This window comes from Aureimonas sp. ME7, assembly GCF_903970965.1.
Lineage (GTDB): Bacteria > Pseudomonadota > Alphaproteobacteria > Rhizobiales > Rhizobiaceae > Aureimonas.
This window is the reverse complement of the sequence record NZ_CAJCKW010000011.1, coordinates 53,772-104,434: the sequence shown is the minus strand read 5'-3', so window position 1 is coordinate 104,434 and position 50,663 is coordinate 53,772. Positions and strand designations below refer to the sequence as shown.

The 50,663-nt window shown below is 66.9% G+C and carries 42 protein-coding genes and 1 other annotated feature (1 of these 43 only partly in view); of the genes, 32 read left to right on the top strand and 10 right to left on the bottom strand.

The genetic code is table 11. The features are described 5' to 3' along the window. Window positions 1-500: 500 nt before the first annotated feature. The 22 genes from mraZ to H7A85_RS16965 all read left to right on the top strand — a co-directional run bounded on the left by mraZ (window position 501) and on the right by H7A85_RS16965 (window position 27,874). On the top strand, window positions 501-965 hold the full coding sequence (gene mraZ / locus H7A85_RS17070; RefSeq protein ID WP_182087168.1) for a division/cell wall cluster transcriptional repressor MraZ: 465 nt from the start codon (window positions 501-503) through the stop codon (window positions 963-965). Further along, complete coding sequence (rsmH, locus tag H7A85_RS17065; RefSeq protein ID WP_182087167.1) at window positions 962-1,996, top strand: 16S rRNA (cytosine(1402)-N(4))-methyltransferase RsmH; 1,035 nt, start codon at window positions 962-964, stop codon at window positions 1,994-1,996. Before mraZ ends, rsmH begins: the two co-directional genes overlap by 4 nt. A gap of 3 nt (window positions 1,997-1,999) precedes the next feature. After that, window positions 2,000-2,356: a hypothetical protein gene (locus H7A85_RS17060; protein ID WP_182087166.1), complete on the top strand. Its 357-nt coding sequence runs from the start codon at window positions 2,000-2,002 to the stop codon at window positions 2,354-2,356. Beyond that, window positions 2,356-4,077: a penicillin-binding protein 2 gene (locus H7A85_RS17055; protein WP_182087165.1), complete on the top strand. Its 1,722-nt coding sequence runs from the start codon at window positions 2,356-2,358 to the stop codon at window positions 4,075-4,077. Before H7A85_RS17060 ends, H7A85_RS17055 begins: the two co-directional genes overlap by 1 nt. Window positions 4,078-4,189: 112 nt before the next feature. After that, window positions 4,190-5,638 (top strand): UDP-N-acetylmuramoyl-L-alanyl-D-glutamate--2,6-diaminopimelate ligase, encoded by a 1,449-nt coding sequence (locus H7A85_RS17050; RefSeq protein WP_182087164.1) that lies wholly within the window; start codon window positions 4,190-4,192, stop codon window positions 5,636-5,638. Then, a complete protein-coding gene (locus H7A85_RS17045) occupies window positions 5,635-7,092 on the top strand; it encodes a UDP-N-acetylmuramoylalanyl-D-glutamyl-2,6-diaminopimelate--D-alanyl-D-alanine ligase (protein WP_182087163.1) in 1,458 nt (485 codons plus the stop codon). The genes H7A85_RS17050 and H7A85_RS17045 overlap by 4 nt, the downstream gene beginning before the upstream one ends. Window positions 7,093-7,095: 3 nt before the next feature. Next, window positions 7,096-8,178 (top strand): phospho-N-acetylmuramoyl-pentapeptide-transferase, encoded by a 1,083-nt coding sequence (mraY, locus tag H7A85_RS17040; RefSeq protein ID WP_182087162.1) that lies wholly within the window; start codon window positions 7,096-7,098, stop codon window positions 8,176-8,178. A 5-nt stretch (window positions 8,179-8,183) separates the two neighbouring features. Further along, window positions 8,184-9,578, top strand: coding sequence for a UDP-N-acetylmuramoyl-L-alanine--D-glutamate ligase (gene murD, locus H7A85_RS17035; protein WP_182087173.1), 1,395 nt, complete (start codon window positions 8,184-8,186; stop codon window positions 9,576-9,578). 3 nt (window positions 9,579-9,581) lie between these two features. Further along, window positions 9,582-10,748, top strand: coding sequence for a putative peptidoglycan glycosyltransferase FtsW (locus tag H7A85_RS17030; protein ID WP_182087161.1), 1,167 nt, complete (start codon window positions 9,582-9,584; stop codon window positions 10,746-10,748). 10 nt (window positions 10,749-10,758) lie between these two features. Continuing rightward, window positions 10,759-11,862, top strand: a complete 1,104-nt coding sequence (gene murG / locus H7A85_RS17025; RefSeq protein WP_182087160.1) for an undecaprenyldiphospho-muramoylpentapeptide beta-N-acetylglucosaminyltransferase — start codon at window positions 10,759-10,761, stop codon at window positions 11,860-11,862. 36 nt (window positions 11,863-11,898) lie between these two features. Continuing rightward, entirely contained in the window at window positions 11,899-13,311 is a 1,413-nt protein-coding gene (gene murC / locus H7A85_RS17020) for a UDP-N-acetylmuramate--L-alanine ligase (RefSeq protein ID WP_182087159.1), read from the top strand. Next, complete coding sequence (gene murB, locus H7A85_RS17015; protein WP_244631246.1) at window positions 13,308-14,249, top strand: UDP-N-acetylmuramate dehydrogenase; 942 nt, start codon at window positions 13,308-13,310, stop codon at window positions 14,247-14,249. The genes murC and murB overlap by 4 nt, the downstream gene beginning before the upstream one ends. 46 nt (window positions 14,250-14,295) lie before the next feature. Next, complete coding sequence (locus H7A85_RS17010) at window positions 14,296-15,225, top strand: cation transporter (protein ID WP_182087158.1); 930 nt, start codon at window positions 14,296-14,298, stop codon at window positions 15,223-15,225. 140 nt (window positions 15,226-15,365) lie between these two features. Then, window positions 15,366-16,289: a D-alanine--D-alanine ligase gene (locus tag H7A85_RS17005; protein WP_182087157.1), complete on the top strand. Its 924-nt coding sequence runs from the start codon at window positions 15,366-15,368 to the stop codon at window positions 16,287-16,289. Beyond that, a complete protein-coding gene (locus H7A85_RS17000; protein ID WP_182087156.1) occupies window positions 16,277-17,188 on the top strand; it encodes a cell division protein FtsQ/DivIB in 912 nt (303 codons plus the stop codon). Before H7A85_RS17005 ends, H7A85_RS17000 begins: the two co-directional genes overlap by 13 nt. Beyond that, window positions 17,185-18,513 carry a cell division protein FtsA gene (ftsA, locus tag H7A85_RS16995; RefSeq protein WP_182087155.1) on the top strand — a complete coding sequence of 443 codons (1,329 nt, stop codon included), beginning with the start codon at window positions 17,185-17,187 and terminating at the stop codon, window positions 18,511-18,513. Before H7A85_RS17000 ends, ftsA begins: the two co-directional genes overlap by 4 nt. Before the next feature lie 126 nt (window positions 18,514-18,639). Next, window positions 18,640-20,235 carry a cell division protein FtsZ gene (gene ftsZ, locus H7A85_RS16990; protein ID WP_182087154.1) on the top strand — a complete coding sequence of 532 codons (1,596 nt, stop codon included), beginning with the start codon at window positions 18,640-18,642 and terminating at the stop codon, window positions 20,233-20,235. A 296-nt stretch (window positions 20,236-20,531) separates the two neighbouring features. Continuing rightward, window positions 20,532-21,470, top strand: coding sequence for a UDP-3-O-acyl-N-acetylglucosamine deacetylase (gene lpxC, locus H7A85_RS16985; RefSeq protein WP_182087153.1), 939 nt, complete (start codon window positions 20,532-20,534; stop codon window positions 21,468-21,470). A 187-nt stretch (window positions 21,471-21,657) separates the two neighbouring features. Continuing rightward, window positions 21,658-22,539, top strand: coding sequence for an outer membrane protein assembly factor BamD (locus H7A85_RS16980; protein WP_244631249.1), 882 nt, complete (start codon window positions 21,658-21,660; stop codon window positions 22,537-22,539). A gap of 168 nt (window positions 22,540-22,707) precedes the next feature. Beyond that, window positions 22,708-24,381, top strand: coding sequence for a DNA repair protein RecN (gene recN / locus H7A85_RS16975; RefSeq protein WP_182087151.1), 1,674 nt, complete (start codon window positions 22,708-22,710; stop codon window positions 24,379-24,381). Between the two features lie 86 nt (window positions 24,382-24,467). Then, window positions 24,468-26,963, top strand: coding sequence for an NAD-dependent DNA ligase LigA (gene ligA, locus H7A85_RS16970; protein WP_182087150.1), 2,496 nt, complete (start codon window positions 24,468-24,470; stop codon window positions 26,961-26,963). A 41-nt stretch (window positions 26,964-27,004) separates the two neighbouring features. Continuing rightward, window positions 27,005-27,874 (top strand): 3'-5' exonuclease, encoded by an 870-nt coding sequence (locus H7A85_RS16965; RefSeq protein WP_182087149.1) that lies wholly within the window; start codon window positions 27,005-27,007, stop codon window positions 27,872-27,874. Window positions 27,875-28,036: 162 nt separating this feature from the next. Here the strand turns inward: H7A85_RS16965 and H7A85_RS16960 are convergent, their stop codons facing one another. Next, on the bottom strand, window positions 28,037-29,032 hold the full coding sequence (locus H7A85_RS16960) for a TIM44-like domain-containing protein (protein ID WP_182087148.1): 996 nt from the start codon (window positions 29,030-29,032) through the stop codon (window positions 28,037-28,039). A 251-nt stretch (window positions 29,033-29,283) separates the two neighbouring features. Then, window positions 29,284-29,937, bottom strand: coding sequence for a DapH/DapD/GlmU-related protein (locus tag H7A85_RS16955; protein ID WP_182087147.1), 654 nt, complete (start codon window positions 29,935-29,937; stop codon window positions 29,284-29,286). A gap of 105 nt (window positions 29,938-30,042) precedes the next feature. Here H7A85_RS16955 and H7A85_RS16950 point away from each other — a divergent pair, with 105 nt between their 5' ends. Together H7A85_RS16950 and H7A85_RS16945 are read left to right on the top strand one after the other, a co-directional pair. Next, a complete protein-coding gene (locus H7A85_RS16950; protein ID WP_182087146.1) occupies window positions 30,043-30,672 on the top strand; it encodes an SCO family protein in 630 nt (209 codons plus the stop codon). 44 nt (window positions 30,673-30,716) lie between these two features. Then, window positions 30,717-31,589 (top strand): 50S ribosomal protein L11 methyltransferase, encoded by an 873-nt coding sequence (locus tag H7A85_RS16945; protein ID WP_182087145.1) that lies wholly within the window; start codon window positions 30,717-30,719, stop codon window positions 31,587-31,589. 509 nt (window positions 31,590-32,098) lie between these two features. On the opposite strand, the gene H7A85_RS16940 is transcribed toward H7A85_RS16945, so the two are convergent. Continuing rightward, a complete protein-coding gene (locus H7A85_RS16940) occupies window positions 32,099-32,587 on the bottom strand; it encodes a MerR family DNA-binding transcriptional regulator (RefSeq protein ID WP_182087144.1) in 489 nt (162 codons plus the stop codon). A gap of 264 nt (window positions 32,588-32,851) precedes the next feature. Between H7A85_RS16940 and H7A85_RS16935 the strand changes: the two genes are divergently transcribed. The 4 genes from H7A85_RS16935 (at window position 32,852) to H7A85_RS16920 (ending at window position 39,048) form a co-directional block, all read left to right on the top strand. After that, the gene (locus H7A85_RS16935; RefSeq protein WP_182087143.1) at window positions 32,852-36,721 is read left to right on the top strand and encodes a peptidoglycan-binding protein; all 3,870 of its coding nucleotides are present in this window, start codon (window positions 32,852-32,854) and stop codon (window positions 36,719-36,721) included. A gap of 106 nt (window positions 36,722-36,827) precedes the next feature. Further along, complete coding sequence (locus H7A85_RS16930) at window positions 36,828-37,760, top strand: sulfite exporter TauE/SafE family protein (RefSeq protein WP_182087142.1); 933 nt, start codon at window positions 36,828-36,830, stop codon at window positions 37,758-37,760. After that, complete coding sequence (locus H7A85_RS16925) at window positions 37,757-38,548, top strand: TIGR02186 family protein (RefSeq protein WP_182087141.1); 792 nt, start codon at window positions 37,757-37,759, stop codon at window positions 38,546-38,548. The genes H7A85_RS16930 and H7A85_RS16925 overlap by 4 nt, the downstream gene beginning before the upstream one ends. A 5-nt stretch (window positions 38,549-38,553) precedes the next feature. After that, window positions 38,554-39,048, top strand: a complete 495-nt coding sequence (locus H7A85_RS16920) for a DUF3429 domain-containing protein (protein ID WP_182087140.1) — start codon at window positions 38,554-38,556, stop codon at window positions 39,046-39,048. A gap of 4 nt (window positions 39,049-39,052) precedes the next feature. Here H7A85_RS16920 and pdeM read toward each other — a convergent pair whose 3' ends face one another. Then, window positions 39,053-39,772 carry a ligase-associated DNA damage response endonuclease PdeM gene (pdeM, locus tag H7A85_RS16915; RefSeq protein WP_182087139.1) on the bottom strand — a complete coding sequence of 240 codons (720 nt, stop codon included), beginning with the start codon at window positions 39,770-39,772 and terminating at the stop codon, window positions 39,053-39,055. Window positions 39,773-39,894: 122 nt separating this feature from the next. Then, window positions 39,895-39,947 (top strand) — a sequence feature (sul1 is cis-regulatory element that is thought to sense ions involved in sulfur or methionine metabolism; They are found in Alphaproteobacteria). Window positions 39,948-40,189: 242 nt separating this feature from the next. Between pdeM and H7A85_RS16910 the strand changes: the two genes are divergently transcribed. Both H7A85_RS16910 and H7A85_RS16905 read left to right on the top strand, forming a co-directional pair. Next, window positions 40,190-41,674 carry a SulP family inorganic anion transporter gene (locus H7A85_RS16910; RefSeq protein ID WP_182087138.1) on the top strand — a complete coding sequence of 495 codons (1,485 nt, stop codon included), beginning with the start codon at window positions 40,190-40,192 and terminating at the stop codon, window positions 41,672-41,674. 119 nt (window positions 41,675-41,793) lie between these two features. Further along, a complete protein-coding gene (locus tag H7A85_RS16905) occupies window positions 41,794-43,335 on the top strand; it encodes a cryptochrome/photolyase family protein (RefSeq protein WP_244631245.1) in 1,542 nt (513 codons plus the stop codon). Between the two features lie 13 nt (window positions 43,336-43,348). Here the strand turns inward: H7A85_RS16905 and H7A85_RS16900 are convergent, their stop codons facing one another. From H7A85_RS16900 to H7A85_RS16890, 3 genes are read right to left on the bottom strand one after another with little or no spacing between them, the layout of a single operon-like run. Continuing rightward, a complete protein-coding gene (locus H7A85_RS16900; protein ID WP_182087136.1) occupies window positions 43,349-45,910 on the bottom strand; it encodes a ligase-associated DNA damage response DEXH box helicase in 2,562 nt (853 codons plus the stop codon). 39 nt (window positions 45,911-45,949) lie between these two features. After that, on the bottom strand, window positions 45,950-46,597 hold the full coding sequence (locus H7A85_RS16895; protein ID WP_182087171.1) for a YitT family protein: 648 nt from the start codon (window positions 46,595-46,597) through the stop codon (window positions 45,950-45,952). A 51-nt stretch (window positions 46,598-46,648) separates the two neighbouring features. After that, on the bottom strand, window positions 46,649-47,563 hold the full coding sequence (locus tag H7A85_RS16890; RefSeq protein ID WP_182087135.1) for a methyltransferase: 915 nt from the start codon (window positions 47,561-47,563) through the stop codon (window positions 46,649-46,651). A 106-nt stretch (window positions 47,564-47,669) separates the two neighbouring features. Here H7A85_RS16890 and H7A85_RS16885 point away from each other — a divergent pair, with 106 nt between their 5' ends. Further along, the gene (locus H7A85_RS16885) at window positions 47,670-48,701 is read left to right on the top strand and encodes a ligase-associated DNA damage response exonuclease (RefSeq protein WP_182087134.1); all 1,032 of its coding nucleotides are present in this window, start codon (window positions 47,670-47,672) and stop codon (window positions 48,699-48,701) included. Window positions 48,702-48,706: 5 nt separating this feature from the next. Here the strand turns inward: H7A85_RS16885 and H7A85_RS16880 are convergent, their stop codons facing one another. Both H7A85_RS16880 and H7A85_RS16875 read right to left on the bottom strand, forming a co-directional pair. Then, window positions 48,707-49,066 carry a DUF1428 domain-containing protein gene (locus H7A85_RS16880; protein WP_182087133.1) on the bottom strand — a complete coding sequence of 120 codons (360 nt, stop codon included), beginning with the start codon at window positions 49,064-49,066 and terminating at the stop codon, window positions 48,707-48,709. A 27-nt stretch (window positions 49,067-49,093) separates the two neighbouring features. Further along, window positions 49,094-49,528 (bottom strand): VOC family protein, encoded by a 435-nt coding sequence (locus tag H7A85_RS16875; protein WP_182087132.1) that lies wholly within the window; start codon window positions 49,526-49,528, stop codon window positions 49,094-49,096. 80 nt (window positions 49,529-49,608) lie between these two features. Here H7A85_RS16875 and H7A85_RS16870 point away from each other — a divergent pair, with 80 nt between their 5' ends. Further along, complete coding sequence (locus H7A85_RS16870; RefSeq protein ID WP_182087131.1) at window positions 49,609-50,319, top strand: helix-turn-helix domain-containing protein; 711 nt, start codon at window positions 49,609-49,611, stop codon at window positions 50,317-50,319. Between the two features lie 10 nt (window positions 50,320-50,329). Here the strand turns inward: H7A85_RS16870 and H7A85_RS16865 are convergent, their stop codons facing one another. After that, window positions 50,330-50,663, bottom strand: the final stretch of a protein-coding gene (locus H7A85_RS16865; RefSeq protein WP_244631244.1) for a glucan export ABC transporter ATP-binding protein. 1,454 nt of this gene lie beyond the right edge of the window; the window shows 334 of its 1,788 coding nt (coding positions 1,455-1,788); the start codon falls outside the window, past its right edge — the gene reads right to left on this strand; it ends in the stop codon at window positions 50,330-50,332.

Below are 50,663 nucleotides of genomic sequence, written 5' to 3'. Positions count from 1 at the left end.
CCCCCCCCCCCCCCCCCCCCCCCCCGACTTGCGACACGATGTTGGGCGGCCTCGTCATACCTATGATTGTGCTCGGGTTTTGGTTCCCGAGGAGCTTGCATAGGGCCTTGCGAAACCCTGGCAATACTCAGCGAGTGAAACTTTTTAGGGGCGGCAATACCGCAACGCACAACGCTCCATGCGGAGGAAAGTTGTTGCCGTAACACCTTGTTAACGATGGCAAATGGGCCGCTGATAGGGGGCTGATGACGATAGCTTGCGCTCCTGATCGGCCGTCCGTTCCCATTGACCCCCATACCCTCCCATGATATCCCAAATCTCACGTTCGAAGGCCTTCTTCGGGTCGATTTCAAGCATAGGAACGACGCCGCCCGACCGCAGGGAAGGGCAAGTCGGGGCAACCATGGGTTGCTCGGGCGTGGGATTCTCTTGTCTATTTCGGTCGTGAGGTTGGTGCGGTTTGAAGGTGAGGCGCCAAGGGTTGGGGTTGGGTATCGCGAGTGGCGGATCGGTTTCTTTCCAACGCGATCAACAACATCGACGCCAAGGGTCGCGTTTCGGTGCCGGCGCATTTTCGCCAGGTGCTGGCGGCTCGGGACTTCCGTGAGCTCTACGCCCTTCAGGCGATCGGGCAGCCGGCGATCGATGTCGGAGGCATGGATCTCCTGGAGCGATACGAAAGCCGCATGGCGCAGGAGGACCCGTTCGGGGAGGACTACGCCGACATGTCGCTCTTCGCCTATGGCGACGGGGCATTCCTGAAGTTCGACGGGGAGGGGCGGATCATGGTTTCGGATTTCATCCGCTCTCATACCGGCATCACCGATCGCGTCGCCTTCGTCGGGCGCAACCATTTCTTCCAACTCTGGGAGCCATCCCAGTTCGAGGCCTACAGGGCCGAGGCGAGGGCGCGGCTTACCGCGCGCCGCCAAGGCCGAGGCGCGTTCGAGAGTACACCGGAATGACGGCGGATCACGGCTCGGCATTCGTGCCGGCCGATGGCGGACCGGTTCGCCACATTCCGGTGCTTCTCGGCCCCGTCCTCCAGGCGCTCGACCCCAAGCCGGGCGAGCGCTTCGTGGACGGAACCTTCGGGGCGGGCGGCTATTCCGCCGCCATTCTCGGGCGCGGCGCGTCCGTGCTCGGCATCGACCGCGACCCGACGGCGATCGCTGCGGCCGAACCGCTTTTGGCGCAATTTCCCGATCTGTCGCTTCACCAGGGCCGCTTCGGCGAGCTTCGCGACATCGTCGAGGATCGCGAAGGGCAGGTCGACGGGCTGGTGCTCGATATCGGCGTGTCCTCCATGCAGATCGACGATGCGGACCGCGGCTTCTCCTTCCAGAAGGATGGCCCGCTCGACATGCGCATGAGCCGTTCGGGCCCGAGCGCGGCGGATGTCGTGAACCGTCTCAAGGTGGGGGATCTCACCCGCGTCCTGTCGTTTCTGGGCGAGGAGCGTCAGGCGGGACGCATCGCGCGCGCGATCGAAACACGCCGCGCCGAGCGCCCGTTCGAGCGCACGCTGGATCTGGCGGGTCTCGTCGGGCGCGTCGTCGGCCGCTCGCACAAGGATCGCATCGACCCGGCGACACGCACCTTCCAGGCGCTTCGCATCTATGTGAACGACGAGCTCGGCGAACTGGTGCGTGCGTTGATCGCCGCCGAGCACGTGATCAAACCCGGCGGCCGGCTGGTCGTCGTGACCTTCCACTCGCTCGAAGATCGCATCGTGAAGCGCTTTCTTCGCGATCGCGGCGAGGCGACGTCAGGTTCGCGCCATTTACCGGATGTTCAGCATAAGGACGTCACATTCGAGACTCGCAACAAGGCCGTGTCGGGCGACGAGGCGGAGATCGCTCTCAATCCCAGAGCCCGTTCGGCCAAGCTGCGAGCCGCCGTTCGAACCCAAGCGCCGCCCCGGCGCGAGGGGGAAGCGACGGAATTCATCGATCTGCCCTCGCTGGCGGACCTGCCGATGTCCGGAGCTGCCTGAGAAATGCTGAAGACGTTCGATGTCCTTCTCGTCGCCGTGGTCTTGATGGCCGCCGCCTGGACCTTCGGCCACAAGTACCAAGCCGAGGCGCTGGAGCACGAGGTGATGCTGCTCGACCGCAAGATCGCGCAGGAGCGCGAAACCATTCAGCTTCTGGAAGCGGACTGGAGCCTTCTCAACCAGCCGTTCCGCCTGGAAGCGCTTGCGCGCAACTTCGACGCCGTCCTGCAGCTGCGCCCCGTCGATCCCCAGCAGATCGTCGAGCCGAACCAGCTGCCCGCCGTACCCGTGGCACCGGCGCCTGAAGAAGCGGCGACCGGCCCGAAGATCGCATCCGCCAGCCAGGGCAGGGTCCGCTGATGAAACTTCCCAAGCTCGTCCGCGATCTCGTCAAGGCGCAGGGAAGCTCCGCCAAGCCCTCCGTCTCGCCCTTCCGCCGTCGTCGCGCGGAAGCGCCCCGCAACCGGCCGCGCTTCATGATCGCGACCGGCCTTTTCTGCGCGATCTACATGGTGATCGGCGGGCGGCTCGTGATGCTGGGCGCCGTCGCCGATCCGAACGACACCTATCGCTCCACCGCCGGCCAGGGGCCGGTGACGCGCCCCGATCTCGTCGATCGCAACGGCGAAGTGCTGGCGACCGACATCAAGACCGCCTCGCTGTTTGCCGAGCCGCGCCGCATCGTCGATGCCGACGAGGCGAGCGAAGCCTTGATGACGGTTCTGCCCGACCTGAACCCGAAGGTTCTGCATGCGCGCCTTTCGTCCAAGGCCGGCTTCGCCTGGCTGAAGCGCGAACTGACGCCCCGCCAGCAGCAGGAGATCCTGGCACTCGGCATTCCGGGCATCGGCTTCCGTACGGAGAAGAAGCGCTTCTATCCCGGCGGCCCAACCGCGGCCCATATCGTCGGCGTGACCAATGTCGACAATCAGGGCATCGCCGGCATGGAAAAGTATGTCGACGACGCGGGCTTCCGCGATCTTCGCCAGCTGGGCTTTGCCGGCAACGACAAGATGGAGCCGGTCAAGCTTTCCATCGACCTGCGCGTCCAGCACATCGTGCGCGACGAGCTCGTGGCCGCCATGGCGAAGTACAAGGCCGTCGCGGCCGGCGGTCTCGTCATGGACATCCAGACCGGCGAAGTGATCGCCATGGCATCCGTGCCGGACTACGATCCGAACTTCCCGGGCGATGCCCTGAAGAAGGAAAACCTCAACCGCATCTCGGCCGGCACCTTCGAGATGGGTTCGACCTTCAAGATCTTCACCACCGCGATGGCGCTGGATTCCGGCCTCGTGCGCTACAACGACGTGTTCTCGACGACGCCGTTCCGCGTCGCCGGCTTCACGATCAAGGAGTTCCACGGCAAGGGTCGGCCGCTCTCGGTGCCGGAAATCTTCGAATACTCCTCCAACGTTGGCTCCGCACGCGAGGCCGACCTCGTCGGCATCGACGGGCACAAGGAATTCCTGACGCGCATGGGCCTTCTGTCGCGTCTGCGCACGGAACTGCCGGAAACGGCGATGCCTTCGCAGCCGAAGGTCTGGAAGAAGATCAATTCGATGACCATCGCCTTCGGGCACGGCGTTTCGACGACCCCGCTTCAGACGGCGGCGGCCGCTGCCGCGATCGTCAACGACGGCTGGTACGTGCCGCCGACCTTCCTGCCGCGTACCAAGGAGCAGGCCGACGCGCTGCGGGTCAAGGTCGTCAAGGATCAGACCTCGGCGGAAATGCGCGAGATCTTCAAGATCAATGGCGTCAGCGGCTCGGGCAAAAGCGCCAACCCGCCGGGCTATCATGTCGGCGGCAAGACGGGCACGGCGGAAAAGGTTGTGGGCGGGCGCTATTCCAAGGACACGCGCTTCAACGCCTATGTCGGGGCCTTCCCGATCGAGAAGCCGCGCTACCTCGTCCTTTCGATCATCGACGAGCCCAAGAAGGTCGAGGGCGACTATGCCGCGACCTCGGGCTACAACGCGGCACCGATGGTGGGCAACATCGTCCGGCGTGCGGCGACCTTCCTCGACGTCAAGCCGGACTTCGGCGACACCGGAAAACAGCTTCTCGTGTCCTACTGACGTCAAAATGCTTCAACAGCCTGTGACCTTGCTCTAGGAAACGGGCATCGAGGACACGAGGGGAAGCCGGCGGCCAACCGCCGGCTTTTCCGCGCAGTGCGGAAGATGGTGAATGAAGCTTTGCGATCTGGCCGAAGACCTCGCCTCTGGCGGGACCGGTGAAACCATCGACATCACGGGGCTGACGTCGGACTCGCGGGAGGTCCGGCCGGGCTTCCTGTTCGCCGCACTGGCCGGCTCCAAGGGCGACGGCGCGACCTATGTCGCGGATGCCATAGCGAAGGGTGCAAGCGCCGTCCTCGTATCGGCGGGAACGGACGTGTCTTCTCCGGTGCCGGTCCTTCGCTCGGGCGATGCGCGGCGCGCGCTCGCCCGGCTGGCCGCCCGCTTCTATGGTGGGCAACCGCAATATGTCGTGGCCGTCACAGGCACTGCCGGCAAGACATCCATCGCATCCTTCACCCGGCAGATCTGGTCGAGCGCTGGCCTCAAGGCCGCCTCCATCGGCACCACCGGCGTCGTGTCGCCGACGCGCGACGACTACGGATCGTTGACGACGCCCGAACCCGTGGCGCTGGCCAAGCTGATGTCGGAGTTGGCGGGCGAGGGCGTCACCCACGCCTCGATGGAGGCGTCCAGCCACGGCCTCGACCAGCGCCGGCTCGACGGGGTCGAACTGCGCGCGGCCGGCTTCATCAATCTCGGCCGCGACCACCTCGACTACCATCCGACGATGGACGACTACTTCCGCGCCAAGATGCGCCTGTTCGATACGCTCCTGCCGAAGGGCGCCCCGGCGGTGATCTACGCCGACGATCGCTGGTCGGCGCCGGCCACCGAGGTCGCGCAGCGCGCCGGCGCCACGGTGATGACGGTCGGTGCCAACGGCGGCTTCCTGAAGCTGAAGCGGTTGGAGCACGAGCGCCATCGGCAGATCGCCGAAATCGAAGCGGCCGGCAAGCTGCATCGCATCGTCCTGCCGCTGGCCGGCGAGTTCCAGATGGCGAACGCGATGGTCGCGGCGGGCTTGGCGATCGCCACGGGACAGAACGTCGACGACGTGCTTCCGGCGCTGGAACACTTGAAGGGCGCGCCGGGTCGGCTGGATCTTGCCGGCACCACGCCTGCCGGTGCTCCGGTCTTCGTCGACTACGCGCACAAGCCGGAGGCGCTCGAAAACGTTCTCTCCTCCGTTCGCCCCTTCACGACGGGCCGGGTGATCGTTGTGTTCGGCTGCGGCGGTGATCGCGATCGGGGCAAGCGGCCGATCATGGGAGAGATCGCGGGACGGCTCGCCGACATCGTCATCGTCACCGACGACAATCCGCGCTCCGAGGTTCCCGCCGAAATTCGCGCCGCTATCCTGGAGGCCGTGCCGAGCGCGGAGGAGATCGGTGATCGCCGCGCTGCCATCCGCCAAGCCATCGGCGAGGCGCGTTCCGGCGATACGATCATCGTCGCCGGCAAGGGGCACGAGAACGGTCAGACGGTCGGCAACGCGACGCTGCCCTTCAGCGACCACGAGGAAGTTCGCCTCGCCATCGCCGGAATCGCCTCGTGAGCGCGCCGCTCTGGACGGGCGCGGACCTCGCCGCGGCCACGGGCGGACGCCCGATCGGTGCGCTGCCCGGCAGCGTCACCGGCGTTTCCATCGACACGCGCACGCTGGGGCCCGGCGAGGTCTTCTTCGCGGTCAAGGGTGAAGCCTTCGACGGCCATGCCTTCCTGCGGCAGGCGACCGCCGCCGGCGCATCGATGCTGGTCGTGTCGGAGCAGAAGCTGCCGGCGCTCGGCGCCGTGACGCTGCCGCTCGTCGTAGTGGACGACGTCCTGAAAGCACTGGAGCGCCTCGGCGCGGCCGCCCGTGCGCGCTCCACCGCCCGCATCGTCGCGGTGACGGGAAGCGTCGGCAAGACGACCACCAAGGACGCGCTGCGCCACGTGCTGCGCGAGCAGGGCGTGGTGCATGCCTCGGCCGCCTCGTTCAACAATCATTGGGGCGTACCGCTGACGCTGGCGCGCCTTCCCTCCGACGCGCGCTTCGCCGTGTTCGAGATCGGCATGAACCACCCGGACGAGATCCGGCCGCTGGTCAAGCTCGTGCGCCCGCATGTGGCGATCGTCACGCTAATCGCCGCCGCCCATCTCGGCTTCTTCAAGGATCTCGCCGAGATCGCCGCCGCCAAGGCCGAGATCTTCGAGGGACTGGTGCCCGGCGGAACGGCGGTGCTGAACGCCGACGATCCGATGACGGACTTCCTCGCCAACTCGGCGCGCACCAACGGCGTCACCCGCATCACCACCTTTGGCGAGGCCGGCGGCGCGGACTATCGCCTGATGGGATTCCGGCCATCGGCGTCGGGCTCTCGGATCGTGGCGCGGATCGACGGAACGGAAGTCGAGGTGCATCTCGGCTCCGGCGGTCGCCACCTCGTCCAGAACGTCTTGGCCGTTCTCGGCGCGGCCGATCTTCTCGGCGCCGATGTCGAGGAAGCCGCGCGCTCCCTGGGGTCTTGGCGCGCCGGAAAGGGGCGCGGCGAGCGCCACGTCTTGCCGCTCCTTGGCGGCGACGGCGAATGGACCCTGATCGACGAAAGCTACAACGCCAATCCGGCTTCGATGCGCGCCGCGCTCAGCCTCCTGGCGCAGGCCGCGCCCGGCCCCAACGGCCGGCGCATCGCGATCCTCGGCGACATGTTGGAACTCGGTGAGTTTTCCGCCGCGCTCCATGCCGAATTGGCCGGCCCCATTCTCGACGCCCATCCAGATCTGGTTTTCCTCGCGGGCGCAGAAATGCGAGGGCTCGACGCAAGCCTTGAGCGGCTGGTGCGCCACGAGTGGCATGGCTCGACCGACGAGCTTCGCGAAAGCCTTCTGAGGCATCTTCGCCCCGGCGACGTCGTCATGGCGAAGGCCTCGAAGAGCATTGGTTTCTCCAAGATCGTGGACGACCTGATCCGCATCCACACTCCGCCGGCAACACCTGCCCCATCCGACACCGGGCAGGGAGCCTGAACCATGCTGTCCTATCTGGCCGCGCTGGCCGACGACGCCCAGCTCTTCAACGTCTTCCGCTACATCACCTTCCGCACCGGCGGGGCGATGATCACCTCGTTCATCGTGGTGTTCCTGTTCGGCCCGGCGATCATCGCCAACCTGCGCGTGCGCCAGGGGCGGGGCCAGCCGATTCGCGCCGACGGGCCGCAGACCCACTTCAAGAAGGCCGGAACGCCCACGATGGGCGGCCTGATGATCATTTCCGGCTTTCTCGCCGCGACGCTTCTCTGGGCGGACCTGTCGAACCTTTATGTCTGGATGGTGCTTCTGGTGACGATCGGCTTCGGCTCGATTGGATTCTACGACGACTACCTGAAGGTGACGAAGCAGAGCCACAAGGGCTTCTCGGGCAAGTCGCGCCTCGGGCTGGAATTCGTGATCGCGCTCCTCGCCGGCGTCATGGTGATCCTGGCGCAGACCGGCTCTTTCGCGACCTCGCTCTCGATCCCCTTCATCAAGTCGCTGCTGATCGATCTCGGCTGGTTCTATGCTGCCTTCGCCGCCTTCGTCATCGTCGGCGCCGGCAACGCCGTCAACCTGACGGACGGGCTGGACGGGCTCGCCATCATGCCGATCATGATCGCGGCCGCCGCCTTCGGTCTCATCGCCTATCTCGCCGGCAACACCAACTTCGCGAGCTACCTGCAGATCCACTATGTCGTCGGCACCGGCGAGCTTGCCGTCGTCTGCGGCGCGGTGATCGGGGCGGGGCTCGGCTTCCTGTGGTTCAACGCGCCGCCCGCCGCGATCTTCATGGGCGACACGGGGTCGCTAGCGCTCGGCGGCCTCGTCGGCGCGGTGGCGGTCGCCACCAAGCACGAGCTGGTGCTGGTCGTGATCGGCGGTCTCTTCGTCATGGAGGCGCTGTCGGTCATCATCCAGGTCGCCTCGTTCAAGCTGACGGGCAAGCGCGTGTTCCTGATGGCGCCGATCCACCACCATTTCGAGAAGCTCGGCTGGACCGAAAGCCAGGTCGTCGTTCGCTTCTGGATCATCGCCCTGCTTCTGGCTTTCGTCGGCCTGTCCACCCTCAAGCTGCGGTGACGACGATGATCGCGGCGCACACGTTCAAGGATCGCACCGTCGCGCTTTTCGGCCTCGGCGGCTCGGGGCTGGCGACGGCCCGCTCGCTTCAGGCGGGCGGCGCGCGGCTTCTCGCCTTCGACGACAATCCGAAGAGCGTCGAGGCGACCGCTGCCGAAGGCATCGCGACCGGCGACCTGCATGGGCTCGACTGGTCCAGGGTGGACGCGCTGGTCCTGTCGCCCGGCGTTCCGCTGACACACCCCAAGCCCCATTGGGCGGCGGATCTGGCGACGGCCGCGCAGGTGCCGATCATCGGCGATGTCGAAATCTTCGTGCGCGAGCGCGATGCGCAGACGCCGAAAGCACCCTTCGTCGCCATCACCGGCACCAACGGCAAGTCCACCACGACGGCCTTGATCGCGCATTGCCTGGAGGCTTCGGGGCGCGATACGCAACTCGGCGGCAATATCGGCGTCGCCGTCCTGACGCTCGACCCCCCTTCGCCCGATCGCTTCTACGTAGTCGAGTGTTCGTCCTACCAGATCGATCTCGCGCCCTCGATCCGCCCGACCGTCGGCATTCTCCTGAACCTGACGCCCGACCATCTCGACCGCCACGGCACGATGGAGAACTACGCGGCCGTGAAGGCGCGGCTTCTTCAAGAGGCCGGCACGGCGGTGATCGGCGTCGACGACGACTATTGCGCCGGCATCGCCGATTGGCACGAAAGCGAGGGTAACGTCGTCGTGCGCATCTCCAAGGAGCGCGCGCTAGACGACGGCGTGTTCTTTGCGGACGGCGAGATCCGCGTGGCGCAAGGCGGTGCGGTCACGAAACGTTTTCCCCTCGCTGGCATCGGCTCGCTGCGCGGGCGCCACAACGGGCAGAACGCGGCGGCGGCCGTCGCGACCCTTCTGGCGCTCGGGCTCAGCGAGCACGAGATCGCCAACGGCCTGCGGCTCTTCCCCGGCCTCGCACATCGCATGGAGGAGGTCGGCCGGCAGGGGTCGGTTCTCTTCGTCAACGATTCCAAGGCCACCAACGCCGATGCCGCCGCGCCTGCGCTCGGCAGCTTCGAGCGCATCCACTGGATCGCCGGCGGTCTGCCGAAGGAGGGCGGGATCGCCTCGCTCGAGCCCTTCTTCGACCGGATCGCCAAGGCCTATCTGATCGGCGAGGCGGCGCCCGTGTTCGCGGCGACTCTTGGTGAACGAATTCCTTACGAAATCTCGGGTAGCCTCGATACTGCCGTCGAAAACGCGGCGCGAGATGCGGCGCGGTCGGGTGCGGAGGAAGTGGTGCTCCTGTCTCCTGCCTGCGCCAGCTTCGATCAGTTCCGCAATTTCGAGGTCCGGGGCGATACGTTCCGCCGGCTCGTGGAAGGGCTTCCTTCCATCGAACTCTCGTCTAGGGGTTAAGCGATGACCAGCCGCGCCAAGAAGGGGCTCATCACGGACTGGTGGTGGTCGATCGATCGCTGGTTCCTGGCCGCCTTTCTGATCCTGATGATCGGGGGCATGGTCCTGAGCTTTGCCGCAAGTCCGCCGGTGGCCGAGAAGATCGGCTTGGAGCCATTTCACTTCGTCAAGCGCCACGCGATGTTCCTCCTGCCGTCGATCGCGGTGATGCTGGCGACCTCGCTTCTGACCCCACGCGGCATCCGCCGTATGGCGATCATCATGCTGGGCGTTTCGCTTCTCATGATGGTGGGCGCGCTGTTCTTCGGCATGGAAGTGAAGGGCGCGCGGCGCTGGCTGAGCTTCGGCCCGCTCACCATCCAGCCGTCCGAGTTCATGAAGCCGGCTTTCGTGATCGTCTGCGCCTGGCTCTTCGCCGAGCGCTCGCGCCGGGCCGAGATTCCCGGCAACCTCTTCTCGATCATGCTTCTGATCGTGGTGGCGGCGCTGCTCGTCGCCCAGCCCGATCTCGGGCAGACGATCCTGACGGCGGGCACCTGGAGCTGCATGTTCTTCATGGCCGGTCTCTCCTGGATCTGGATCGTGCTCCTCGGCGGCATCGGCGGGGTCGGGTTCCTGGGCGCCTACTTCGCCTTCCCGCACGTCGCCTCGCGTATCGATCGCTTCGTGACCGGCGAGGGCGACACGTTCCAAGTGGACACCGCGCGTGACGCCATCCTGCGCGGCGGCTGGTTCGGCCAGGGGCCGGGCGAGGGAACGGTCAAGCGCCTCCTGCCCGACAGCCACACCGACTTCGCGTATTCGGTCATTGCCGAGGAGTTCGGTATCGTTTCCTGCATGGCGCTGACGGGGGTGTTCTGCTTCGTCGTGGTGCGCGGCCTTTCCATCGCCTTCGCGCAGCGCGACACGTTCTGCCGCCTCGCCATCTCCGGCCTCGTGATGCTGTTCGGCCTCCAGTCTATCATCAACATGGCGGTCAATCTTCACCTGATGCCGGCCAAGGGCATGACGCTGCCGTTCATCTCCTATGGCGGCTCGTCGATGACGGCGGTCGCCATCTCGGCCGGCTTCGTCCTTGCCCTGACGCGCAAGCGCGCCGAGAACGTCTCGCAGACCGACCGGCTGGTGGAGCGGACCATGGCGTTCCAGATGCCGGTCCCGGCGCGCTGAGGAACGAGCCATGTCCGCACCCATCCTTCTGTGCGCCGGCGGCACGGGCGGCCACCTGTTTCCGGCCGAAGCCCTGGCGCACGAGCTTCATGCGCGCGGACTGAAGGTCCACCTCGTCACCGACGAGCGGGCCGGGCGCTACGCCGGCAGCTTTCCCGCTGACGAGACCCACGTCGTGCCGTCCGCCACGTTCGGCTCGAAGAACCCGGTCGCGATCCTGCGCTCCGGGCTCAAACTTTGGGGCGGCTACCGGCAGGCGATCGCGTTGATGAAGCGTCTGCGACCTGCCGTCGTCGTCGGCTTCGGCGGCTATCCGACGGTTCCCCCGATGATGGCGGCGGTGCAGGTCGGCGTGCCGACCGTGATCCATGAGCAGAACGCCGTGATGGGCCGCGCCAACAAATTTCTCGCCGGCCGCGTCGCCCGCATCGCCGCCGGTATCCCGCAAGCGCACGATGACGCCACGATCGCCGCCAAGCTGGCGGTCACCGGCAATCCGGTGCGCCCGGCGGTGCTGGAGGCTGCGGCCTTGCCCTATGTGCCGAGCGCGGAGGGCGAGCCGTTCCATCTCGTCGTGTTCGGCGGCAGCCAGGGCGCGAGCTTCTTTTCCGACGCGGTGCCGGCGGCGGTGAAGCTCCTGCCGGCGGCCGTGCGCGCGCGCCTGCGCATCACGCAGCAGGCCCGGGCGGAGGACGAGGACCGCGTTCGCGCCGCCTACCGCGAACTCGGCGTGCCAGCCGACGTCTCGCCGTTCTTCCAGGACATGGCATCGCGCATCGGCGCGGCGCATCTCGTCGTCAGCCGCGCCGGGGCCTCCACCGTTTCGGAACTTTCCGTGATCGGCCGCCCGTCCGTTCTTGTGCCGTACCCCTACGCGCTCGACCACGATCAGGCGGCCAATGCGGCTCGCCTCGAAAAGGCCGGCGGCACGATCGTCTCGAAGCAGGCCGACCTTTCGCCCGAGCGTCTGGCCGGTATCGTGACCCTGATCGCCAACGACCCCAACCATGCCGAGATCATGGCTACAGCTGCGAAGGCGCAAGGCATTCCGCACGCCGCGAAGCTGCTCGCCGATCTCGTGACCTCCCTGCCGAGCGCTTCGAAGAGCGCTTAGAATCTTGACGACCAGACGACGGAAAAGGAGCGCGCCATGAAGATGCCGCCCAATATCGGCCCGGTGCATTTCATCGGCATCGGCGGCATCGGCATGAGCGGCATCGCCGAAGTGCTCGTCAATCTCGGCTACACCGTGCAGGGTTCCGACGCGTCCGAAGGCGCCAACGTCCAGCGCCTGCGCGAAAAGGGCGTGACGGTCCATGTCGGCCACGCCGCCGAGAATCTGGGGCTGGCCGAAGTCGTCGTCGTCTCCACCGCCATCAAGCGCTCCAACCCGGAGCTCGCCGCCGCGCGCGAGCGCCTGCTCCCCATCGTGCGCCGCGCCGAGATGCTGGCCGAGCTGATGCGCTTCCGCCAGGCGATCGCCATCGGCGGCACGCACGGCAAGACCACGACCACTTCGATGGTCGCGACGCTTCTCGACGCCGGCGGCATGGACCCGACCGTCGTCAACGGCGGCATCATCAACGCCTACGGCACCAACGCCCGCATGGGCGAGGGCGAGTGGATGGTGGTGGAGGCGGACGAGAGCGACGGCACATTCCTCAAGCTGCCGGCCGACGTCGCGGTCGTCACCAATATCGACCCCGAGCATCTCGACCACTACGGCACGTTCGACAAGGTGCGCGCCGCCTTCCGCGCCTTCGTCGAGAACGTGCCGTTCTACGGCTTCGCCGTGATGTGCCTCGACCACCCGGAGGTGCAGACGCTGGTGTCCGAGATCGAGGACCGGCGCATCATCACCTATGGCGAGAACCTCCAGGCCGACGCGCGCTTCGCCAACGTGCGGGCGGAGGGCGCCAAGTCGACCTTCGACGTCACGATCCGCGACCGCATCACCGGCGAGACGGCGGAACTGCCGAACCTCGTCCTGCCGATGCCGGGCCGGCACAACGTGTCGAACGCGACGGCCGCCGTCGCCGTCGCCCATCGGATCGGCATCGGCGCGGAGGCGATCCGCAAGGGTCTCGCCTCGTTCGGCGGCGTCAAGCGCCGCTTCACCCATACCGGCAACGCCCACGGGATCGACGTCTACGACGACTATGGCCACCACCCGGTGGAGATCCGAGCCGTCCTTTCGGCCGCGCGCTCGGCCGCCTCGGGACGCGTTATCGCCGTGGTGCAGCCGCATCGATACACGCGCCTGCAAAGCCTGTTCGCCGATTTCGCTGCCTGCTTCAACGACGCTGACACGGTGATCCTGGCGCCGGTCTATTCGGCCGGGGAAGAGCCAATCGAGATGGTGAACTCCGAGATGCTGGCCGAGCGCCTGCGCCTCGGCGGGCACCGCGACGCGCGGCTGATCGACGGGCCGGCAGAGCTCGCGCCGTTGGTGCATCGCGTCGCCAAGAGCGGCGACATGGTCGTTTGCCTCGGTGCCGGCTCCATCACCGGCTGGGCCTATGCGCTGCCGAAGGAGCTCGAAGCGCTGGGCCAGCCTGCTTGAGCGAACTCCTCGAACATTTGTCTGGCCTCGGGCTTCGCGGCAAGCTGGCGGTGGACGCCGATCTGTCGAAAATCACATGGTTCCGAACCGGCGGCCCGGCGGATGTGATGTTCCAGCCGGCGGACGAGGCCGATCTCGCGGCCTTCCTTGCGGGCCTTTCGGCCGACGTGCCGCTGACGGTGGTCGGCATCGGGTCCAACCTCCTGATCCGCGATGGCGGGGTCGGGGGTGTCGTCCTACGGCTGCCCGCCAAGGGCTTCGGCGAGGTCGAGGCGATCGGGGCAGGGCGCATCCGCGCAGGCGCAGCGGCGAGCGACAAGCGCGTCGCCGCCGTGGCGCTGGAAGAGGGCATCGGCGGCTTTCACTTCCTGCACGGTATTCCCGGCGGGATCGGCGGCGCGATCCGCATGAACGGCGGGGCGAACGGCGTGGAAACTGCGGACCGGCTGGTGGAAGCGCGCGCGCTCGGTCGGCAGGGAAGGCTCCACGTTCTGTCGCGCGCCGAGATGGGCTATTCCTATCGCCATGCCGATGCGCCGGAAGAGCTGATCTTTGTTTCCGCTGTCTTCGAAGGACCTGAGACCGATCCCGCCGAAATCCGCCGCCTGATGGATGAGGTGCAGCACCACCGCGAAACGGTCCAGCCCGTGCGCGAGAAGACCGGCGGCTCCACCTTCAAGAACCCGCCCGGCACATCCGCCTGGAAGGAGATCGACCGGGCCGGATGCCGCGGATTGCGGATCGGCGGGGCCGAGATGTCGGCGCTTCACTGCAACTTCATGATCAATGCCGAAGGCGCCACCGGTCACGACCTCGAACTCTTGGGAGAAACCGTGCGCCGGCGGGTGTTCGAGACGAACGGCATCCTTCTCGAATGGGAGATCAAGCGCCTCGGTCGCTTCGGCGACACCGGCGAGGTCGAACCCTTCGAGCCCTGAATCAGGCTGGCCGTTCGTCGAGGACGGCCCTAAACCCCGAGGACCGATGCGCCAAGTCCGCCGGGTCACGATGTCCGACAAAGCCGAACAATCCGTCCTCAAGCGCTCGATCGCCGCGACCATCCTCGTCGGATCGTTCGGCGTCGTCTTCGGCGCCCTGTCGGGTTCGCTGTCGATCGTGTTCGACGGCGTGTTCTCGGTCGTCGATGCGTCGATGACGTTCCTCGCCCTTCTGGTGACCCGGCTGATCGCGCGTCATTCCAGCCGGCGGTTCCAGATGGGGTTCTGGCACCTCGAGCCGATGGTGCTCCTGTTCAACGGCGGGCTGCTGACGCTTCTGTCCTTCTATGCCTTCGTCAACGCCGTTGCGACGCTTCTGGCGGGCGGGCGCGAGCTCGTGTTCGACTGGGCCATCGGCTACGCCGTCGTGACGGTCGCCATCTGCCTGTCGATGTTTCTCTACGGTCGGCGGAAGAACCGCGAGATCCGTTCCGACTTCCTAGCGTTCGACGTGAAGGGCTGGGCGATGTCCGGCCTCGTCACCGCCGCGCTTCTCGTCGCCTTCGTGGTGGCGACGCTTCTGGAGGGGAGCGCCTACGAACACTGGACGCCGTACGTCGATCCGGCCGTGCTCGCGGTTCTGACGCTTGGCCTTGTGCCCGTGCCCCTGCGCACGGTGATGGAGGCGCTGAAGGACATCTTCCTCGTCGCGCCTGCCGAACTCGACATCCGGGTGCGCGAGATCGCGGATGCGGCGCTCGCGCGTCACGGTTTCACCGAGGCGCGCACCTATGTCGCCAAGGTCGGGCGCTCGCGCTTCGTGGAACTCCACTTCGTGGTTCCGGCGGATCATCCAGCCCAAACGCTTCGCGATTTCGACCGCGTGCGCGAGGAGATCGGCGAGGCGATCGGGGGCGCCGCAAGGGATCGTTGGCTGACCGTGTCGTTCACCGCCGATCCGAAATGGGTGGAGTAGAAACGGAGGCGGAAGGGTTAACGCCGCCTCTCCGAACGGCCTTACGATTTTCTTGATTTGGCCACCGTTGCTTAACCCTCGCTTAACCATCCTCAAGCGATGAATGGTCCCTGACCCTTAATGGATGGGATCTCCGGTCGATGACCTCGCATGTTGCAGTGCTGTTCGGTGGCTTCTCGTCGGAAAGGCCGGTGAGCCTTTCCTCCGGCAAGGCCTGCGCGGACGCGCTGGAGACGGAAGGGTTCCGCGTCAGCCGGGTGGACGTGGACCGCAACGTCGCCGAAGTCCTCAAGGAGCTGAAGCCCGACGTCGCCTTCAATGCGCTGCATGGGCCCTACGGCGAGGACGGCACGATCCAGGGCATCCTCGAGTTCCTGCAGATTCCTTATACGCATTCCGGCGTCCTCGCCTCTGCGCTCGCCATGAACAAGGTGAAGGCCAAGGCGATCGCCAAGACGGCCGGCGTGCCGGTGCTGGATCACAAGATCCTGCCCCGTCGCGAGGTGGCGGCCGCCCATGTCCTGCCCCCGCCCTATGTCGTCAAGCCGATCGCGGAAGGCTCGTCCTTCGGCGTCCTGATCGTGCGCGAGGACCAGCCCCATCCGCCCCAGCAGTTGCACGGCGCGGACTGGAGCTTCGGCGAGGAGGTGATGGTCGAGCGCTTCGTTCCCGGGCGCGAGCTGACCTGCGCCGTGATGGGCGACGTCGCGCTTCCCGTCTGCGAGATCACCACCGAAGGCCACGCCTTCTACGACTACGATTCCAAGTATCTGCCGGGCGGCTCGCGCCACGTCATTCCGGCCGAGATCCCGTCCGCGATCGCGCGCCGGGTGCAGGAGGCCTCGCTCGCCGCGCACCGCGCGATCGGCTGTCGCGGCGTGTCGCGCTCCGACTTCCGCTTCGACGACCGGGGCGGGGAGGCGGGCGAGCTGATCTGGCTGGAGGTCAACACCCAGCCCGGCATGACGCCGACTTCGCTGGTGCCCGACATCGCCAAGCAAGCCGGCCATTCCTTCGGCGAACTCCTGTCCTGGATGGTGAGGGACGCGTCATGCCATCGCTGAACCGCCCCCGTTTTTCCGGCCCCGTGTTCCAGCGCGTCAGCCCGCTGGCGATGAAGGCGCAGCGGCTCGGCCGCAAGCTGATCATCGCCGTCAAGAACGCGCGCGACCTGCCGCTTCCGCGCTTCGGCTTCGTGGCGACGGGGCTTCTCGGCTCCACCGCGCTCTACGGCATGGTGCTCGGCGGGCACACGCCGGCCGTGATCGATGCTCTCGCCGAGCCGATGGGCCTGTCGATCGAAACGGTGGACGTCACCGGCTACTCGGAGACCAGCGAGATCGACGTTCTCCAAACGCTCTGGATGACCGGCGCGCAGACGCTGCCGGCGCTGGACGTGGGCGCTGCGCGCACCGCGATCGAGGCGATGCCTTGGATCGAGAGCGCGACGATCGAGAAGGAATATCCCAACCGCGTGAAGATCGCGCTGGTGGAGCGCAAGCCCTTCGCCCTTTGGCAGCGCGACAAGGATCTTTGGATCGTCGATCACGAGGGCCGGGAGATCGTGCCCTATGCGACGACGCGCTTCACCGACCTGCCCTTCGTGGTGGGGCCGGGCGCGGCGCGGGAAGCCGCCGACATTCTCGACAAGATGGCGCTCGTTCCCGAACTCGATCAGCGCATCAAGGCCTATGTGCGCGTCGGCGACCGGCGCTGGGACCTGCGTCTCGACAACGGCGTCGTCGTGCGCCTGCCCGAACTCGAGCCGATCGAGGCGGCGGCCACCGTCATGCGTCTCGACCGCAACGAGGGGCTGCTCGGGCGCGACATCCTCTCGGTCGACATGCGCCTTCCCGACCGGATGGTGGTCAAGCTCACCCCCGCCGCCAAGACGCGCTGGGACAAGGTGGTCAAGGAGCGCGACAAGCTCTGGAAGCAGGCTCAAAAGGAAAAGCCGGTATGAGTCTCTTCTCCAAGCACACGGACGAACTGCCCCGGATCAAGAAGCCTTCGGACAAGCGCGTTCGCACGATCTCCGTGCTCGACGTCGGCTCCTCCAAGGTCACCTGCCTGATCGCCAAGCTGAAACCGCGCCCCGAAAGCGAGGTCCTTCCTGGCCGTACGCATGTGGTCGAGGTCATCGGCATCGGTCACCATCGCTCGCGCGGCATCAAGTCGGGCGTGGTGGTGGATCTGGATGCGGCGGAAAAGTCCATCCGCTTCTGCGTCGACGCCGCCGAGCGCATGGCGGGGTTGACCATCGAGTCGCTGATCGTCTCGGTCTGCGCCGGCCGCCTCAAAAGCCTGCGCGGTTCGGCGCGCGGGCTCGTGTCGGGCGCCGAAGTTGACGACAACGACCTGAAGCAGGTGCTGAACCAGGCGGCGCGCCATCCGATGCGTGAAGGACGGATCGCGCTGCACCGCGTGCCCTTCGACCTGTCGCTGGATGGCGAGGGCAACCTCGAAAATCCCGTCGGCATGACCGGCTCGGAGCTCGGCGCCGATCTCCACATCCTGTCAGCCGAGGAAACTCCTCTGCGCAACCTCGAGGCCGCGATCAACCGTGCGCATCTCGTGGTCGAGGCTTTCGTGGCGACCCCCTATGCCAGCGGCCTGTCGACGCTTGTCGACGACGAGGCGCTGATGGGCTCCGCCTGCATCGACATGGGCGCCGGCTCCACCACGATCTCGATCTTCCAGAACGGCCGCTTCGCCTATGCCGACGCGGTCGCGCTCGGCGGCCATCACATCACGATGGATCTGGCGCGCGGCCTGTCGATCCGGCCCGAACAGGCCGAACGGCTGAAGGTGATGCACGGCAACGCGCTGCCGAGCCTGATGGCGGACGGCGAAACCGTGTCCGTCGCCCCGCTCGGCGACGAGGGCAACGAGCAGCCGGTGCAGGTGTCGCGCTCGCTGATCGCGCGCATCATCCGCCCGCGCGTCGAGGAAACGCTGGAGCTGATCCGCGATCGGCTGGCCGCGTCCAATCTCGGCCACGTGATCGGCAAGCGCGTGGTGCTGACGGGCGGCGCCAGCCAGCTCGCCGGCCTGTCGGATGCCGGGCGCCAGCTTCTCAACCGCAACGTCCGGCTCGGGCGCCCGGTCGGCGTCGCCGGACTTTCGGCTTCCAACAAGAGCCCGGCCTTCGCCACGGCGGTCGGCCTTCTGATCTATCCGCAGGTGGCGTCCATGGAACACGTGCCCGAACAGTCGATGATCGATTTCGCGCTCGACCCCCGCACACGGGTCGGCCGCTTCGGATCGTGGCTCAAGCAAAGTTTCTGAGCCGAGTTTCTGACAAGCTTCGCGTGCGAAGCTGACCCACCCGAACCCTATCGGTGCGCGCCGCGCACCGGCACAAAAGACCCGACGGCCGGCGCGGCGAGACGGCCCAGCGACAAGGAAACCACGATGAGCATCACCCTGCAGAAGCCGGACATCACCGAGCTGAAGCCGCGGATCACCGTGTTCGGTGTGGGCGGTGGCGGCTGCAATGCCGTCAACAACATGATCAACGCCGGGCTCGAGGGCGTCGAGTTCGTGATCGCCAACACGGATGCGCAGGCGCTCCGCTCCTCGCGCGCCGAGCGCGTCATCCAGATGGGCGTCGCCGTCACCGAAGGCTTGGGCGCCGGCTCGCAGCCGGAAGTCGGCCGCGCGGCCGCCGAAGAGTCGCTCGACGAGATCTGCGATCACCTTCTCGGCTCGCACATGTGCTTCGTCACCGCCGGCATGGGCGGCGGCACCGGCACGGGCGCAGCCCCGGTGGTCGCCCGAGCGGCGCGCGAAAAGGGCATCCTGACGGTCGGCGTCGTCACCAAGCCGTTCCACTTCGAGGGGCAGCGCCGTCTGCGCATCGCCGAGCAGGGCATCGAGGAACTGCAGAAGAACGTCGATACGCTCATCGTCATTCCCAATCAGAACCTCTTCCGCATCGCCAACGACAAGACCACCTTCGCCGATGCCTTCGGCATGGCCGACCAGGTGCTCTATTCCGGCGTCGCCTGCATCACCGACCTGATGGTGAAGGAAGGCCTGATCAACCTCGACTTCGCGGACGTGCGTTCCGTGATGCGCGAGATGGGCAAGGCGATGATGGGCACGGGCGAAGCCTCCGGCGAGGGCCGCGCCATGGCCGCCGCCGAGGCGGCGATCGCCAACCCGCTTCTCGACGAAACCTCCATGAAGGGCGCCAAGGGCCTCCTGATCTCGATCACCGGCGGGCGCGATCTGACGCTGTTCGAGGTGGACGAGGCGGCGACCCGCATCCGCGAGGAAGTCGACCAGGACGCCAACATCATCCTCGGCGCGACCTTCGACGAGAACCTGGAAGGCGTGATCCGCGTGTCGGTGGTCGCCACCGGCATCGACAAGGCCGCCATGGAAGTCTACGGCCACTCGGAAGCCCGCGCGACGGCGCCCGCCGTGGCGGCTCGCCCGGCGCCTGCGCCGCAGCCGGCTCCGGTCGCCCACGTCCCGGCCCCGGCGCCGGTCATGCAGCAGCCGATGCCCGCGCCGGTCGCCGCCCAGCCCGCCTACCATGCCCAGCCGGTCCAGGCTCAGGCGCTGCCCGACATCGAGGACGACTTCACCGCCGCCCTCGAAGCCGAGATCGCCCAGGTCGCGCCACGCGCGCCGGCTCCTCGCCAGCCCGTCCAGAGCCAGCCGGTCCAGACCCGCATGCCGCGCGTGGAAGACTTCCCGCCGGTGGTGCAGGCGGAAATCGAGCGTCGCAACGCCGCGCTCGAGGCATCGGGTGACGATCGCGGGCCGATGGGCCTTCTGCGTCGCCTGACGACGGGTCTCTCGCGCCGCGAGGAAGACGAGGCGATCCTGGCCGATCCGGTCCGCCCGGCTCCCGCCCAGCGCCGCCCGGCCGAGCAGAGCGCCTATGCGCCGCGCCGTCAGGCGGCCGACTCCGCCGCCCGTCCGCAGACCGCGACGCGTCCGGCGAGCGAAGACGATCAGTTGGAAATCCCGGCCTTCCTGCGCCGCCAGTCCAACTGACGGTCACAAACTCGTCGCGTTTCATCGAAGGCCCGCCCCGGAAACAGGGCGGGCCTTTTGCTATGCGACTGATTTTGTTGAGGTAAATCAACGCTTAACGCCTGTTCCGGTAACACTGGGTAAGAATGTGTGATTTGGCCGAAATAGGACCTCGACCTAAATCACGTGACAGATTTCAAACGCTTCGCGCGCCCCTTCGGATCTTCCGAAAGCCGAGAAGAGTTCCCCGCCGGATCTTCGTTTCAGTCGCGAAGGCGTTCCTGCGGATCGGCATGAAGGGACAGCCCACAGTGGTCATGAGCCAGCACACGATCGGAGCGCGCATCGGGTTCGAGGGCGTCGGCGTCCACAACGGTGCGCTGGTGGAACTTTCGCTTCATCCCGCCGAGCCGGACACGGGCATCGTCTTCCACGTGTTCGAGGAGTCGGGTCTGGTGCAGGAGATCCGCGCGATCTCCTCCAACGTCTCCTCCACCGATCTATCGACCATCGTCGGCGATCGCCGGGGCGCGCATGTCGCGACCATCGAACACATCATGGCGGCGCTTTACGCCATGGATGTCGACAACGTCGTGGTCCAGATCGACGGCAACGAGATCCCGATCATGGACGGCGGCTCGGACATGTTCGTTCGCGCCATCGAATCGGCCGGCCTCGTCGCCCAGCGCGCGCCCCGCCGTTTCCTCAAGGTGCTGAAGCCAGTTCGCGTCGAATTGAACGGTGGCTATGCCGAGTATCGTCCGTTCGAGGGTACCCGCTTCGAGATCGAGATCGATTTCGCCACCGCTGCCATCGGTCGCCAGCGCTTCGCCGCCGACCTGACGCCGGCGACCTTTCGCGATCAGCTCGCGCGCGCGCGCACCTTCGGCTTTATGAAGGACGTGGAGCGTCTCTGGGCGTCCGGCCACGCGCTCGGCTCCTCGCTGGAAAACTCGGTCGTGATCGGTGACGACGATCGCGTGATCAATCCGGACGGCCTTCGCTACGAGGACGAGTTCGTTCGTCACAAGACGCTGGACGCCGTCGGCGACCAGGCGCTCGCCGGCGCGCGGGTTCTCGGCTGTTACCGCTCCTACAAGGGCGGCCATCGCCTCAACGCCATGGCGCTGCAGGCGCTTCTCGCCGACCCCGCGGCCCATGCCTTCATCGAGGCGCCCGCCCGCCGCGCGGAGCCCGGCCGCCAGTCCGGCATGGCGGCGATCGCCGTTCCCGCTCTCGGACCGCAGACGATCTGATCGCGCCAGCGCGAGCCCAAGTCTTAAAAAAGGCGTCTTGACCTGTCCTCAAGCGTTGTCGCGGCGAGGGACGTTGGCTAGGAAGTTGAGCCGGCTTCGCGATGCGTGCCGTTTCGAGAAAAGCCTGAGGGGAACCAGATCGATGGGAATCAAGACGCCGCTGACCGGCCGCTTCTCGGTCGTGCCGATGGCTCTGGCCATGGCGGCTTCCGGCTTCGTTCTTTCGGGCTGCATGTCGAGCAAGGACACGGATATCGACGCGCTGGCGCTCGCCTCGCAGACCGAGCCGGCCGACACGCTCTACAATCAGGGCCTCGCCAATCTCGACGCCGGCAATCTCAAGGAAGCCTCCGCCAAGTTCCAGGCGATCGACCGGCAGCACCCCTATTCCGAGTTCGCCCGCAAGGCGCTCGTCCTGCGCGCCTTCACCAACTACCGCCTCGGCAACTACGACGACGCGGTGTCCTCGTCCCGCCGCTACCTGTCGCTCTACCCCGGCTCCGAGGACGCAGCCTACGCGCAGTACATCATCGGCTTGTCCTACTTCCGCCAGATGCCGGACGTGACGCGCGACCAGACCGACACCGGGCGTGCCGTGCAGGCGATGCAGGAAGTGGTCGACCGCTATCCGAATTCCGAATACGCCGAGGACGCGCGCACCAAGCTGCGCATCGCCAAGGACCAGCTCGGCGGCAAGGAGATGCAGATCGGGCGCTACTATCAGGAGCGCCGCGAGTACATCGCCGCAATCAACCGCTTCAAGAACGTGGTCGACACCTATCCCGACACCCGCCACGTCGAGGAGGCGCTGGCGCGCCTGACCGAGACCTACTACGCGATGGGCCTGACCCAGGAAGCGCAGGCGTCAGCCTCCGTTCTTGGCCAGAACTTCCCCGAGTCTCAGTGGTACAAGGACTCCTACGCGCTTCTTCAGTCCAAGGGGCTGGAGCCGCGCAGCGGGGGAGCGACGTCCTGGTTCTCCAATGCGACGCGCGCCATCACCGGCGCCGACCGGACGCCCGCCAACGCGCGGGCCGCGGCCGGCGAAGTCGGCCCGCCGCGCGCCTGACCTCCTGACGAAATCGAAGAGGCCGGCTTCGCCCGGCCTTTTTCTTTTCACGACCCCGCAAATCGACGCGGGCGCGCCGGTGCGCCTCTTCTCTCCCGACCGTGGCGGCCATATCTTCGCGCTTCCTCGGTTGCCATCCGTCGCGAGCCGGTCTAGCGCTTCTCCTCGATGCTTGTTCACCTTTCGATCCGCGACATCGTTCTCATCGACAAGCTCGACCTTGTCCTGAACGACGGCCTTTCGGTGCTGACCGGCGAGACCGGTGCCGGCAAGTCCATCCTCTTGGATGCGCTGTCGCTGGCGCTGGGCGGGCGAGGGGACGGTGGGCTCGTTCGCCACGGCTCGAAGCAGGGCGAGGTGTCGGCCGTTTTCGACCTGCCGGCCGCCCATCCCGCGCGCCGGGTCCTCACCGACAACGGCTACGACGACGACGGTGACCTGATCCTGCGCCGCATCCAGAGCGCGGACGGGCGCACGCGCGTCTTCATCAACGATCGGCCGTCGAGCGTCGCCTTGATGAAGGAAGTCGGCGCGACGCTCGTGGAAATTCACGGCCAGCACGACGACCGGGCGCTGGTGGACCCGGAGGCTCATCGCCGCCTCCTCGACGAGTATGGTGGCCTGAATCTCGAAGCGATGGCCGTCGCCCAGGCCTTCGGCGACTGGCGCAAGGCCGAGACCGAGCTGACGCGCCACCGCGCCCGCGTCGAGGCCGCCGCACGCGAGGCGGACTATCTGCGCTCGTCGGTCGAGGAACTCTCCGAATTGTCGCCGATCGCCGGCGAGGAAGAAGAACTCGCCGAACAGCGCCAAACCATGATGCGCTCGGAAAAGATCGCGACAGACGTCAACGACGCCAACGAGGAACTGTCGGGCACCGCTTCGCCCATCCCTGCGCTCGGCAGCCTCCTGCGCCGCCTCGACCGCAAGAAGGACGAGTTGCCGGGTCTCCTCGACGAAGCGATCGAGCGCTTGGAAGCGGGGCTCGACGCGCTGTCGGATGCGCAGATGAGCCTGCAAGGGGCGCTCCGCTCGCTGGAGTTCGACCCGCGCGCGCTGGAGCGTTGCGAGGAGCGGCTCTTCGCGCTGCGGGCGGCGGGGCGCAAATACAACGTGCCGGTGGACGCGCTGGCCGACCTGACGGCCAAGATGGTCGGCGATCTCGCCGAACTCGATGCCGGCGAGGAGCGGTTGGGTCATCTGGAGGCGGAAGTCGGCGCGCGCCGCGAGGTCTTCGACAAGCTGGCCGCCGATCTGTCCGTCAAGCGCCACGCCACCGCTCGCCTCCTGGAAGAGGCTGTCATGGGCGAGCTGCCCGACATGAAGCTTGAGCGCGCGGCCTTCATCGTCGAGCTGACGAGCGACCCGGAGTCTCGTTCGGGCTCCGGCATCGACACGGCCGAGTTCTGGGTGCGCACCAATCCCGGCACGCGGGCCGGTCCGATGATGAAGGTGGCGTCGGGCGGCGAGCTTTCGCGCTTCCTGCTCGCGCTGAAAGTGGCGCTCGCCGACAAAGGGTCGGCGCCCACGCTGGTGTTCGACGAGATCGACACAGGGGTCGGCGGCGCCGTCGCCGATGCAATCGGCCGCCGTCTGGCGCGCCTCGCCGCGCGCGTCCAGGTTCTGTCCGTCACCCACGCCCCGCAGGTCGCCGCGCGCGCGACGACCCATCTCCTGATCTCCAAGGCCGAGATGGTGCCGGGCGACGAGCGCCTGTCGACGCGGGTCGCCACGATCGACACTCCCGCCCGCCGCGAGGAGATCGCGCGCATGCTGGCGGGCGAGCGCGTCACCGACGAAGCGCGTGCGGCGGCGGCCCGGCTGATCGACCATGCCGGCTGAGGCATTCGGCCAAGGCGTGAAATTCCTGGCTTCTGCCCCAGAATCGATACGACCCGTATCCTTGCGTTTGATCGAGTTTGTCGCCCATGCCCTCCATCGATGAGTTCCCGGATCTCGACACGCTGACGCGGGACGAAGCTGTAGCCGAGCTGGGGCGTCTCGCCGCTGAAATGGCCGAGCACGACCGGCGCTATTACGAGGAGGACGCACCGACCCTCACCGACGCCGAGTTCGATGCGCTACGTAGGCGCAACGGCGCGATCGAGGCCCGCTTTCCCGACCTCGTGCGGGCCGATTCGCCCTCCGCCAAGGTCGGCTCGGCGCCGTCCTCCAAGTTCGCCAAGATCCGCCACGCGGTGCCGATGCTCTCGCTCGACAATGCGTTCTCGGACGAGGACGTCGCGGACTTCGCTCGCCGAGTCCGCCGCTTCCTCGGGCTGGGGACGGAAGAGAAGCTCGCCATCACCGCCGAGCCGAAGATCGACGGCCTGTCGCTTTCTCTTCGCTACGAGAAGGGGCGGCTCGTGTCGGCCGCCACGCGCGGCGACGGGCAGGTCGGCGAGGACGTGACCGCCAATGCCCGCACGTTGGACGACATTCCGGACGAGCTGATCGGCTTCGCGCCGGACGTCTTCGAGGTGCGCGGCGAGGTCTACATGACCCATGCCGATTTCGCGGCCCTCAACGCCCGGCTGCTCGCCGAGGCCGGTGGCGAGGAGGCGGAAAAGAAGGCGCGCCAGTTCGCCAACCCGCGCAACGCCGCCGCCGGATCGCTCCGCCAGAAGGATGCGGGCGTGACGCGCCAACGCCCGTTGCGCTTCTTCGCCTATGCCTGGGGGGAGACGAGCGAACTGCCGGGCGCGACCCAAAGCGAGGTCGTCGCCGCGCTGCAGGGCATGGGCTTCCAGACCAACGCCGTGCCGCAGAACGGGCGGGCGGAAGCTCTGATGCGCCATCTTGAGACGGTGGACGGACTTGTCGAGCACTACCGCCTGATCGAGGCGCAGCGCGCCGCGCTCGGCTACGACATCGATGGCGTCGTCTACAAGGTGGACGATCTCGGCGCGCAAGAGGAACTCGGCTTCGTGTCGCGTGCGCCGCGCTGGGCGATCGCGCACAAGTTCTCCGCAGAGCAGGCGACCACCACGGTCGAGGAGATCGTGATCAATGTCGGGCGCACCGGCAAGCTCGCCCCGCTCGCCAAGCTGACGCCGGTGAGCGTCGGCGGCGTCGTCGTGTCCAACGTGACGCTGCACAACGAGGACTATGTGGCCGGGCGCGATGCCGACGGCAACCCGATCCGGGGCGGACGCGACGTGCGGATCGGCGATACGGTCGTGGTGCAGCGCGCCGGCGACGTGATCCCACAGGTGGTCGACGTCCTGTTGGAAAAGCGGCCGGCCGATGCCGTCCCGTTCGCCTATCCCGACCATTGCCCGATCTGCGGCTCGCGCGCCGAGCGTGAGATCAACCCGCGCACCGGGCGCCTCGATTCGGTGCGCCGCTGCACGGCCGCGATGACCTGTCCTGCGCAGGCGAAGGAAGGGCTGAAGCACTTCGTCTCGCGCAACGCCTTCGATATCGAGGGTTTGGGCGAGACCTTCGTGGAGGAGCTTTACGACGCGGGTCTCGTGCGCCAGCCGGCCGACCTCTTCGCCATGCCCTACGATCGGCTGCGCGAGGTGATCGAGGCGCGCCGCCGTGCCCTGTCGGATGCGCGGCGTCAGGCCGAGGGCAAGACGGAGCCCGCCAAGCCGGCCAAGCGCAACGAAACCACCAAGGCGATCGACAACCTCCTGGCCGCCATCGAAACGCGCCGCACCGTGGCGCTCGATCGGTTCATCTTCGCGCTCGGCATTCCCGAGATCGGCGAAAGCTCGGCGAAAGCGCTCGCGCGGCACTTCGGGGATATCCGTGCGCTCATCGAGGGCATCGACGCGGCGAGTGCGGGCCGTCCCGGCGAGGACTGGGCCGAACTCAACGCCCTTCAGGGCATCGGCGGCGTCACCTTCGAGCGCCTGATGGCGGTCGAGGACGCGCGGCTGGCCGATCCTGATTGGCAGCCGCTTCGCGACGCGGCCCTTGGCCTGAAGGCCAACCAGCGCGTCGTCTTGCGCGAGCGCTACGGCGAAGAGAGCAGAGGCTTTGCCGATGCGCTGCGCCGCGCCAAGGCGGGCGCGCCGGGCGAGGCGTTCCTTCGGCTGACGCGCGACGGCGACATCGGAACCGTCGCCACCCTCTCCTTGATCCACTTCTTCGCCGAGCCTCATAACCGCGAAGCGGTGGAGGCTCTGGTGGCCGCCGGCGTCTCGACCACCAACGATCGTGCCGCCCAGCCGCCGACCTCGTCGCCGGTCGTCGGCCAGACCGTCGTCTTCACCGGCACGCTGGAGAAGATGACGCGCGGGGAGGCGAAGGAGAGGGCGGAAGCGCTGGGCGCCAAGGTGTCCGGCTCGGTGTCGAAGAAGACCGACCTCGTGGTGGCGGGGCCGGGGGCCGGCTCCAAGCTCGCGGACGCGCAGAAGCACGGCGTGAAGGTCGTCAGCGAAGACGAATGGCTTGCCCTGATCGGCGAAGCCTGATTCACCTGGGGGAGGCTTTCCCCAACTCGCGTAAGACCCCGATGACCGTCGTCGCCCTCGATTTCGAGACCGCCAACCGAAGCGCCGACAGCGCCTGCGCCATCGGCCTCGCCTTCGTGGAAGGCGGGAAGGTCGTGCGGCGGTTCTACACTCTGATCCGCCCGCCGGAACTGCGCTTCGACCCGATCAACATCCGCGTCCACGGCATCCGCCCCGAGGACGTACGCGACGCGCCGACCTTCGCCGACGTCTGGCAGGCACTCGAGGGCGACTTCGATGGCGCGCTGGTGCTGGCGCACAACGCATCCTTCGACATGGGGGTCCTGCGCGGGGCGGCCGCGCGCTACGGGCTCGACCTTCCCGCCTTCCGCTCGTTCTGTACCGTCGCCATGGCGCGCCGTCTCTGGCCGGACGCCGGGAGCCGCAAGCTTTCCGCGCTGGCCGAACGCTTCGACATTCGGTTCCGGCACCACCATGCCGGCGAGGACGCCTTCGTCTGCGCGGCGATCGCCCTGGAGGGCGTGCGCCATGCCGGCGCGCGGGACATCGCCCATCTTGCGGAACTGAGCGCCCTCGCGAAGCGAGTTGCCCCCGCAACGGCGCCGAGGCCAAGCGGGATTGCCGCGCGGGCCTTGGCAGCGCGAGGCGCCAGCCGTCTTGACGCGACGCTACGCTTTCTCGTGGAGGGCAGTCGGGGCACGCCTTACGAAATCGAGGCGGTTCGCAACGCTCGCGGCATTCCGCGCCTGTCCTGCTCGTGCCCCGCCTCCCGTTTCCGCTCGGACTGCAAGCATCGCGCGGCCCTGCGCGGCGGCGACCTCTCGGCGGTGGTGGACCTGACGCCCGACCTCGGCAGCCGTTTGATGCGCTTCCTGTGCGAGCCGGCCCCGCGCATGCGGGCAGCGGGTTAGAGCGCAGGTTCCACGCGTTTTCGAGCCGTGTAGTTCAAGGCGAGCGAGGGTGTGGAGCAGGTCGTCCGACCGCCCACAACCCCTTCAAACCTTCCGCATGAAAAGCCCGCCCGGTCGATCGAACCGGACGGGCCATTTTCCATGGGACGCGGATCGAAGCGATCAGGCGTCCTGGATGGCGGACAGCTTCCACTCGTCCTTGAAGTCTCGCAGGAAGGTCCAGACCTCCGTGGACTCGACCGGCGTCGTGCCCCCTTCGACGATCTCGCCCGTTTCCCGGTTGCGCAGCGTTTCGATCATCGAATAGCGCATGGCGACGGTGGCGTATTCGCGCGAGCCTTCCTTCCAGCTTTCCGCGACGTCGCCTTGCAGGAGCGTCACATCGCGCGCTTCGCCGCGCAGACCCTTGGCTGCATTGTTGGCGAGTTCTTCCGAAAGGTAGGACGCGACTTCCGGCGTCGTGATCTCGCGCAGCTTGGCGTAGTCCTCGCGGCTGAACGCGTCCTGCAGCGTCTTCAAGCGCTGCTCGAAGATGTCGAGATCGGCAGCCGTGATGCGAAGCTGATCGACCCCGGACGGTCCGGTATCGACGGCCTGCGGCCCCGCGTAGCCGCGAGCACCGGCGGCCTGTCCGCCCTGCGGCGACTTCTGCCCGCCAAGACCTTTAAACATCGCCGCATTCCCGGCGCCGTTCGGACGCCCGCCGGCCATGGAAGGCTGGTCCGAGCGACGGCGGAACATCCGCACCGCGAACCACACGAGAAGGCCGATCAGCGCCGCCTGGACCAGAAGACCCAGCATCCCGGCAAGCCCGCCGAAGCCCGTGCCCATCAGGAGCCCGAAGAGGCCGCCGATCACGAGACCGCGCATCAGCGCTCCGCCGAAGCCGCCGCCGAACAGGCCGGAGCGCGCACCCGAACGCGCACCCGCCGCCGCGCCGGCCGCCGGAGCCGCTTGGTTCGGCGAGGTCATCGAGCGCTGCACGGGCGCCGCCGCCGGTGCCGTATTGGTGGCCGGTGCGGACTGGTAGGTCCGCGCCCCGCGGCTGCCGAAGCTTCCGCCGCGCCGAGCCTCCGCAAAGTCGACGGCTGCCAGCGAGAACGTGAGAGCCAGGACGCTCGTCAACGCCAAGCCGCGCATCGTGCGGGAAGTGCCCATGTGATCCGATCCTCCGATATGCTTTTTCGGATTTCATATAGGTGTGGTGCGCAAGCCCTGGAAAGGATTCGCGCTCGATCGGTGGTCAGGCCGCGATCACAAGTTCGACAGCGACTTTCTCGACGTCCGCCACGCCGCCGGATGACCCCGATCTCTTCTTGCGTCGGTGCTCAATTCGTATATCGGGCGACGATAAAAGCTCGTAGTTGCTTGTGGGGATCCGCTTCCCGCATCTGTCGATCAGGACGGCGTCAGGAAGCGGCATCTTCCCAGCGCGCCAGGAAGTGCTCCGGCGAAAGCGTCTGCATGTCTGGGATCGCGTCGAAGAGACGCTCGCGCGGCCAGTCCCACCAGGCGAGGCGCAGGAAGCGCTCGACGATCTCGGCGGGAAAGCGGGGGCGCAAGGGGCGGGCGGGAACGCCGGCGGCGACGAGATACGGGGCGACGTCGCGCGTCACCACCGCCCCCGCGCCGATCACCGCTCCGTGGCCGACGCTCACGCCCGGCAGGATCACCGCGCCGTGGCCGATCCAGACGTCGTGGCCGACCTCGACGCGGCGCTGGAGCCGCCGCTCGCGAAAGGCGTCGTCCACGCCGAGGAAACGGAAATATTCGTTGGGGCGGTAGGTGATCTTGTGCGTCGTCACGCGCTCGATCGGGTGTTCCAGCGCGTTGAGGCGCACCTGCGCGGCGATCGAGCAGAACTTGCCGATGGCCGCATGCGTCGCCTCGCCGCCGCGCTCGAAATAGGAATAGTCGCCGAGCGTCACGTCGCGAAGGACGACGCGCGGGCCGATGTCGCAATGGCGCCCGAGGCGCGTTCCCTTGAGTTCGGCGCTTGGATGAATGCGCGGTTCGTCGTCGCGAAACCGCAGCTCGTCTCGACGATCGGGATCGTTGGTCATCGCTTGGGCGCTCCGCGGGCACGGCCGTCCTCGATATCGCGACCGTCGCGACTTGGAGCATGCGGCGCGTTGATGTATCCGAAGGCCCGACACAGGAGCAATTGCATGACCGAGCGCAAGCCGAGCCCGAAGCCGCGCAGCCGACTGCCGCTGATGCGCATCGCGCTATGGTTCCTGGTCGCGGCGGTGTTGGCGTTGCTCGTGCTGGTCTGGTTCTTCGGACGATCCGAGATGCAGGAGGTTTCGCAAGCGGGCGAACCCTACGGCACCGCGTTCACGCTGGTGGACCAGAACGACGCGCCGGTGACGCAGGCGGTTCTGCGCTCCCGCCCGACCGCCTTGTTCTTCGGCTTCACTCATTGTCCGGACGTCTGCCCGACCACCCTGTTCGAGCTTTCGGCCCAGCAGAAGGCGCTGAAGGCAAAGGGCGAGGATCTTGCCATCGTCTTCGTGACCGTGGACCCGGAGCGCGACACGCCCGAGATCCTGAAGACCTATGTCAGTGCGCTATCCGACGACATCACGGCGGTCACCGGATCGCCCGAGGCGGTCGCGGCCATGCTGAAGGGCTACGGCGCCTATTCGCGCAAGGTGCCGCAGGGCGACGACTACACGATGGATCACACCGCCTCGGTGATCATGCTGGATCGCCAGGGACGGTTCATCGGCACCATCGCCTATGGCGAAAACCCCGATACTGCGCGCGCCAAGCTCGAGCGTCTCGCCCGTCTTTGATCTGAGACCGGCAGCCTGATGCCGGCAGAAGGAGTGCTCGTTCGTTGGGCCAGGTTCGTTTCCACACCCGCGCGTCGCGCCCCGCCGCCGAGGCGCTCTACGACCATCTCGACCAGCGCTTCGGGGAGGAGGGGGCCCCCGTCGCGCTGACCGAGATCGACGAGAAGGCTGATGTGTTCGAGGTTTCGGTTTATTTCGAGGACGCGGAAGCGGTCGACGAGAGCGACGTGCGCAACGCGTTCGAAGGGCATGAGCCGGAACGCGAGGATCTGCCGGACATCGACTGGATGGCGCAGGTTCTGGCGGATCTGAAGCCGGTTCGGGCGGGACGCTTCCTGGTTCACGGCGCGCACGACCGCGCTCGCGTGCTGCCCAACGATCTGGCGATCGAGATCGAGGCGGGTCAGGCCTTCGGCACCGGGCACCACGGCACTACGGCCGGCTGCCTGTCGATGATCGAGGAGGTGGTCCGCCGCCGCCGGCCGCGCAATGCGTTGGACCTGGGAACGGGCAGCGCGGTTCTGGCGATCGGGTTCGCCAAGCTGGCGCGCCGGCCGGTTCTGGCCACCGATATCGATCCGGTGGCCGTGGCCGTCGCGCGCGAGAACGTGCGTCAGAACGGGGTGCATCGCTTCGTGACCACGGCGACAGCGACGGGTTTCGCCTCACCGGCCTTCCACGGCGCCACGCCGTTCGACCTCATCGTCGCCAACATCCTTGCCGGTCCGTTGATGCGTCTCGCCCCCGAGATGGCGCGTCACCTCTCGCGGGGAGGGGACGTGGTCCTGTCGGGCATCCTCGATCGCCAGCGCGACGCCGTTCTCTCGGCCTACCGCATTCAGGGGCTGTTCCACCGCAAGACGCTTCGGCGCGGCGAATGGGTCACGCTCCACCTGACGCAGAACCGGCTCGACTAGGGCGAGCGCGGGGATGGCGTTTGCGCCCTTCCGAACGCATGCCGTCGAACGAGAAAGGCCCGGCGTCCAGGACGCCGGGCCTTTTTCAAAAAGGATAGGTTTCGCCGATCAGGGACGATGGGGCGCCGAGGATTCGAACATCGAGCCGCGCATCGACAGAAGATGGATCATCGGCTCGGTTTCCAGATACATCGGGCGAGACGTACCATGGGTGTAACGGCTGGCGGGGCGCGAACGATCCGCTGTGCCCGGACGGCGGGAATTGGCGCCGATTTGGGTCGGAAGCGACCCGGAGCGTTCGGTGCGGACGGTAAGCATGACAACCTCTTCGGGATTCTCGATCTGGCTCCCTACGCACTGATATGCTGCGGCGCGAAAGAAAGAGCTACCCCGTTCGGCGCATAGGTTCCCTGACAGGAATGCAAGGCAAGCCCCGCAATATCTTAACGCTTCGTTCATGATCGTCCGATACGGAGCGCGATCGCCGAGACGGTCGGGCAGCATTTCCCTCAGCGAGATTCCGCATTCGCCTTCAGCGAGTCGCGGACGAATTCCAGCGTTACATCCATCGCATGCAGGGACTCTTCGAGATCCCTTTTCTGTTCCAGGAGAAGGATCCGCTGTTCTTCCATCCGCTCCAGCGCGATCTCCATCTGCTTGGTGCGACCGTCGGGCTGATGGTAGATCTCGATGATCTGCTTGGCTTCCGTCAGCGAGAAGCCGAGGAGCTTCGCCAAGAGCACCAGGCGCAGGCGCATCCGGTCGCGGCGGGAATAGATGCGGGTGGTGCCGCGCCGTTCGGGGCTGATCAGCCCACGATCCTCGTAGAAGCGCAGCGTTCGCAAGGATACGCCGAACTCGCGGGCGAGATCGCCGATGCGAAATCCTTCGTTCGAGGCGTCCCGCTCTTCGCGTTTGGCGAAGTAACCAAGCAGGTCCTCGATCCCGATCTTCAACTCGGTATCGTCTCGCGAGTCGCTCGCAACAGGTTGCTTCATGATGCCTCACTCATCATCCGCAATCTCTTGCGGATATATGCGAAGGCGTCGTCGGTTCGTAAGCCTGCCGCTGCAAATTATTTATTGAGTTCCGACGGATGGACACAAGGCCGGTGTCCCGTAAATCCAGCTTCGCTCCCGGTTAGGTTTTTAAATCCCTAACGTGCCGCTGGAGTTTTAACCGCTCGTTAAGCCCGTCGGCGTTCATCTGGCAGCGTGGATCACGGCCGATCGGCGGGCTGGCGGCAACAGGAGCTTGAGGACATGTCGCGGAACGAAGCGCAAGTGAAGCCGCGAGCCAGCGAGGCGACGAAGCCCGCAGACACGTCCGTTTCCACCCTGGCCAAGACGCTGGAGGACTTGGAGCGTCGCCTGAGCCGCCTGTCGTCCGGCAAACCGGAGCCGACGCCTGCTGCCGAAGCCACGCCGCTGCCGGCCGCCGAAGTGCCCGTTGCCACGGCCGGCGAGCGCCTTCGCGCCGTGGCCGAAGCGCGCCGAGCCAAGCGCCCTTCGCTCTCGTCGGCCGTCTCCACCATGGCTGTCGAGCGCCAGCTGTCGGGCGACGTCGTGTCGCAGACCCCGGCGCCCAAGACGCGGGCGCCGCTTCGCTCGCCGACCGTCGATCGTCGGCTCGGCGGTATCGCGGCCGAGGTCGAGCAGCTGCAGATGCAGAACACCGCGATCGCGCTGATCAAGGATCTGGCGGCCGAACTGTCCGACCTGCGCGGCGACATTCACGCTCGCCTGGGCGACGGCGGCGAGGATCGCATCTCCGAACTCCAGGCGTCCTTCGGCGATCTGAAGCGGATGATCGAGGCCCGCGAAGCGCCGGACCGGATCGGCGACGAGATCCTCGAGATCATGGAATCGCTGACGGAGCTGACCGTCGGCACCGCCGACCAGTCGTCGCTCGACGCGCTGCGTCTGGAGCTCGATTCGGTGGCTGTCCTGGTGTCGCAGATGGCGCGCGAGGAATCGCTCGAAGCCGTACAGCAGCGCTGGGACGCGTTCGAAACCCAGATCGCCGAGCGCATGGACCTCGACATGCAGGCCAAGCGCGACCTCAAGGTCGAGCTGGAGCGCCTTCGCGGCTCCCTGCGTTCGCTGGCAACCGAAGACCAGGTTCTCGAAGTCCAGAAGCGCTGGGAGGAGTTCGAGGCGCGCTACGTCGACACCGTCCGCATTCAGACGGAAGAGTCGGTTTCCCGCGTCCTACGCTCCGAACTCGACGCCCTGCGCACCAAGCTCGACACCCTCGTCGCCGAAAGCGGCAGGGAGGCACTGGACGCCCGGTTCGCGGCGCTCGCCGACGACCTGCATCCTCGCGAGCTGGAAGCCAGCGTCGAGCGCTTGTCGGGCCGCATGGACGAGATCGAGCAGGCCCTCGTCGGTCTGCCCGAAATCCTGCAGATCGACCAGATGGACCAGCGCATCCAGGCGCTGGCCGCTGGTGTCGAAGCGTTGACACGCGAGATCCGCGAACCCGACCTGTCGCATCTCGAAGTGATCGAGGAGCGCCTCGACGAGATCTCGCTGGCGCTGGCTTCGGCCGGCGCGCGCACGATCGCCGAGATCGACATGGCACCGGTGGAGCGGATCGAGGCGCGCGTCGCCGATCTCGCCGGTCGCATCGATCGCCTCGGCGACCGGTCCGATATCGACGGCTTGTCCGCGCAGATCGTAGCGCTGACCGAGCGCGTCGAGGATCTGGGTGCCCAGTCGATCCACGAAGATCTCGGAAGCCGGCTGGACACGCTGTCCGAACGTGTGGAAGTCCTGTTCCGCAGCGCCGGCGCGCCCGACACGTCGGCCTTCGAAGCGCGGCTGGCCGCGCTCGCCCAGCGCCTGGAAGCATCCGCTTCCTCGCGCGGTGTCGACCCGGATGTGATCGCGGGGCTCGAAGCGCAGATCGAGCGCATGACCGAGCTTCTGGCCGGCGCCCCGGGACTGGGACTGGGCTCCGACGACGGCGCGGCCGTCACGCAGCGCCTGGAAGCGATCGAGCGCCAGCTCGACGAGAACCGCGATCATGTCGTGGCCGCCGCGCGCGCCGCTGCCGACGAGGCCGTTCGTCGCATGCAGGACGAGGACGTGCGGCGCGAGAGCGGCTTCGTGCGTGAGCTTGCGCAGGATCTGCGCAACCTGGAGGACCTGTGCCGCGAAAGCGACGAGCGTTCCTTCGGCATCTTCGAAGCCGTTCATGCGACGCTGCTGCGCATCGTCGAGCGGCTGACGCTGATTGAGGGCGAGTTGCGCGGCAAGGCGATCGCCCCGGCTGTCGCCGCCCCCGTCGTGGCAGCTCCCGTGGAGCAGCCGTCCGTCGAACCCGCCGCGATGGCCGAGTTCGAGCCGCGCTCGCGCCTTTCCCCCGCCGCCTCCGTGCCGGTCGAGGAGGAAGAGCCGAAGGGCCTTCGTGCCGCCCTGCAACGCCATATCGCCCGCCGCAACGGCAAGGCTGCTGCCGTCGAGGCTCCGCAGCCGACGCTGGCCGAGCGCATCCGCCCGACGCCGATCGTCGAGGAGCCGCAGGCCGTGGCCCCGCCGGTCGAGATCGAGGCGCCGGCGCTCGACGCGTCCGACAGCCTTCTGACGCGGGAGGCGAACCGGCCGCTGGAGCCGGGCTCCGGCGCGCCGGACATCGCGGCCCTCATCGAGCGCGTGCGCCAGCAGCAGCGCGGCGAGCAGCCCTCGGTCGAACCGATGGCCAAGGCCGACTTCATCGCCGCCGCGCGCAAGGCCGCTATGGCGGCCGCCAGCGAGGCCGAGGCCCTGCGCGAGCGCGAGGAGCGTGGCGAGGAAACCCGGGACGGGAAGGGCGCCAGCCGTCGCAAGCCGATCCTCATGGGTGTCGGTGCCGTGCTCCTGGCGCTGATGGCGGTGCCGCTCGGCATCAACTACCTGTCGCCGTCCCCCGACGTGTCGGAGCCCCCGGTCGCCGTCGCATCGCTCGAAGCGCCGGCCGAGACGGCGCTGCCGGCACCGGCCCCGATGGCGCAGGCGGAAGCCCCGGTTGTCGCCGATGTCCCGGCAACGGAGGACGCTCCGCCCATGTCGGCAACGTCGGACGCCGTCGTTGCGGAACCTGCCGCCGAAGCGAACGCTCCGCTCGTCTCCGAACCGGAAGTGCCTGCCGCCGCCGAGATGGCGTCCGAGGCTCTCGAAGCCGAGACCCCACAGCCGACCGTGACGGAAGCGACGAGCACGCAGACGGACGGCAAGGCCATGCTGGTGGCGAGCGCGCGCTCGCATCTCCCTCCCACCGCGCAAGGGGCCGTTCCCGCGCTTCCCGCAGGCATCACGTCCGAGCCGCTGGTGAAGGCGGTCCAGACCGAAAGCCCGATGGCCTTCTTCGAGGTTGGCCTTCGCTTGATGGAAGGGCGCAACGCGCCTTCCGACCCGACCGCGGCCGTCGCTTGGTTCGCACAGGCCGCGCTTCGCGACTTCGCGCCGGCGCAGTACAGCCTCGGCACTTTGTTCGAAAAGGGCAACGGCGTTCCCCGCAACGCCGCCGCCGCCCGCGACTGGTATCGTCTTGCCGCCGAGAACGGCAACGTGCGCGCCATGCACAATCTCGCGGTGCTCTACGCCACCGGCATCGACGGCAAGTCGGAACCCGCCACGGCGGCCGAATGGTTCAACCGCGCCGCCGCGTTCGGCATGCGCGACAGCCAGTACAATCTCGGCATCCTTTATGCGCGCGGCGCCGGCGTCCCGCAGGATCTGGCGACCTCCTATCGCTGGTTCGGCATCGTCGGTCGCGCCGGCGACGCCGACGCCGAAACCAAGAAGGGCGAGGTCGGCAAGACCCTTGGCGAGGAGGAGCGTGCGCGTCTCGACGCCGAGATCGCCGCCTGGAAGCCGGAAACCCGGATCGAGGAAGCCAACACGGTGGACGTGCCGGCCGACTGGGCCGGCACCCCGGAGCGCACCGCCTCGGTCGACATGACCCGCGCGATCCGCAACGTGCAGGCGATCCTGATCAAGCTCGGCTACGATCCCGGCCGCCCGGACGGCGTGGCCGGCGCTCAGACGGAAGCCGCGATCCGCCAGTTCCAGGGCAAGGCCGGAATGGAAGCCACCGGCAAGATCGACGAGCGCCTGATCCGCGCCCTTCTGGAGCGCAAGGACGCGTGACGTTCCCGGAGATCGCACGCTTGGTTTGACTTGTGTCGGGGGTTCGGGCCATGAGGTCCGAACCCCTTTTTCGATCCCGAGGGATCGTTTCGGCGGATATCGGCCCGTGACGTTCTATCTCCCGATCGCAGAGATCACCGTCAACATCTTCGTCATCATCGGAATGGGGGCGGCGGTCGGGTTTCTATCCGGCATGTTCGGGGTCGGCGGCGGCTTTCTCATCACGCCGCTCCTGATCTTCTACAACATTCCGCCCGCCGTCGCGGTCGCGACGGGCGCCAATCAAGTGATCGCCGCCTCCTTTTCCGGCGCCCTGGCGCACTGGAAGCGGGGCACGATCGATCTCAAGCTCGCGCTCATGCTGATCGTCGGGGGCGTCCTCGGCTCGGCCTTCGGCGTGTGGGTCTATACGCTCCTGCGGCGGATCGGGCAGCTCGATCTCGCCGTGTCGATCCTCTACGTCGTGATGCTCGGCGCGGTCGGCGCCTTGATGATGAACGAGAGCCTGCGCGCCATGCGCCGCGTCAGGAGCGGAGGCTCGGGCGAACTCGTGCGCCGCTCCGGCCATCACAGCTGGGTGCATCGCCTACCGTTCAAGACGCGCTTCAAGCGCTCGAAGCTCTATGTCTCGCTCCTGCCGGTGCTCGGCCTCGGCTTCGTGATCGGCATGCTCGGATCGGTGATGGGCGTCGGCGGCGGCTTCGTCATGGTCCCCGCCATGATCTACCTCCTGCGCGTGCCGACCAGCGTGGTGATCGGCACCTCGCTGGTTCAGATCATGTTCACCGCGGCCGTCACCACCGTCCTCCAGGCGGCGACCAATCAGACGATCGATATCGTCCTCGCCTTCCTCCTGATGCTGGGCGGCGTCGTCGGTGCCCAGTTCGGCGCGCAGGCAGGGCGCAAGCTGCGCGGCGAGCAGCTGCGCGCGCTTCTGGCCGTCCTTGTTCTTGCGGTCGCCGGACGCCTTCTGATCGAGCTCGTGCTGATGCCGGGCGAGATCTACTCCATCACCCTGCCGAGCGGAGAGATCGGGTGAGGGGGCTTCAGCTTCTCCTGGCCGCCGGGCTCTGCCTGCTCGCGCCCGCCGCCATTGCGCAGACGAACCCTCTCGCGCCCGAAACGTTCGAGATCGGCCTGTCCACCGAGACCATCTCGGTCGGCACCAACTTCGGAGGCGCGCGTCTCGTCGTCTTCGGCGCGCTCGACAATGCCGACCAGCGCCTTCTCCGGCAGGGGCGCTACGATATCGTCGTCATCCTGGAAGGGCCGAGGCGCGATATCGTGGTGCGCGAGAAGAAGCGCTTCTTCGGCCTTTGGATCAACCGGGGCGCCGAGCGCTTCAACGGTGTCCAGAGCTCCTATTCGCTCGTATCCACCCGCGCGCTGCGCGACATCGCCCCGACCACGACGCTGCGCCAACTCGACATCGGTTCGGAGAACCTCGAATTCGAGGCACCCAACGCCAAGGGAGTTAAGAGCGAGCGCGGCCGGGAGTTCGCCGAGGCCGTTCGCCGCCTCAACGCGCAGCGCGGCCTCTTCACCGAAACGGTCGGCGACATCGACTTCGTTTCCGCCACCCTGTTTCGCGCCAACCTGACCCTGCCGGCCGACCTTCCGGTGGGCCGCCATGTGGCGCGTGCGATCCTCTTTCGCGACGGCGTCTTCGTTCGCGAGCGTTCGGAGGATCTGTGGGTGGTCAAGACGGGGATCGAGAGCCAGATATCCCGCTTCGCTTCGACCGACGGCGGGCTCTACGGTCTCCTGGCGGTGGGCGTTGCGATCTTCACCGGCTGGTTCGGCCGGATCATCTTCAAACGGGACTGACCCTCATGCACGACGACGCTTCCCTCCACCCGCCGCGCAGCCGGGCCGAGCAGATGGTGCGAGCCGCCTGGATCCTCGGGCTCGGCGGGCTCATTCCCTTCGTCGTCGGCGCCTATCTGATCGCGATCGGCTCCGAGATCATTCCGCTGCCCGACCTGCCCTTCGTGATCCTGTCCTACGGGGCGATCATCCTGTCGTTTCTCGGCGGCATCCGCTGGGGCGCGGCGCTGAACGAGCCGCGACGCCAGAGCCCGACGACGCTCGCGATTTCGGTGCTGCCGGCCATCGCCGCCTGGGTCTGCGTTCTCCTACCCTCGCCCTGGAGCTTCGTCGGGCTGGCCGTCGTGCTCGTCGTCCAAGGCGTGTGGGATGTCGGCGCCATTCGCGAAGGGCGGATCGTCACGCCCTGGTTCGCGCAGCTCCGCATCGTGCTGACGGCGGTCGCCGTCCTGTCGCTGGTGGTCATCGCCTTCGTCTCGGCCCAGCCCGTCGCCTATTGAGGCTTCAGCTCCGGCAAAGCGCGGCGAAGGGGATCGGATAGATCCGCGACACACCGATGACGTGGGCGCGCGCTCGGCCGAGGTCGAAGAGACCGTCGAAGGGCGGGCTCAGAACGTTGAGCCCCCCGGTGGTCACGCCGAAGGATGGCATGATCATTCGCGCCCCGTCCGAAGCGAAGCAAGGCCCCCGAACGCTGCGCCCGTTGCCCGACACCTTGGCGACGGGGTGGAGGTGGCCGGCGATCTCGCCGGCGCGCGGGCCGGGCGTCGGCTCGTGCCGCAGCACCCAGGCTCCGATCGCCACTTCCTCGGCGCAAAATCCGCCGAGATCGGCCGGCGGCTCGGGATCGTGGTTGCCGGTGATCCAGATCCAGTCCCGGCCCGTCATCAGCGCCTTCAGTCGATCCCGCGGCTCGTCCGGCATCAGCGCCGCGCCGTTCCGATCGTGGAAGCTGTCGCCGAGCGCGACGATGCAGCGAGGCTCGTAGCGCGCGATCGCCGCCTCGAGAAGTGAGAGCGTTGCAGCCGTGTCGTAGGGCGGCAGAAACATGCCGCGCCGCGCGAAGGCGGCGCCCTTCTCCAGATGCAGGTCCGACACCACGAGCACACGTTCGCTCGGCGCATAAAGCGCGCCCGACGGGTCGCACACCATGACCTCGCCGTTCACAGCCGTTTCCAGCCCCTGCGCCTCGGCCTGCCGCATCCGCCGCTGGATCATGTTCATGGGGGTCGGGTCGTCCTCGATGTTCTCCAAGCGTTCTTCGAATCCAAAAACGGGGCGAAGGCAAGGCACTGCGACGATCCGCACTTGATTCCCGAGCCCGAACGCGACAAGAGGAAAGGGCACAAGGACCCGGCCTGCCGGGTGGCTATGCCGGGCGCCTATCCCTCGGCCAATCCAGACGACGTTTTCAGAGACTGTTTCGGAAGTCCGCGGCGGAGGATCGTCGAGGAGTTTTCGTGCCCTGCGAGGCGCCGATCGCAGCCGATGCCGGCGGCATCGGTGAGTATCGGCAACGAAGCAAGGTGTGAAAAGAACCGGCGAGCCGACCCGGCGGACATTCGAAGCAGTCTCAAAGTTCATCCGACCGCACCCGACATGCGAAGGGGCAAACGTCGTCGAGATCCTCGTTGTTTCCCTATGTTCTCGACTGAAAATTGGAAGGCCGAGTGGTTCGGCAATGTGCGGGGCGACCTTCTGTCCGGCCTCGTGGTGGCGCTCGCCCTGATCCCGGAGGCGATCGCCTTCTCGATCATCGCCGGCGTCGATCCGCAGGTCGGCCTCTACGCCTCGTTCTCAATCGCGGTGTTGACCGCCATCTTCGGCGGCCGGCCCGGCATGATCTCGGCAGCCACCGCCGCGACCGCCGTCCTCATGGTGACGCTCGTGCGCGACCACGGGCTGCAATATCTCTTCGCCGCGACGACCCTCGCCGGCCTCGTCCAGATGGTCGCCGGCTTCTGCCGCCTCGGCGATCTCATGCGCTTTGTGTCGCGCTCGGTGATGACCGGCTTCGTCAACGCGCTGGCGATCCTGATCTTCCTGGCGCAGATGCCCGAGCTCGTCGGCGTGCCGAACATGACCTATGTCTTGGTCGCCGCCGCGCTCGGCATCATCTACCTCTTCCCGAGGCTCACGAAGGCGGTGCCGTCGCCGCTGGTCGCGATCGTGGTCATCACCGCCGTCGTCCTGTTCTTCGGCATCGACGTGCGCACCGTCGGCGACATGGGCCAACTGCCGTCCTCCTTCCCGACCTTCTTCGTGCCGGATGTTCCATTCGATCTCGAGACGCTTCGCATCATCCTGCCCTATTCGGTGGCGATCGCGCTCGTCGGCCTTCTGGAATCGCTGATGACCGCGCAGGTGGTGGACGATCTCACCGACACGTCCTCGCACAAGAACCGCGAGTGCTTCGGGCAGGGCGTCGGCAACTTCGTCACCGGCTTCTTCGGCGGCATGGCGGGTTGCGCGATGATCGGCCAGTCCGGCATCAACATCCGCTCCGGCGGGCGAGGGCGCTTGTCGTGTCTCTTTGCGGGGATCGCGCTCCTGTTCCTGATCGTGGTGCTCGGCTCCTGGGTCGCTGTGATCCCGATGCCCGCGCTCGTCGCCATCATGATCATGGTCTCGATCGGCACGTTCGACTGGGGCTCGCTGAAAAGCCTCGTCACCCATCCCCGCCGCTCTTCGGTGGTGATGCTGGCCGTCGTCGTCATCGTCGTGTGGACGCACAATCTGGCGCTCGGCGTCTTTGCCGGCGTTCTCCTGTCCGGCCTCTTCTTCGCCTCCAAGATCGCCCAGATCTTCCGCGTCACCTCCGAGCTTTCGGATGGCGGACGAGCGCGAACCTACCATGTGGAGGGCCAGGTCTTCTTCGCCTCCGCCGGCCAATTCACGCAAAGCTTCGACTTCCGGGAGGAGCTGGACCGCGTGACCATCGACGTCAGCCGTGCCCATATCTGGGACCTGACGGGCGTCGGCGCGCTTGATAAGGCCGTCCTCAAGTTCCGGAAAAACGGCGCCGTGGTCGACGTCGTTGGCCTCAACGCCGCCTCGCAGACCCTCGTCGACAAGCTGACGGTCCAGAACCGAAGCGATGCGCTGGACATGCCGGCGGGGCATTGAAGGCTTGCCGCAGGGCCTCGCGCGATGCGGCCTTGCGGCGCGGCTTCCTTGAAGGGCACTGAAGGGCCGACATCTAGCGGAGCGTCGAACCCTACGGCGTGCGTTCCCGGAGTCGTCCCTTGAAGCCCAGCCTGCGTTTCGTTCTCGGCGACCAACTGACGCGTGGGCTTTCCAGCCTGTCCGACATCGAGCCCGGCGACGTGGTGTTGATGGCGGAGGTCGACGAGGAAGCGACCTATGTTCGCCACCATCAGCGCAAGATCGCCTTCCTGTTTGCAGCCATGCGCCACTTCGCCGGGGAACTCGAAGCCGAAGGCGTCCGGGTCGACTACATCCGGCTCGACGGCGAGGATCGGGCGGCGAGCTTCACGCAAAGCTTGGAAATGGCCCTGAAGCGGCACCGGGTCGCCCGCATCGTCGTCACGGAGCCGAGCGAGTGGCGAGTCCTGGAGATGATGCGCGGGTGGGAGGCTGCGTTCGGCGTGCCGGTCGAACTGCGTCCCGACGACCGGTTTCTTTGCCCGTGGGACGAGTTTCCCGATCTGGCGGGTGAAGGCCGGACGCTCCTGATGGAGACGTTCTACCGGCACATGCGCGAGCGCACCGGCTTCCTGATGACGGCGGACGGAAAGCCGGAGGGCGGGCGGTGGAACTTCGACGCCGAGAACCGCAAGCCTCTCCCTAAGCGCATCGCGGTGCCGGTTCGCCCCGTCTTCGAACCCGACGAAACGACGCAAGACGTTCTCGACCTCGTGGCGCAGCGCTTCGGCAATCATTTCGGCTCGCTCGAGGATTTCGACTATCCGGTGACGCGTAGCGACGCGGTTCGCTACCTCGCATGGTTCGTCGACACGGCGCTTCCGGACTTCGGCACCTACGAGGACGCGATGCGGCAGGGCGAGCCGCTGCTCTTCCACTCGCATCTTTCGGCGGTCATGAATTGCGGGCTGCTCACCCCTCGAGAATGCTGCGAGGCAGTAGAAGCCTCGTATCGGAAAGCGAAGGCGCCGCTCAACGCCGCGGAAGGCTTCATCCGTCAGATCATCGGCTGGCGCGAGTTTATTCGCGGCGTCTACTGGCGCGAGATGCCGGGCTACGGGACCCGCAACGAACTGGGGGCGGAGCGCCCGCTTCCCGATTTCTTCTGGACGGGCGAGACCGAGATGAACTGCCTCGCCCAGGCGATCGGCGAAACGGCCCAACACGCCTTCGCGCACCATATCCAGCGCCTGATGGTGATCGGCAACTTCTGCCTCCTCGCGGGGCTTTCCCCAAGCGAGGTGCAGGAATGGTACCTCGTCGTTTATCACGACGCCTACGAATGGGTGGAGATGCCCAATGTCGTCGGGATGATCCTCTACGCCGACGGCGGTGTCTTCGCCACCAAGCCCTATGCCGCATCGGGCAACTACATCAACAAGATGTCGGACTATTGCGGCCATTGTCGCTACGACGTGAAACAGCGCACGGGCGAGGACGCTTGCCCGTTCAACTATCTCTATTGGGATTTCATGGCGCGCAACCGCGAGCGTCTTTCCCGCAATCACCGGATGACCCGCACGATCTCGACCCTCGATCGCATGGACGAGCGCAAGGTTGCGGCCATGCGCCGGGATGCCGCCGATTTCCTCGGCGGGTTGACATCGGCGGGAGGCTACTGAACCGGCGGTTCGCTTACCGCAGGTAGTTCGACCGGAAATCCGTCATCTCGCCGAGCGCCTTGATGATCAGTTCCTCTTCCATCGCCTCGGCCAGGAGATCGTCCCGCGCCTCGCCCTCGATGCGCTCGCGGCCCGCTTCCAGCATGATGGGAACGGCGAGCGGCGAGATCTCTTCGAGATTCTTGTGGAGGATATGCCGCTTGATGCGGGCGAGGAGGTCGGACACGCGCCGCACGTCGAGAAGTCCCGTCGCCGCGTCCGCCCAGGTGGCGCGCAGGAGGATGTGGTCCGGCTCGTGTGCGCGCAGGACGTCGTAGACGAGATCAGACGAGACGGTCATCTGCCGACCGGTCTTCTCCCGCCCAGGCTGGCGCTTCATCACGAGCCCCGCGATCACCGCACATTGGCGAAAGGTGCGCTTCAGAAGCCAGGAATCGGCCATCCAGGCTTCCAGGTCGTCGCCCAGCATGTCCTCGCCGAACAGTTCTTCCAAGGATAGGCGACCGCTGCCGATCATCTCGCCGAGGTCCGCCCGGCCCCAGATCGACAGGGCGTAGTCGGTCGCCACGAACCCGAGGGGTTTGGCCCGCGCCCGCTCCAGCCGGCGTGTCAAGAGCATGCCGAGCGTCTGGTGCGCCAGACGCCCCTCGAACGGATAGGCCACCATGAAGAAGCGGTTGCCGTTCGGAAAGGTCTCGATCAGGAGATCGTTCGGGCCGGGAATGGCGGATTTGCGTTTCTGAATCTCCAGCCATTCGCCGACCTGGGAGGGCAGGGCGCCCCATTGCGTCGGGTCGGCCAGCATCTCTCGCACCTTGGCGGCGAGAAAGGTGGTGAGCGGAAACTTCTGGCCGCCGTAGTACGGCACCTTGGCCTCGTCGTCACGCGTCTTGGTGACAAGGCATTCCATCTCGTGGATGCCTTCGAACTTGAGCACCTGCCCCGAGAAAAGGAACGTGTCGCCTATCGCTAAGGTCTCTAGGAAGTTCTCCTCGATCTTGCCGAGCACCGGCCCGCCGCGCGCCATGCCGCTTCGGGTCTTGGCGCGGATCAGGCGAACGAGCAGGCTTTCGGATTCGATGATCGTCCCGGCGTTCATTCGGTAGCCTTGGACGACGGACGGGTGCGTCACCCGCCACGTTCCGTCTTCCGTCAGGCGGATCTTGGCGTAGCGGTCGTAGACCTTGAGCGAGTAGCCCCCCGTCGCCACGAAATCGACCACCCGGTCGAACGTCTCCCGGTTGAGGTCGCGGTAGGGCGAGGCGGTGACGACCTCGGCATGGAGATCGTCCGATCGGAACGGGGCGGCGCAGGCCATGCCGAGAACGTGCTGGGCGAGAACGTCGAGGCAGCCTTCGCGCATCGGCGGCGAATCCTGCGCGCCGAGATAGTTGGCGTCGAGCGCCGCTTGGCATTCCATCACCTCGAACCGGTTGGCCGGCACGAGAATGGCGCGCGAGGGCTCGTCCATCCGGTGATTGGCGCGCCCGATCCGCTGGGCGAGGCGCGAGGCGCCTTTGGGCGCGCCGACATGCACCACGAGATCGACGTCGCCCCAGTCGATGCCGAGATCGAGCGTCGAGGTTGCCACCACGGCGCGCAGCTCGTTGGCCGCCATCGCGGCCTCGACGCGGCGGCGCTGCGAGACGTCGAGCGAGCCGTGGTGAAGCGCGATGGGCAGCGTTTCCTCGTTGATGCGCCAAAGCTCCTGGAACAGGAGCTCGGCCTGCGAGCGCGTGTTGACGAAGAGCAGCGTCGTCCGGTGCGCCTTGATCGCCTCATAGATTTCGGGCATCGCGTAGCGCGCCATGTGCCCCTGCCAGGGCACGCGCTCGCGCGACTTCAGGATGGTGATTTCGGGCCGTGCGCCGCCGTCCACGGTGATGAGGTCGGCCATCTCAGCGGCGTTCGGCCCCTGCGCCACCAGCCATTCGCGCAGCTCGTCCGGATCGGTCACGGTCGCCGACAGGCCGATCGTCTGGATCGCCGGCCGCAGCTTGCGAAGGCGCGCCAGCCCCAGCGCCAGAAGATGGCCGCGCTTGGAAGCGACGAGCGAATGCAGCTCGTCGAAGATGACGTAGCGGAGATCGGAGAAGAACGTGTCGGCGTCCGGGCCGGATATCAGGAGCGCCAGCTGTTCCGGCGTCGTCAGCATGATGTCGGGCGGCTTCAGCTTCTGCCGCTGGCGCTTCGACTGAGACGTGTCGCCGGTGCGCGCTTCCAGCGTGACGCCGAGGCCAATCTCCTCGACCGGCTTTTCCAGGTTGCGCCGGATATCGGTGGCCAGCGCCTTCAGCGGCGAGATGTAGAGGGTGTGGACACCCGGAGGGCGTGTTCCGGGCTTGCGGCGGCCACGCCGCGACAGATCGACCAGCGAGGGCAGGAACCCGGCCAGCGTCTTGCCGGCGCCCGTTGGCGCGATCAGGAGAACCGAGGCGCCGTTTTCGGCACGCGCCAGAAGATCGAGCTGGTGCGGGCGCGGCGCCCATCCCTTGTCCGCGAACCAGCGCAAAAAGGGTTCGGGCAGGTCGAAGCCGGGCGAGGACGGGGGAGGGGCGAGGAGCGGCGCGGTCACGAGGAAAGAGGTAAGACTCCCCCTCCTGCCGCCAAGATGTCAGACGGCGAGATAGCGGTCCGTCCGGTGGTTGATCGCCAGAAACAGGTTGAGCACCAAAGCGCCGAGAACGGAATAGGCGACCGCGCCGGGAGAAACGGCCGTGAATGCGGTGACGAGCACCAGAAGATCGACGGCAAGCTGCGTCAACCCGGCGCGCCAGCCGAAACGGTCCTGCAGGTAGAGGGCGAGGATACCGACGCCCCCCGCACTTGAGCGATGGCGAAACAGGGCGAGGAGTCCGAAACCGAGCATGAGGCCGCCGAGGCAGGCCCCGAACAGCGGCTGGATATGGGCGAACTGGAGAAAGTCGCCGCTGAACGCCGTCATCAGCGAAAGCAGCACGACGGCGAAGGCCGTCTTGATCGTGAAGGCCCGGCCCATTCGACCGATGGCGAGACCGTAAAAGGGCAGGTTGAGCAAGAAGAACACGAGGCCGAAGTTCCACCCCGAAAGGTAGTGCACCACGAAGGCGAGGCCCGCCATCCCGCCGGTCAGGAAGCCGAGCGAGCCGAGAACCGAGATGCCGACGGCCGTCAGCGTGACCCCCGCGACGATGCCCAGTGCATCCTCCCACGGGCTGTGGCGGGTCGCCGTCGAGGCCCAGGAACCGAAGCGGTGCGCGCGCTTCGCGGATTCCTGTTCCAAGCGCTCGCCGGCTCGTTCGGTCTCTTTCAAACTCACGCTCTTCTCCGAACTTCAAACACGACGGGCGACGAGAATCGTGCCCGGCACGGGCTCGCCCCGATCGAGGCGGACCACGACCGATCGCTCGGCCCGCAACTCGTAGCCGGCCTCAGGGAGAAGCCGAGCAACGTAGGCGGGCGCGTGAGCATAACGCAGGGAAGGGCGCAGGACGAAGTCGTCCGTCGCCTTGTTGGACTCAGTGGATAGACCGAGCCATCCGCCGACCTCCTGAAGGGTGGCGAGGCGATCGAAGAGCGGGCGAAGATCGCCGAGATAGATCAGGACGTCGGCGGCGGTGACGAGATCGTAGGGGCGCCCGTCCGCGCGTGCGGCATCAAGTATGTCGCCTTCGCGAAGATCGTCGTAGATCGCCTTCCCGCGCGCCTTGTCCAGCATTCCGGTCGATAGGTCTATACCGTGAAGCCGCGCGCAGTGGGGGCGCAGCCGCTCGCCCATCAGGCCCGTTCCACAGCCGAGATCCAAGGCGGACGAAAGCGAGTTCGGCATGCCGGCGCCGAGCAGCATCTCGATCAGCTTATCAGGCACGCTGTATCCGAGCCGGCGCACCAGCGAGTCCTCGAAGGTGTCGGCATATTGGTCGAACAGGCCGGCGACGAAACTCGGCGAGGGCGCGCTCGGCACCGGCGCTTCGCCGATGCGCGCGAGCTTCAGCGAGGCACCGTAAGGGTCGAGCTCGTCCTCGGCGAGAACGGCGCGCAGGATCTCGGCCGCCGTCTCCCGGTCTCCGGCCTCGCCGGCCAACTCGGCCCAGCGAACGCGGCCGAGCAGCCAGCCGGGCGCGCGCTCCACCGCCTGACGCATCAGATCGGCCGCCGCCTCGAGCTCGCCCGCCCGGGCGTAGGCTTCGGCATAGTCGGCGCGGCGATCGGCGAGCGGGTCGCCGGAACGGTGCGTGGTCTGGAGCAAGGGGCCAAGGGTTCCGAAAGGGGCGCGAGGCGGTATGGAGGGCAACCGGCCCCGGATGCAAGCGGCTTCGCTTACCCCGGCGAAACGCCACCCTATCTATCGTCCCATGCCGCGCTTCGAAGACCTCCTGCGTCCGACGCCCGAAGGGCTCTTCTGCCCGCCGGGAAACTTCTACATCGACCCCGTGCGGCCCGTGGATCGCGCACTGGTGACGCACGGTCACGCCGATCACGCGCGACCGGGCAATGCGAGCGTCCTCGCCACGCGCCGGACGCTCGACATCATGGCGCTGCGCTACGGCGAGGATTTCGCCGAGGTCCGGCAGGTCGCCGAATGGGGCGAGCGGACGCAGATCAACGGCGTTTCGGTTTCCTTCCATCCGGCCGGTCACGTCCTTGGTTCGGCGCAAATCCTGGTGGAATGGGAGGGGATGCGCATCGTCGCGTCGGGCGACTACAAGCGACGCGAGGACCCGACCGCCGAGCCCTTCGAGCCGGTGCCCTGCGACGTCTTCATCACCGAGGCGACCTTCGCGCTTCCCGTGTTTCGCCATCCCGACAGCCGCGGCGAGGTGCGTAAGCTGATCCAGTCCACCCGTCAGTTTCCCGAACGCGCCCATCTCGTCGGCGCCTATGCGCTTGGCAAGGCGCAGCGCGTCATCCGCATGCTGCGCGAGGAGGGCTACCGCGAACCGATCTATATCCACGGTGCCCTTAAGAAGCTCTGCGACTTCTACGAGCGGGAGGGGATCGATCTGGGAGACCTGCGTCCGGCGACGATCGCACGGGGCAAGAGCGACGAAGGGGCGGCGAAGAGTGAGTTCGCGGGTGCCATCATCGTTGGGCCGCCCTCCGCCTTTGCCGACAAGTGGGCGCGGCGCTTTCCCGATCCAGTCTCGTGCTTTGCGAGCGGCTGGATGCGCGTGCGCCAGCGGGCGCGCCAGCGCGGCGTGGAACTGCCCCTGATCCTGTCGGATCACTGCGACTGGGACGAATTGATCGAGACCATTGCCGAGATCGCGCCGCAGGAAGTCTGGGTGACCCATGGGCGCGAGGAGGCGTTGGTGCGCTGGTGCGCGCTGCGCGGCGTGCGCGCCCGCCCGCTCCATCTCGTCGGATACGAGGACGAAGCGGAATAGGGCGCTCAGTCCCCCTGCCGGAGCATGGTCTCGAAACCTCCGAAGATCATGCGCTGCATCGAGAAGGGCATCTCGTCGTTGTCGAATTGCATGCGCGGGTCGGAGAAGACCTTTTGGACCGCCTCGTCCCGCACCGCCTTGGAGGGGTAGACGATCCACGAGAAGACGACGTTCTCGTCGGCTTCCGCCTTTACGGCTTTTCTGAAATCCGTGACCTTGCCGTCCTGGAGATCCTGCCCCCAGCACTCGACGACCTCCGTCGCGCCATATTCCCGGAAGATCGGGGCGGCCTTCTCCGCCACGGCGAGGTAGGCGTCCCGCTTGTCATGCGGGACCGGAATCAGGAAACCTTCGACATAGCTCATGGCTGGTCTCTCCATGCGCGGGGCGATTCAAGCGACAGTCTCGGCAGTTTGCTGAAAGCCCGGGAGGGCCGCGGGATCCATCCAGGCGATCTCCCAGATATGGCCATCCGGGTCCTCGAACGAACGTCCGTACATGAAGCCGTGATTCTGTGTCGGAGTCGGGTCCGCCACGCCGCCGGCGGCGACCGCCTTTTCCACCCATGCGTCGACATCCCCCCGGGTCTCTGTCGACAGGCACAAAAGAACCTGTGCCGTTTTGCGGGCATCGGAGATCGGACGTGGCGAGAACTGCATGAACTTCTCGTGCGTCAGCAGCATCACATGGATGACGTCCGAAACCACGATGCAGCTTGCCGTTTCGTCGCTGAACTGCCGGTTCCGTGGCCCGCCCACCGCCTCGTAGAAGGCGGTCGACGTCGCGAGGTCCCGCACCGGGAGATTGATGAAGATCAACTGGCTCATCCTGACTTATCCTCCAGTGCCGCGGAAATCCGTCCCGTCCGCTTGACGCAGCATCTCGCAGATAGTTATTAAAAGCAACAATGAAGTTAGAAAAAGAAACTAAAGACGATCGAGCGGCAAGCGACCGGCGTTGGCACTACCTCGATGCCTGCGCGGCGGCCCATGCCATGGAGCTTCTGGGCGAGCGCTGGACGCTTCTCGTGGTCCGCGAAATGATGACGGGACCGCGCCGGTTCAGCGATCTTCGCGCCGGCCTGCCGGGCATCAGCGCCAACATCCTGACGCAGCGCCTTCAATGGCTGGAGGAGGCGGGCGTTCTCCAGCGGCGCACGCTGCTGCCGCCGTCAGCCGCGAAGGTCTACGAGCTGACGGCATGGGGATACGAGGCCGAGCCAATCCTTCGCGTCCTGGGACGCTGGGGCGCTCGCTCGCCGTTTCACGACCCTTCGGCGAGCTTTTCCAGCGCTTCGCTGATGCTCTCGCTTCGCACGATGTTCGACGCGGGGATGGCAGGTGATTTTTCCGCGCGGGTCGGTTTCCGCCTCGGTCGCGAGATGCTGATCGCGACGGTGGGGGACGGTCGGCTTCTCGTGGCGGCAGGCTCCATCGACGCGGCCGATGCCGTTTTCGCAGGGGAGGCGCCGGCCGTGGCGGCCGCCATCTATGGCGGCCAGCCGCTCGAAGTGCTGGAAGACGGCGGGACGTTGCGGATCGAGGGAGACCGGGCGCTGGCGCGCCGGTTCGCGACCCTGTTTCCCCTGCCCGAGAAGGCGTCCCGCCCCGCCGGCTGATCCTTCGCGTCTATTCGGCGGCTTCGAGATAGGCGTATTGCGGCTCGGGCATCGCCTGCCGCTTGGCCGCGACGCCGGCATCACGCGCCAAGCCGGCGAAGATGCCACCGCGCTCGACCAGTTCGTCGAACGTGCCGCATTCGGCGATCGAGCCGTTGTCGAGGACGAGGATCTTGTCGGCCGACCGGATGGTGGACAGGCGATGCGCGATGACGAAGGTCGTGCGCCCCTTGCGCAGACGCTCCAGTGCGCCCTGGAGGCGGGTTTCCGTCGCGGTGTCGAGCGCGGAGGTGGCCTCGTCGAGGATCAGGATCGGCGCGTCCTTCAGAAGCGCGCGCGCGATC

Coding starts and splice junctions, on each gene's coding strand:
- rsmH (WP_182087167.1), top strand. CDS start 962: ATGACGGCGGATCACGGCTCGGCATTCGTGCCGGCCGATGGCGGACCG.
- H7A85_RS17060 (WP_182087166.1), top strand. CDS start 2,000: ATGCTGAAGACGTTCGATGTCCTTCTCGTCGCCGTGGTCTTGATGGCC.
- H7A85_RS17055 (WP_182087165.1), top strand. CDS start 2,356: ATGAAACTTCCCAAGCTCGTCCGCGATCTCGTCAAGGCGCAGGGAAGC.
- H7A85_RS17050 (WP_182087164.1), top strand. CDS start 4,190: ATGAAGCTTTGCGATCTGGCCGAAGACCTCGCCTCTGGCGGGACCGGT.
- mraY (WP_182087162.1), top strand. CDS start 7,096: ATGCTGTCCTATCTGGCCGCGCTGGCCGACGACGCCCAGCTCTTCAAC.
- murD (WP_182087173.1), top strand. CDS start 8,184: ATGATCGCGGCGCACACGTTCAAGGATCGCACCGTCGCGCTTTTCGGC.
- H7A85_RS17030 (WP_182087161.1), top strand. CDS start 9,582: ATGACCAGCCGCGCCAAGAAGGGGCTCATCACGGACTGGTGGTGGTCG.
- murG (WP_182087160.1), top strand. CDS start 10,759: ATGTCCGCACCCATCCTTCTGTGCGCCGGCGGCACGGGCGGCCACCTG.
- murC (WP_182087159.1), top strand. CDS start 11,899: ATGAAGATGCCGCCCAATATCGGCCCGGTGCATTTCATCGGCATCGGC.
- H7A85_RS17010 (WP_182087158.1), top strand. CDS start 14,296: ATGCGCCAAGTCCGCCGGGTCACGATGTCCGACAAAGCCGAACAATCC.
- H7A85_RS17005 (WP_182087157.1), top strand. CDS start 15,366: ATGACCTCGCATGTTGCAGTGCTGTTCGGTGGCTTCTCGTCGGAAAGG.
- H7A85_RS17000 (WP_182087156.1), top strand. CDS start 16,277: ATGCCATCGCTGAACCGCCCCCGTTTTTCCGGCCCCGTGTTCCAGCGC.
- ftsA (WP_182087155.1), top strand. CDS start 17,185: ATGAGTCTCTTCTCCAAGCACACGGACGAACTGCCCCGGATCAAGAAG.
- ftsZ (WP_182087154.1), top strand. CDS start 18,640: ATGAGCATCACCCTGCAGAAGCCGGACATCACCGAGCTGAAGCCGCGG.
- lpxC (WP_182087153.1), top strand. CDS start 20,532: ATGAGCCAGCACACGATCGGAGCGCGCATCGGGTTCGAGGGCGTCGGC.
- H7A85_RS16980 (WP_244631249.1), top strand. CDS start 21,658: ATGGCTCTGGCCATGGCGGCTTCCGGCTTCGTTCTTTCGGGCTGCATG.
- recN (WP_182087151.1), top strand. CDS start 22,708: ATGCTTGTTCACCTTTCGATCCGCGACATCGTTCTCATCGACAAGCTC.
- ligA (WP_182087150.1), top strand. CDS start 24,468: ATGCCCTCCATCGATGAGTTCCCGGATCTCGACACGCTGACGCGGGAC.
- H7A85_RS16965 (WP_182087149.1), top strand. CDS start 27,005: ATGACCGTCGTCGCCCTCGATTTCGAGACCGCCAACCGAAGCGCCGAC.
- H7A85_RS16960 (WP_182087148.1), bottom strand. CDS start 29,032: ATGGGCACTTCCCGCACGATGCGCGGCTTGGCGTTGACGAGCGTCCTG.
- H7A85_RS16955 (WP_182087147.1), bottom strand. CDS start 29,937: ATGACCAACGATCCCGATCGTCGAGACGAGCTGCGGTTTCGCGACGAC.
- H7A85_RS16950 (WP_182087146.1), top strand. CDS start 30,043: ATGACCGAGCGCAAGCCGAGCCCGAAGCCGCGCAGCCGACTGCCGCTG.
- H7A85_RS16940 (WP_182087144.1), bottom strand. CDS start 32,587: ATGAAGCAACCTGTTGCGAGCGACTCGCGAGACGATACCGAGTTGAAG.
- H7A85_RS16935 (WP_182087143.1), top strand. CDS start 32,852: ATGTCGCGGAACGAAGCGCAAGTGAAGCCGCGAGCCAGCGAGGCGACG.
- H7A85_RS16920 (WP_182087140.1), top strand. CDS start 38,554: ATGCACGACGACGCTTCCCTCCACCCGCCGCGCAGCCGGGCCGAGCAG.
- pdeM (WP_182087139.1), bottom strand. CDS start 39,772: ATGAACATGATCCAGCGGCGGATGCGGCAGGCCGAGGCGCAGGGGCTG.
- H7A85_RS16910 (WP_182087138.1), top strand. CDS start 40,190: ATGTTCTCGACTGAAAATTGGAAGGCCGAGTGGTTCGGCAATGTGCGG.
- H7A85_RS16885 (WP_182087134.1), top strand. CDS start 47,670: ATGCCGCGCTTCGAAGACCTCCTGCGTCCGACGCCCGAAGGGCTCTTC.
- H7A85_RS16880 (WP_182087133.1), bottom strand. CDS start 49,066: ATGAGCTATGTCGAAGGTTTCCTGATTCCGGTCCCGCATGACAAGCGG.
- H7A85_RS16875 (WP_182087132.1), bottom strand. CDS start 49,528: ATGAGCCAGTTGATCTTCATCAATCTCCCGGTGCGGGACCTCGCGACG.
- H7A85_RS16870 (WP_182087131.1), top strand. CDS start 49,609: ATGAAGTTAGAAAAAGAAACTAAAGACGATCGAGCGGCAAGCGACCGG.